Raw genomic sequence first — 56,025 nt, forward strand, 5'->3', positions numbered from 1 at the left:
CTCGATGCCGCCGTCAACCGCGGTCCGGCGGAAATGCGGACGGTGTCGCCCAGATCGGCGAAGGCATCCGCCGCGACATCGGCGACGACCCCGTGATGGCTGCGGATACCCTGACGTATCTCGGCGCGAAGACGCATCCAGTCCGTGGGGTAGACCTCGGCGAAACCGCCGACTTCGCCGCCGAACTTGGGACGGTCTAGTCCGTCAAGATCGCTCGAGTCGTCCTCGTCACGCTCGAAAATCAACTTGCCGACGGCGCCAGCGCGGAAATGTCCCTGGTCGAGCAGGGCGTAGGACATGTTGTCGTTGCGCGACGAAAAGCGCACGGCGCTGCCAGCCTTGCCGAGCGAAACGAGCGGCGCCGCCTGAAGCATGCGCTTCGAAGAGCCTTCATACTCCGGACCGAGAAAACCAGTGGCGCCTATCTTCAGATACCAGTCTCCAGACCATGGGTACCGGCCTTCTTCGGCAGCAACGGCTCCAGCTGCAAGAAGAAAAGCCTGAGACGCAAGAAAAACAACATGAATGCGCATCTATACTCCGAAGAATAGTCCGTCAGTGGAGGAAACCTGGTACGTGACTTAAGCACGTATAAGGAGTGACTTCCTAAGTCATACAACGCATTCTTATCTTCGACAAGTCCCTTAGATTTCCGTTAACCTGATCTTTTCAGCTTACGCACTCACACAGAACTGCGGCTATCTCGCAAATTGGACTAAGGTCATTTGAGGATCATCTTGAGTTTATGAATGCTGCTGTGAGCTGGATAATGGCGTTGTAGCTCTGGTGGGTTTTGTCGGCTGCAATCTCTCCTCATCTCTGTGCTTGTCACATAGAACAAGCCGCGGCGGGTATTCCGAATCTCAACAGGACTTAGAGCAATCCCAGAAAGTGCCGACGCCGTTCAGGTCCGCTGGTCACGCAGATAGACGCTCGGCGGCGCACCCAGCATGCGGCGGAACATGGTCGTGAAAGCCGCGACGTTCTCATAGCCGGCGTCGAGCGCCACCGTGGTGATCGGTTCGCCGTCCGCGATGCGCGGCAGCGAGGCGAAAATGCAGGCATGCTGTCGCCACGTGACGAAGCTCACGCCCGTCTCCTGCCGGAAGAGCCGCGTGAAGGAACGCCGGCTGATGCCCATGCGGGCCGCCCATGCGTCGATATTCGCCGATGCCGACGGCGCCTCCAGAAACTGCCGGCAGAGGGCTGCGAGCTTGCGGTCGCGCGGGAAAGGCAGACCTAAAGGCCGCTGGTTGAGCCGCGGTATTTCCGTGAGCAGCAATTCCATCATCAGGCTTTCGCGCCGTTCGGACGATGCTTCGTTCCCGGCGCCGACAAGTTCGTCGATGAGGCTGCCGACGAGCGCGCTCATCTCCAGGACGAGAGGCCGGCGCGCCTCGCTTGCCTCCGGCGAGATGTAAATGGAATGCATACGCACATCGCTGACCATCTCGGCCGAATGCTCGATACCCGCGGGGATCAGCAGGGCATGTCCCGGAGGAATCATCCAGCGCCCCCCCGACGTATAGACGAGCACCACCCCCGAACGCGCCCACCAGAGTTGAGTCCGGCTGTGGCTGTGGGAGGGCACGGTGAGCCCGCAGGCGTAATCCCTCCCGATCGCGAGAACGGGCGCGTTCGCCTTCTCGATCCATTCCAGGCTTCTGAAATGGTCCGCGTCCGGCAACTTTGGCAGGTGATGTCGGTCCGATTTCGCCATATGGCCCACTCACGAAAGAACTCGACCAAATCACAAAAGCAGGCCAGCGACAAGCCGTCTAGAGATGGCCGAAAAGGCTCCCTTGGCGAGCCGCCTCCTAAGGAAACATTCCATGGCAACGGTCACGTCGGCGGGCAGCATCAGCCCGGAAAAGACAGCATTCTCGGTCATCCTGGCGGTCAGCTTCTGTCATATGCTGAACGACATCATGCAATCGCTGCTGACGGCGCTCTATCCTTTGCTCAAGGAAAATTACGCGCTCGATTTCGTCCAGATCGGCCTTCTGACGTTTACATTTCAGGTGACGGCGTCGATGCTGCAGCCGGCCATCGGCATCGTGACGGATCGTTGGGCGCTCCCCTATTCGCTGCCGTTCGCCATGCTCTCGACCTGCATGGGCCTCCTGCTTCTCGCCAATGCCGACCACTTCTGGATGCTTCTCCTGGCAGCGAGCCTGATCGGCATCGGGTCGGCGATCTTCCATCCCGAATCCTCCCGCGTGGCCCGGCTTGCTTCGGGCGGCCGCCACGGCCTGGCACAGTCGCTGTTCCAGGTCGGCGGCAATGCCGGAAGCGCGCTTGGCCCGCTGCTGGCCGCATTCATCGTGCTCCCTTTCGGCCAGGGTAGCCTCGGTTGGTTCTCCATCGTCGCCATCACCGGGTTCTTCGTGCTTTCCTGGGTGAGCATGTGGTACGTGCGCCACCGCCGCGCGACCATGAGCCGTCCCGTCCCCAGCCGCGCGCTGCCGTTGCCGAAGACGCGGGTCCTGTGGACGATCGCGATCCTCGTCTTGCTGACGGCTACGAAGAACGTCTATCTCACCAGCATCTCGAGCTATTTCACCTTCTTCGTCATCGAAAGGTTCGACACCAGCGTACAGCAGGCGCAGCTGATGCTGTTCCTCTTCCTCGGTTCGGCGGCCGCAGGAACCTTCCTCGGCGGCCCGATCGGCGACCGGTACGGCGCCCGCTTCGTCATCTGGTTCTCGATCCTCGGCGTCGTCCCGTTCACCCTTCTTCTGCCCTATGCGAACCTGTTCTGGACGGGCGTGCTGAGCGTCATCATCGGCCTCATCTTTTCGTCCGCTTTCTCGGCAATCGTCGTCTTCGCGCAGGAACTCGTTCCGGGCCGGGTGGGGCTGATCGCCGGCGTCTTCTTCGGTTTCGCCTTCGGCGCCGGCGGCATGGGCGCCGCGGTCCTCGGCATCTTCGCCGACCGGCAGGGCATCGAGTTCGTCTATAAGATCTGCTCCTATCTGCCGCTCCTCGGGCTGCTCACCGTATTTCTGCCGAAGCTGCCCGCGCGATAAACAGGCGTGCGGGCGCCTCGCGCCCGCACGATCTTTGCTCCAGCCGTAAGCATTCCTCAATCATTGCCGGATAGCGTCCGGCGATGGGGGTGTGCAGGGGCAGAGAATGAAGGCACGCGGGGTTATTTCCGTCTTTCTGGCGACACTGCTTTGCGCTTCCGCGAGCCGCGCCGAAACGCTCAACCTGCTTATCTGGGAAGACTATATCGACGAGGGTCTCATCGACCGCTGGACCGAGAAGACGGGCGTTTCCATCCGCCAGATCAATTTCGACAGCGACGATGCCCGCGACGAGATTCTTGCCGATCCGGGCCGTAACATCGATCTTGTCATCGTCGATGAGAACGGCGCGACGCTTTTCGGACGGAAGGGCATCATCGAGCCGCTCTCCGAGACCAATCTGCCCGCGCTCGAGGACTATGCGCCGGAATGGCGCAAATCCTGCGCCGGTTACGGCCTTCCCTACTTCTGGGGCACGGTCGGCATCCTCTATCGCTCCGATATGGTCACGCCGCCACCGACGTCCTGGCGGGACATGATGCGTCCTGCGCCGGCGCTGCGCAAACACATCGCAATGTTCGCCGACCACAGCGAGATTTTCGTGCCTCCGCTGATGCTGCTCGGCGCCTCCGTCAATGCCGACGACACGCCGACGCTGAAGGCCGCATTCGCGCTCCTGAAGACGCAGGCCCCATTCGTGCTGACCTACGACTACGTCGTCACCTCGATCCAGGATCCGGCGTTAGCCGGAAATATATATCTGGCGCTGGGCTACAGCGGCGATCAGCATGTGCTCAACAGCAAAGCCGGCAAGGCGGGGCTATGGCGCTATTCGGTCCCGAAAGAGGGTACATTGTCGTGGCTCGACTGTTTTTCCGTCACGGCCGCATCCCCTCGCAAGCAACGGGCTCTCGAATTCCTGAACTTCATCGGGTCGCCCGAGGCCGCCGCTGCCAATGCAATCGCGCTCAACATGCCGACTGCAAGCAACGCGGCGCTCAAGCTCCTTCCGGATACCATGCGCTCCGATCCGGAGATCTACCCGCCGACCGAAATCATGGCGAAGAACCAGCATCACCAGGAATTGTCCGTCCGATCTATTGAAGCGCGCCGGCGAATCATCAACACGTTGGCGAACTTCCAGTGACCCTCGGCAAGCGTGCGCTCATCCTCATCTTTCCGGTCGTGCTGGCGGGTTATCTTCTCGCAGCTCTCTCCGTTCACGTCGCGCAGAGCCGTTCCATCCGCGCACTCGAGCACGCCAAACTTTCACAACGGCTCGAGCATGCCGCCTCCGTCTTCCAGAACGAGGTTCGGCGCAGCCGCGGTGCCCTCAACGCGCTCTTGAGCGGCAACGCGCTGCGGCAATACGTGGCCGAAACCGACAAGAAATATCGCGCCAATGCGCTCGGTGTGCGGCTGCAGGAGAGCCTGACGTCGCTGTCCGACGATCCTGCGGGCTTTATCTCCCTGGCTGTTTTCAACAGCAAGCTGGAAGCGGAGTACTATTTCGAGAACAGTTGGGATCCCTTTGCGGAAATCGATCCGGCACAGCTCGATCTCGCACGCCAGTTGCTCAACGGATCGAAACTCGGCGACTGGAGCTATGTCGATTCCGCCGGCGACCGGCCGCGGGTCATCTATTCGCTGTTCGTCGATCCGGTGACCTTTGGCCGGCCGGCTCCCAGCAACAAGGCAAATGCGCTGCTGATGCAGGTTGCGGTACAGCCCGACCGCTTTCTCAGGCTGCAGGCCCCCCTGAAAAGGGAATATGGCGCCGAGATCGTGCTCCAGCCGTGGCCGCTTGCCGTGACCGACGATCTGTCGGCAAGCGTTCCTCTCGGGCCCGCCTTGCATGCGACGCTGACCGTTTCCGATGCGCATTTCGAAGCCCAGATGCTGCGTCAGAAAGTACTCCTCGCCCTGGGCGCATTGGCCATGAGCCTCTTTTCGATCTGGCTGATCATCGTGCTCATCCGCCGCTTCATCACGGGACCGATCGCAACGCTCGATACCAACGTCATGGCGGTGATGGCCGGGGCGCGCGAGGAGATCGCCGAGGTGGACGAGGCCGGCGAGATCGGCCGTCTGACGCGAAACATCCGGGAGATGCATCGACAATCCCTGCAGTCGCTCCAACTCGTGCAGCGGAGTTCCTGGACCGACACGTTGACGGGCATCAGCAACCGGGGGCGCTTCAACATGCTTGCCGCGCAGGCCGTCCAGGAGGCTGTCGCATCCGGCGAGAAATGCAGCCTGCTTTTCATCGACATAGACAATTTCAAGTTCGTCAACGACAAACATGGCCATGATGTCGGCGACGAGCTCTTGAAAACGCTGGCCACCCGGATCGCACGCGACGTCGAAGAGATCACGCGCAGACGCGGGCAGGAGCCGGCCATCCTGGCGCGGCTCTCCGGCGACGAATTCGCGGTTCTGTTGCGTTCGCAGCCCGGCGACGGCGCGGTGCAGGAGATCTGCGGCGCGATCCTCGCTCTGTTTTCAGATGGGTTCGAACTTTCCGGCAAGCGTTATCCGGTCACGGCAAGCATCGGCGTGGCGGCATGTCCTGATGATGCGAGCTCGGTCGCGGAGCTGATCTCGAATGCCGACGCCGCCATGTACCAGGCGAAGACCGCCGGCAAGAACCGGTCCGCCCGCTTCTCCCGCGCACTCAACGACAAGCGCACCCGCCAGCGGCAGATCCAGGATGAACTGCGCTCGCTCGATCCCGACGAACAGTTTCACCTGGTCTACATGCCGATCGTCGACGCCGGCGGAAAAGTCACCGGCTGTGAGGCTCTGTTGCGCTGGCACTCGCCGGTCCTGGGGCATGTGACGCCCGACGAATTCGTTCCGATAGCCGAGAGCTCCGGTCTGTTCACGAAGATCGACTGGTGGGTCATCGACAAGGCGATGTCGGATTGCCACCAACTGAAGGCGCTGTTCGGCCCCGATACGGTTCTGGCGATCAACATTTCCTCGGCCGAGCTGCACTCGAAGTCGATCAACGAGCATTTTTCGGACTGCCTCACGCGCCACGGCCTGGAGGCGCGATCGATCGACATCGAGCTCACCGAAACATTCGCCGTCCAAATCAGCGATCAATTGCGCCTGAATATGGAAGAGCTCAGGAGCAAGGGCTTCCGGCTCTCGATAGACGACTTCGGCGCCGGCTACACATCGGTTCAGCAGATCATCGATTATGCCGCCGACACCATCAAGCTCGACCGGGCGCTCGTCTCCAACCTGGCCGCTTCGCGATCGCTGGCGGTGCTCAAAGCGGTCGTCGCGCTATGCCACGCGAAGGAGATGACCGTGGTCGGCGAAGGCGTCGATACGCCGGAAAAGCTCGCCATGCTGACGGCGGCGGGCTGCGATCGCTTCCAGGGCTATCTGATCAGCAAGCCGCTCCCGCTCGCCGAGCTGGCGATCTGGGCGCTTTCCCGGGTCGCGCTCGCCGCAGACAAGCCGGCTGACGGCGACGGCTGGCCGGTGGCTGCAAGCCGGCGCTGACGTCACTTGCGAGAGAAGGACGCTGGCTGACACCAGGAAATTTGCAGCACGGGCCGCTTTTTCCTTGACCTCGTCCTGCCTGCCGTCTTAACCGCAGCGCAACAATTCCTGACGGCGAGGATGGCGATGAAGGTTCTTCTGATCGGATCGGGCGGCCGCGAACATGCGCTTGCATGGAAGATCGCGCAGTCGCCGAGGCTGACCAAGCTTTATGCCGCCCCCGGTAATCCGGGCATCGCCGAGGAGGCCGCGATCGTAGACCTCCACACGGAAAATCATGAGGACGTCGTCGATTTCTGCAGGACCCATGCGATCGACTTCGTGGTGGTCGGTCCCGAAGCGCCCCTGGTCGCCGGCCTCGGCGACGTGCTTCGCGCGGCCGATATTCCCACCTTCGGCCCTTCGGCCGCAGCGGCCCAACTCGAAGGCTCCAAGGGTTTCACCAAGGACCTCTGCGCGAGATACGGGATCCCGACCGGCGCCTATAGACGCTTTACCGATGCCGAGCCCGCCAAGGCCTATATCCGCGAAGAGGGCGCACCGATCGTCATCAAGGCCGACGGGCTTGCCGCCGGCAAGGGCGTGACGGTCGCGATGAGCCTCGACGAGGCCTTTGCCGCAGTCGACGAATGCTTCGCCGGCGCCTTCGGCGCGGCCGGCGCCGAGGTGGTCGTCGAGGCCTATCTCGACGGCGAGGAAGCGAGCTTCTTCTGCCTTTGCGACGGCAAGAGCGTACTGCCGCTCGCCTCCGCGCAGGATCATAAGCGTGTCGGCGACGGCGACACCGGGCCGAACACCGGCGGCATGGGCGCCTATTCGCCCGCGCCCGTCATGACCGCCGAGATGGTGGAACGGACGATGAAAGAGATAATCGAGCCCACCGTCCGCGGCATGGCAGAAAGCGGTTATCCCTTCACCGGCGTGTTCTTTGCAGGCCTGATGATCACGGAAAAAGGCCCGGAGCTCATCGAATACAATGTCCGCTTCGGCGATCCCGAATGCCAGGTGCTGATGATGCGGCTCGAGAGCGACCTCCTGCCGCTGCTCTACGCGGCGGCCACCGGAACGCTCGAAGGGATGAAAGCGGAGTGGCGCGACGAAGCTGCCCTGACCGTGGTGATGGCCTCGCGCGGCTACCCGGGCGCCTACGAGAAAGATACGCCGATCGCGGCCCTGCCCGACGCGTCCGCCGCGACGAAGGTATTTCATGCCGGAACCGCAATGAAGGGCGGCGGGCTGGTCGCAGCCGGCGGCCGGGTGCTGAACGTCACCGCCACGGGAAAGACCGTCGGCGAGGCGAAGGACGCAGCCTATGCGGCCGTTCGCGACGTCAGCTGGGAGAACGGCTTCTATCGCAACGACATCGGCTGGCGGGCGGTCGCGCGCGAGACTGCCTGACGGCTCCAGCGAGCGGCGCTGCAGGAAAAGCCGTATCGTTCAAATTTTATCATCTCTCCTGACCGGGCGGTAAGGGGATACCGCTATTCTCACCTCGACCAATCGAGGAGAGATCAATGCGTTCCCTGCTGATCACAGCCGCTCTCGTCTATGCCGCCGGTCCCGCGGCAGCCTCTTCGATCGACAACATCACCTCCGGCGAGGCCGTCAATTCGAGCGTCGCGACGGTTTCCTGCGAGGCTTGCCCGCCCTTGCAGCCAAAGAAGAAGCCTTCCTACGTCGTCCCGGATCTTGCGCCGGGCACGGATCGCGTGGAGCTCAAGGAAATCCATGGAGAGGTGAAGTCGGTCCGCACGGAGGCGTGGCTGGGCGGCTCGCCGGTGATTTTCGTCAACGATGCATCGGATGACGCGATCCGGGCCGCGGGAATGGAGACCAGCGAGCCGGCAGTGGCCGACATCTCGTCAAGCACCCTCCCCGCTAGTATTGCGGAAATCTCCATCGACCATACCGCAAAAACCGCCGCGGTTGCCGCGTCTATGGCCAGCGACGGTTCACGGAAAATTGATCCAGCTGCTTTCGATCTTCGCCTAGATTGACACCATATCATTAAGGTTCCCTGCCCCAGTCAGTCGACGTTCAAGGCTGATGGGCAAATTCGCTGCAATAGCGAGAGGTTGCGCCCCTGAGAGAAGCAGGGGCGTAATCTTTAGGGCGATACCCCAACTTCATTGCCAGCCCCCAACTCCATTGCCTGTATCGCCGCCGATCCTCGCGACCAGAGTCTCTATCTCACGATCGGAATAGACCTCGACGCCGTTGGCCCGCAGCAGCGCGGCCGTCACGCCCTCACCCGCAATTCGCTCGCCGCTGAACCGGCCGTCATAGATGAAGCCGGAGCCGCAGGACGGGCTGCCGTCGATCAGCAGGGCAAACCGGCAATTCGTCTCGCGTGCCAGGGCAAGCGCATTCTCCGCAGCGCGGCGAAACTCCGACGTCACATCGCCGCCCGTCTTTTCGAGGACGCGGCTCCTCCCGGCGAGCACGTCGGCGCCCGTCCTGCCGCCTTCGATCTCGGCCGGCGGACGCGGCACCGGCATGCCGGCCGACATTTCCGGACAGATGGTGACGAGCCGCCCTTCCCGCCTCCAGCGATCGACCGCCGGGTGAATGAGCGGCTTCGACGCGCCGTCGTAACGCACGGCATGTCCCATGAGGCAGGCACTGACGAGAATCCTGGCGGTCATGGGCCTTCATATCGGCCGGCCGTTAACGCGGCAACCTCTGCAGTGCAGAGCGCTCCGAGTTACCCGGATATCTTCGAGAAGTCCGCCACCTCACCCGTCGCCGAGCGGATGAGGCCCAGGAGCGCGAGGCGGTTGGCACGGATCGCCTTGTCCTCGTCATTGACGAGAACGTCATTGAAGAAATCGTCGACCGGTGCGCGCAGTTTCGAGAGCGCCTGCATGGCCGAACGGAAATCCTCTTTGACGATCGCGTCGCGCGCATCGTCCGACGCCACCTTGATCGAAGCGTGCAGCGTCCGCTCGGCATCGAGCCGGAACAGTGCTTCGTCGACGCTCTCGGCGACTTCCGTACCCTTCTTCTCTTCGGCAGCCAGGATTTGCGTCGCACGTTTCGTGCCGGTGAGCAGGTTCCTGCCCTCCTCGGCCGTGATGAAGGCGGTCAGCGCCTCGACGCGGCGGGCGATCATCAACAGGTCGTCCGCATCCGGCGCGAGCACCGCATCGATCAGATCGTATCGCGCGCCGAGATCGCGCAGGTAAACCTTCAGACGATCATGGAAGAAGGCGAGCAGATCGGCGGAGATCTCGGCTCTGATATCCGGACGCTGTGCCTTCAGCGCGGCGAGCGCCACATCGAAACAGGGCAGAAGCGGCAGCCGTGCACTTCCCTCCAGAATGAGCCGGATCACGCCGAGTGCCGCACGGCGCAGCGCATAGGGATCCTTGGAGCCGGTCGGCTTTTCATCGATCGCCCAGAAGCCGACGAGGGTATCGAGCTTGTCGGCAAGCGCCACCGTTGCCGAGACGGGATCGGTCGGCACACGGTCGGATGGTCCTTGCGGCTTGTAGTGATCCTCGATCGCATCGGCGACGGCCGCGGCTTCGCCCTGCAGCACTGCATATTTGTGGCCCATGATGCCCTGCAGTTCCGGGAATTCGCCGACTGCCTCGGTGCGCAGGTCCGCCTTGGCGAGCACGACCGCGCGATCGACGGAGGCCGCATCGGCACCGGTGAGCCTGGCGAGTGCTGCGGCGAGCGAGCGGATGCGGGCGACACGCTCGCCCTGCGTGCCGAGCTTGGCATGGAAAGTCACGTTCAGGGCGTCGAGCTTTGCCATCCGCTGGTCGAGAGGCTTTTTCAGATCGAGGCCGAACTTCTCGGCTGACGCCGTCAGCGTTTCGAGATCCGGCAGATCGCTCTGGTCGCGCTTCCAGAAATGCGCCGCGTCGGAGAGCCGCGCACGCACGACCTTGCCGTTGCCGTGGGCGATCTCCTTGCCGCCGTCCTTCGCCTCGATGTTCGAAACGAGGATGAACCGGTTGGACAGCGTTTCGGCGCCCGGCTTCCGCGTGACGAAGCATTTCTGGTTGGTCTTGATCGTCAACCGGATGATTTCGGACGGGATTTCGAGATAGCTTTCCTCGAAGCTGCCCATCAGCACCCTCGGCCATTCGACGAGACCGGCGACTTCCTCCAGGAGGCCCTCGTCCTCGACCAGCTCCAGGCCGTTGGCGAAGGCGACATTGTGGGCGTCGGCGGAGATGATCTCCTTGCGGCGCTCCGCATCGATCACGACCTTCGCCTTTTCGAGCTTCTCGGCATAGTCGGCGAAGCGGCGGACCGTGATCGCTTCCGGCGCATGGAAACGGTGGCCGTAGGTGATGTTCGAGGCGACGATGCCATCGACCTCGAAGGGGATCACCTTCGTCTCGTCGTGTTCCGCGCCGAAGGTGCAGACGATCGACTGCAGCGGCCGGACCCAGCGAAGGCTGCCCGGTTTCGCCGAAGCGGCACCGGAGCGCATGGATTTCGGCCAGGGAAAGTCGCGGATGATCGCCGGCATCACGTCGGCGATGATCTCTTCCGCCTCGCGGCCGGGTTTTACGATGTGCGCGACGTAGAAATCGCCCTTCTTCGGGTCATTATGGACATGAGCCTCGCTGAGGGAAGAGAGGCCCGCCGCGCGGAGAAAGCCTTCGATCGCCTTCTCGTTCGCGTCGATGCGCGGACCCTTGCGCTCCTCGCGCAGATCGGCGGAGCGCGCGGTCAGGCCGCGGATGTCGAGCGCCAGCCGCCTCGGCGTCCAGTATTCGCGCGCGCCTTCATAGGTGAGCCCCGCCTCAACCAGAGCGTCCGTCACGAGCTTCTTCAGATCGCCGGCCGCCTTGCGCTGCATGCGGGCGGGGATTTCTTCGGATCGCAATTCAATAAGGAGATCGGGCATGGATTCGAGACTTCGTTCTGTTCCGGAAGGTTGCGGCGGACTTAGCAAGCTCTGGCGAAAATGTCATCACGGCCGGCGAGGAAATCCGCCATCACCAGCCGCCACCGCCGCCGCCGCCCCCGCCACCGCCGGAAAATCCGCCGCCGGAAGAAAAGCCCGAGGACGAACTCTTCGGAGGCGGCGGCAAGGAAGACGTCATCGTATCCGCCATCGAACCGGCAAAACCGCCGATCGTGTCGGTGAAGGACCCGGGCCCGAAGCTGTCGCCGTGATACCAGCTCGGCTGATAGGCGGCTGCCGCCGCGCCCGCGGAGGCCGCAAGCAGCCAACGCTCGAAGGTCTCACTCCAGGGCTTCTCCACACCGAGTGCGACGGCATAGGGGAGCAGGGTCTCGAAATGCCGCGGCGACATTTCCGGCGCGCCCTGCATGTTCAGACGGTCTTTCTCGGCAAGCGTAAGATATTGCCTGAGCCCGTCGATGCCATCCATCATGCGCGTGCCGAGCGGCGTCGGCGCGCCCATGAGGTAATAGAAAAGCCCGTTGACGAGGACGATGCCCCCGATCGCGAAGAACAGCGGCAGGTCGCCCGGATCGCTGGCCGAAAAGACGAGCGCGGCGAGAATGCTCGAGAAAACGGTGAACAGCACGAAACCGACGAAGGCAAGCACGACGATCGACAGAATGCGGCGTGCGAGGCTCGAGCCACGCCGCAGCGATTTGCCGACCGAAACGGCGAAGGCGGAAATGAAGACGGCGAGGAAGACAGGGACGATGACGAAAGGAACGCTGTCCTCGCTCAAGTCGCCGAAGACGAACAGCGCCGCGAGGGTGGCGACCGAAAGCACGATGCCGCCGACCACGTATCCGGTATTGGCGCGGTAATACTTGCCGCGATGCTCGCGCTCCATCGCGCTGCGGAAGCCGGAGCCCGCCGCCTGGATCTTCTTGCCGTTCGCCCTGTCGATGGTGAGCTTGCCGCCGGCCGCATCCACCGCTTTCATCAGGGCCGCTTCGCCGGTCGGCAGCTTCTCGCCGTTCTTGCCCGTGGCGGTGATGACGACCGCGTTCTTCAGGTCCTCGAGGATGACATGCCCCTTGACCGCAAGGTTGAGCGCCGCCGCGGAAAGAGCTGTCCATCCTTCGCCGGAAAAGCCCTTGTTATCGATGTAGTTGACGAGCGCGGGCGACACGCCGTCCGGAGGGTCCCAGCGCGGGACCATGACCCCGCGGGCCGGGTCGCGGCCGACACGCACCCAGGCACGCCCGTAATAGAGCAGGACGAGGAGGAGGCCGGACCCGGCGATGACCACGGTCATGTGATCGCGCAGCCACCAGATATTTTCCTGGGAGGAGGTTGGCCGTTCGATACTGCCCTTGGGCAGTTTGATCGCGACGGTCAATCCTTCCTGCGGGCGCAGCCGGCGCGTGGTCGCGAAGAAGATTTCGTCGCCCTCCTCCACCGCGCGCGCATCCTTTTCGGTCGCGCCGTAGCCGCCGGTAAAGACGTCTAGCGCCTCCGCCTTCACGCCCTCCGGCAAGGTGACGGTGGCCGTCGCCTCCTCGATCGGGAATGCCCATTCGGTTCCGGTCACGTTCCAATAGAGCTCGTCGTGATCGTCGAAGAAGCGTATCTGCCGGCTCGTCTCGTAGGTGATCTGAAAGGTGTGTTCGCCATGCGGCAGGAGCACGTCGGCACTTCCCGTGTAGATGCGGATGCCGCCGCTGATCGATTCCGTGCGGTATTCCTCTTCGTCGCCATCCCGCTCGACGGAGAGAAGGTTGAAGTCGACCTTGCTGCGGCCATTGCGCTCATCGGCGAAGGTCAGCGGAAAATCGCGATAGATGCCGCGCCGGATGCGGTTGCCTTCGACGTTCGCCGTGATCGTCTCAGTGACCGTGAGCGTGCCGTCTTTCGCGAGCTCGATGACCGAATGGTAGGCGGAGATGAACTCTTCCGCCGCCGCGACGCGCGGCGCTGCAAGAACGAAGGTGACGAGCGCAAGCGCCGCGAAAAGCCGCCTCATCGGGATTTCCCTCTTTCAGGCCCGCCGGAGCACTTCCAGGAAAAGCATGTAACGGTTTTCCGTCCGGAAGTGCGTGGTTTCAAACCGATAGATCGTTTTATCGATTCAGTGAAACTGATCTAGAACTTGACCGATGGAACCGCACGGTCCGCCTCGTTGGTGATCTCGAAATAGCTGGCCTTGACGAAGCGGAAGGCGTTGGCGATCAGGTTCGACGGGAAGCTCTCGACCTTGACGTTGAGATCGCGCGCGGCGCCGTTGTAATAGCGCCGGGACATCTGGATCTCGCCCTCGATCGTTTCCAACGAACGCTGGAGTTCTGCGAAATTCTCGTTGGCCTTCAGGTCCGGATAGGCTTCGGCGAGCGCGAAGACGCGGCCAAGCGCCTGCGAAAGCGCGCCTTCGGCCGCGGCCCGCGCCGCGACATCGCCTTCCGGCACCGCCTGAGCCCGGTTGCGCAGCGTAACGACCTCTTCGAGCGTCGACTTCTCGTGAGCGGCGTAGCCCTTCACCGTCTCGATCAGATTCGGGATGAGATCGGCGCGGCGCTTCAACTGCACGTCGATGCCGGACCAGGCCTCCTCGGCCATCTGCCGCGCCTTGACGAGGCCGTTATAGACGAAGACGAGATAAAGAATAACGGCGACGCCAATTGCCAGCCCGATCATCAAACCCTCCTTTGGATCACGGCGATCCTACTGCATGCTTTCTTAAATTCCATTCGATTCAAGAACAAACCAACGTTCTACAGCGGCCGATCACAAGACCGCCCCTGCCCCTGCCCAGCAGGTCGTGCCGACGCCTGCAGCCTCAGGCTGTTCCACCGGTAACGGCAACGCGTCGGCGGATGCTCGATAGTCTATTCATCGAACAACCACAACGCTTAGAGCGGGATGCATTTAGGCGGAATCGGAAAGGGGATTCCTTTTTCTGCGCAAATCAGATTCACCATTCAGGCCGGTGAAGGAGGCCGGCCTTTATGGCGAGACCTTTTTCGAATGATCTTCGGGAACGCGTTGTCGATGCGGTGACGGGCGAGGGCCTATCGTGCCGGGCAGCGGCCAAGCGCTTCGGCATCGGCATCAGCACCGCGATCGATTGGGTGCGGCGGTTTCGCGAGACGGGCAGCGCCGCACCCGGCCAGATGGGTGGGCACAAGCCCCGCAAGCTTTCCGGTCCGCACCGGGCTTGGCTGCTTTGCCGCTGCCGCGAGCGCGACTTCACGCTGCACGGACTTGTCGCCGAGTTGAGCGAGCGCGGCCTGAAGGTGGATTATCGCGCCGTCTGGACCTTCGTGCACGAAGAGGGGTTGAGTTATAAAAAAAGACGCTGGTCGCCAGCGAACGGGAGCGGCCCGACGTCGCCCGCCACCGGGCACGATGGCTGAAGCACTGCCCCGGAATTGATCCCGCCCGCCTCGTTTTCATCGATGAGACCTGGACGAAGACGAACATGGCGCCGCTGCGGGGCTGGGCGCCTCGCGGCGAACGACTGGTGGGCTACGCCCCCTTCGGCCATTGGAACACCATGACCTTTGTCGCCGCACTCAGGGCCGACCGCGTCAGCGCTCCCTTTATCCTCGATGGCCCGATCAATGGCGAACGCTTCCGCATCTATGTCCAGCAAGTTCTGGTGCCGGAACTCAAAGCCGGCGACATCGTCATCCTGGACAATCTCGGCTCCCATAAGGGTCAGGAGATCCGCGCCGCCATCCGTAAGGCCGGCGCCCGCCTGTTCTTTCTGCCGAAATATTCCCCCGATCTCAATCCGATCGAAAAGCTCTTCGCCAAAATCAAGCACTGGTTGCGTGAGGCACAGGCCAGATCACGCGACGCAATCCATGACGAACTGCGCCACATTCTCCAAGCCGTCACCCCACAGGAATGCGCAGCCTACTTCAAAGAGGCGGGATATGAACGGGCTTAAATACATACCGCTCTAGTGCCCGCCATGAACACGCCCGTGAGCTTCATCAACGTGATCGCCTTTACCGCCCTTTTCGCGACCCATGCAAGCGCGGGTCCGATCGAAAGGCCGAGCGGTGTGCGCCGCGCGCTGCAAATCTATGCCGGCGAGTTGTCGAGCGTCAGAGCGCCGGCGCTGAAGTGGCGGCTCGACGGGAGCGAGCACTTCTGCTCGCAGCGATCGGATCAGCTTGCCCCGCCATGCGGCCGGAGGACCTCCGCGACCTCTTGATCAGGCCGCTTCCCTGTTCCAGTTGGCGCCACCGGCCTCCGTCAGCAGGAAGGCTTCGCCGCAGGCTTTCGCGAGCGTACGCACGCGCAGGATGTAGCTCTGGCGCTCCGTCACCGAAATCACGCCGCGGGCATCCAGAAGATTGAAGACGTGGCTCGCCTTGATGCACTGGTCATAGGCGGGGAAGACGCATTTGTGCAGGCGGTTGTTGCTGGAGTCACCAGGCGCACCGGCGGCCAGCAACGCCAGGCATTCCTTCTCCGTATCGATGAAATGCTGATGCAGCATCGCCGTATTGGCGTATTCGAAATTGTGCCGCGAATATTCCTGCTCCGCCTGCAGGAAGACATCGCCATAGCTGATCTTCTCGGCGCCCTCGCGGCCGTTGAAGTTGAGATCGTAGACATTGTCGACGCCCTGGACATACATCGCCAGGCGCTCGAGGCCGTAGGTCAGTTCGCCGGAAACCGGGGAGCATTCGATCCCGCAAACCTGCTGGAAATAGGTGAACTGCGACACTTCCATGCCATCGCACCAGCATTCCCAGCCGAGCCCCCAGGCGCCGAGCGTCGGGCTCTCCCAGTCATCCTCGACGAAACGGATGTCGTGCAGCAGCGGATCGAGGCCGATCGCCTCGAGCGAGCCGAGATAGAGCTCCTGCAGATTGGAAGGGTTGGGCTTCAAGATCACCTGGTACTGGTAATAGTGCTGCAGCCGGTTGGGATTCTCGCCGTAGCGACCGTCGGTCGGACGCCTCGACGGCTGCACATAGGCCGCGCGCCATGGCTTCGGGCCGAGCGCCCTGAGCGTCGTCGCCGGATGGAACGTGCCTGCACCGACCTCCATGTCGTAGGGCTGAAGCACGGCGCAACCCTTGTCGGCCCAATAATTGTGCAGCGTCAGGATCAGTGCCTGAAAGGAGCGCTTCGGGTTCATGTGGTCCGGGAGGGGTGCAATGGTCATGGGATCCGGGTCCGAATTCGTCAAAATTTGCGGGGACAGGTGCCATGCCGCAGGGCGAGGGTCAAGCGCCTTCACCCGCCGGTATTCAGTCAGGCAGGCTCACTCGTCGTCGCGCTTCAGGCGGTACTCGCCGGTCTCGGCGTCCTTGACGAGCGTGCCGTTTGCGCCGGTCTCGCGCTGACGGCGCAGGCGCTCACGCTGACGCGTCAGCTTCTCGGCGTCCGCGATGAACTTGCGATAGCCGATCCAGGCGATGACGGCGATAATCAGAAGCAGGATGATCTGCGGCATGGTTCCTCCTCTGCATTTCCCTCAGATGGAACGGGGGCGCGAGGGGATGCAGCAAATCGCAGTGTTAGCGCGCTCTTGCGGTACTGGCCAGATGCCGCGAGACCATTCTTCAAAAACACACGCCCGCGCAAGCAACGGGGCCGGTTCAAAGACCGAAACGCGCCCAGAGCGCCCGTTCCTCGACGGCCTCGACGAGACCTGCAGCCGCCGATGCGACGAGCGGTCCCGTGATTGCTCCGGCCACGGCTGCTCCGGGCTGACGCCGCCCGAAGAGGCTTCGCGCGGGCTGGATCAGCTCGAGCCGCGCTTTTTCTCCATAGCGCTTCTTCACTTCGCCCCTGATGTCGCCGAGAGCATCGACCAGGCCGAGTTCCTGACCCCGTTGCCCCGTCCAGAACAGCCCCGAGAAAAGGTCCGGATGGTCGGCCAGGAGCGAACCGCGTCTGCTCTTGACCATCTGGATGAAGATGTCGTGGATCTCGAGCTGCAGGCCCTTGAGAAATTCGATGTCACGCTCCTTCTCCGGCTGGAAAGGATCGAGAACCACCTTGTTTTCGCCCGCCGTGTAGACCCGTCTCTCGACGCCGATCTTCTTCAGGAGATCGGGGAAACCGAAGCCGCCCGAAACGACGCCGATCGAGCCGACGATCGAGGTCGGATCGGCGATGATCTCATCGCCGGCCAGTGCGATCATGTAACCACCGGACGCGGCCACGTCCTCGACGAAGATCAGCACACGCTTCCTCTTCTCCTGCGCGAGATCGCGGATGCGCTGATAGATAAGACGGGACTGCACCGGCGAACCGCCCGGAGAGTTGATGGAGATGGCAACGGCCGGGGCCTCTTTGACGGAGAAGGCCTTTTCGAGCAGCGGCGCAACCGTCGCAAGATTGAGAACCGGTCGGAGCGGGCTGCCGCCGGCCATGATTGCGCCATGCAGCCTGATCGCCGGAATCGTCACACCATCCCTGCGGAAGCGCTTCGGCATCAGCTTTCTGAAAAATCCGGCCATTTCAACTCCTGCCCGCTGCAATCTCTGCATATCTGCTTAAATCCTAGCCGATTTAAGAACGAAGACATGCAGCAATCCAAATTGTCGTCGTGCATGTATGCATTGGCGTCGCAAACGCAATGCCCTGCTTACGGTTAATCATCGGCGATGATAGGCCGCGCGGCCATTGTTGAGATCGTCGACCTCCGGCGAAAAGCGGTGGCCCTCCCCGTGCATCACGAGCGGCGCGCGCAGCGCCAGCCGCTTGCGGCTCTGCTTGATCGCGGAAACGAGGATGCGCACGGCATTTTCGCCCGCCCGCGGCAGGAGCGGGGTGATCTCTAAACCGCCGAAGCGGCGGCCGCAGGCCCCGATTATCCCGGCGATCGATTCCGGCCGGGCGATCAGAGAAAGCTGTCCGCCCGGCTTCATGATTGCCCCGGCCGTTTTGATCCACGCTTCGAACAGGTCGCCGCTCATGGCATGGGCTTCCGCCTTTAGCCGGTCGGGCGTCCTGCGGTCCGCGGCGTCGTTGAAGGGTGGGTTCATGATCACGTGGTCGAATGTGTCGTCCGGAAGACCCGCGGCTGCGCGCGCCTTGCCGCTCAGCGAGACATCGGCTTCGAGCACCGAGACGCGGTCGGCAAGATGGGCGTTCTCAGGCAATGCGAGGCTGCGGCGCGCAAAATCCGCCATGACCGGCGAACGCTCGACCAGCAGCACCTCGGCCTCCTCGATCCGCGACGCGACGGCCATGCCGGCCGCCCCGGCTCCGGCGCCGAGATCGGCGACGCGGCACGCGCCGCGGCAGGAAACGAGGGATGCGACCAGCATCGCATCCATTCCCGAACGGTGCCCCTGACCAAGAGGCTGGATCAGGTGGAACCTGCCGCGGTGGAAAGCATCCACCGTCTCCGGAATTCCCGTCATGCCGCTTTCCGCCTCGCGGAAGGGCCGCAGCCGATCATTGCCGCAATTCCAATTCGAGGCCCGCATCGATCAGAATGCGCCGCGCCCGATCGGCATCGTCCTCGGCGACCAGGAAGCGCCGCGGCAAGAGGCCGAGCGATCCTTCGAGTATGCTCATGTCCTGATCGGCGATGAAGCATCCGATGCCGGCGTCCTTCATCAGGCTTTCGGCAAAGGAAAGAAGGACGGCATCATTGGTGCGGATCAGTTCTTTCATCCGGCTCTATTTTCCTGTCTTAAAGCTGCGGGCGGGGCAATTCGCCTCTTGCCGCCCGAAGCCCCTCTTTCTATTGTCGAACCCGCAACGAAACAGGAGTCCGGGCGTTGGGCGTAGTGATACCGCTGGAAGACAATAAAAACAAACAGGCATCTGTGAAGCCGCTTGTCGACCTGACGCTGTCCGACATGGAGCGGGTCAACCAGCTCATTCTTTCCAAGGCGGGCTCCGACGTCCAGATGATCCCGGAAGTCGCCAACCACCTGATTTCCTCGGGCGGCAAACGGCTCCGGCCGATGCTGACGCTCGCAGCCGCTTCGATGTTCGGCTACGAGGGAGATGGTCACATCAAGCTCGCGACCAGCGTCGAGTTCATGCACACGGCGACCCTTTTGCACGACGACGTGGTCGACGAGAGCGACCTGAGGCGCGGCAAATCGACGGCGCGGACGATCTGGGGCAACCAGGCAAGCGTGCTCGTCGGCGATTTCCTGCTCGGGCAGGCTTTCCGCATGATGGTCGACGTCGGCTCGATCGATGCGCTCGACGTCCTTTCGACCGCCGCATCGGTGATCGCGGAGGGCGAGGTCCTGCAGCTTTCGGTCGCCAAGAACATGGAGACGACCGAGGACGACTATCTGCAGGTCATCCGCGCCAAGACAGCGGCCCTCTTCGCCGCCGCCTCCGAGGTCGGGCCGATCGTCGCAGGCGGAAGCAAAGCCGACCGCAACGCGCTGAAGTCCTACGGCACCAATCTCGGCCTTGCCTTCCAGCTGGTCGACGACGTTCTCGATTATGGCGGCACGTCGAGCGATCTCGGCAAGAATGTCGGAGACGATTTTCGCGAAGGCAAGATCACACTGCCGGTCATTCTCTCCTATCGCCGCGGCACGCCGCAAGACCGGGCGTTCTGGCGCGAGGCGATCGAGGGCGGCGCAAGCGATGCGGCAAATCTCGAAAAGGCGCTGGGTCTCATCCGTCGCTACGGGGGGCTTACGGATACGATCGCCCGTGCCAAGCACTACGGCACGATCGCCCGCGACGCGCTCGCGCCGCTGCCGGCTTCGCCATGGAAATCGGCGCTCGTCGAGGTGATCGATTTCTGCATCGATCGGGTAAGCTGAGCCACTTCATGTTTCCTTGCATCGCGGCCGATCCAAGGGCGGAAACATGGAGCAAATCAAAGTGCTGCCGCGAGCCCTGCGCTTCCGGCAAGACACGCGGCGCCGCAGGAGCCGCGGACGAAGACCTCCCCGGAGGATTTTCTTGCCGCGCTGCGCCAAAAAAGCCATTCTATTCTTGAAGACTTGCGCCCGATTTCCAATCGGCTCCGGGCCAACCAGCGGTGGCGCCTCGAAGCGTACCATCGGCAATGAAAGGTTTGATATGCGGCAGAATACATTCCTTCGCCTTTTCAGCGGCGTGGCAATGCTGGTTCTTGCAACGGTGAGCGGCAACCAGCAGGCCTTTGCCGAGGAGAAGGCGCCGGTCGAAGACGCCGAGCCTTTCGACATCAGGAGCGTCAACACCTTTGCCGGCGCATTCCTTGCGGCGCGCACGGCGGACGTCGATCGCGACTTTGCTGCGGCAACCGAGCTCTATCGTACCGCACTCAGGTTCGAGCCCGGCAATAACGATGTCAAGCAGCGGCTGATGATCACGCTGCTGATGAGCGGCAAGTTCGATGAAGGCGCCAAGATCGCCGAAGAGCTGAAATCGGATCCCGCCGTCGAAAGGATCACCACGGTGGTCCGCGCGATCGAAGCGATCCGCAAGCGCGAATACCGCAACGCGCAAAAGCTCTTGAACTACGATGGTCCGAACGATCTCGACCGGCTGATGAGTTCGCTGCTTTCCGCCTGGGCCAAGTTCGGCCAGGGCCGGCCGAAGGAGGCGCTGGCGCAGATCAAGAATCTGGAGGGCCCGGAATGGTTCCGGATCTTCAGGAACTATCATGCCGGGGCGATTGCGCTTGCGGCCGGAGACAAGGCGACTGCGCGCGCCCGGCTCAACGACGCCATTCTTGACCGCGAAGGCGGCGGCGCCGCGCCGGACACCTTCATGCGGGCCGTCGAGGCGCTGGCGCGGTTCGAAGCGCGCGAAGGCAACAAGCAGAAGGCGTTGGATACGATTTCCGTCGGCGAAAGCCTCGTCAACAACTACACTCCGCTCGAGGCGCTGAGGAAGAGTGTCGAGGAAGGAAAGCCGCAGGAGCAGCAGGTACGCAACGCCGTGCAGGGTGCGGCCGCCGTGCTCTTTTCGATCGGCGGCGCACTCAACCGCGAGGGCGCGGAAGACATAGTTTCGCTCTACCTTCAGACGGCGCGACGGCTCGACCCGGAAAGCGCCGATATTCTCGTGATGCTCGGCGGCATCGCCGAAAATCTGAAAAAGCCGGAAGAGGCGATCGAGCTTTACAAGAGCGTGCCGGAGAGCTCGCCGATGCGTCGCCTTTCCGAACTCCAGCTTGGCCTCAGCCTCGCCGGCATCGGCAAGGTCGACGAGGCGAAGAAGCATCTGAAAGGGCTGATCGACGTCGATCCCAAGAACATCCGCAACTATCTCGCCTATGGCAGCGTGCTTTCCGACGCCAAGAACTACAAGGAGATGGGCGAGCTTTACGACCGCGCGGTCGCCGCGATCGGCCCCGTGCCGAAGCGGAGCGACTGGACCGTCTTCTTCCAGCGCGGCATTGCCTACGAACGCCAGAAGCTCTGGGAAAAGGCCGAGCCGAACTTTCGCAAGGCGCTGGAGCTCAACCCGGATCAGCCGCAGGTTCTGAACTATCTCGGCTATTCCTGGGTCGACATGAACATCAACCTCGAGGACGGGCTTGAGATGATCCGCAAGGCGGTCGAGCTCAAGCCCGACGATGGCTACATCGTCGACTCGCTCGGCTGGGCCTATTTCCGCATGAACCGGTTCGACGAGGCTGTGACCGAGCTCGAGCGCGCTGCGGAACTGATGGCCGGCGACGCGACGATCAACGACCACCTCGGCGACGCCTACTGGCGCGTCGGCCGGAAGCTCGAAGCGGTGTTCCAGTGGAATCAGGCGCTGGAGCTGAAGCCCGAGGAAGCGGAAATTCCGAAGATCAAGGCGAAGATCGAAAACGGTCTGCCGCCGCTTAAGGAACCGGTCCCGGCGGCGGCGGATGCCAAGGAAAAGCTGCCGAAAAAGACCGGCCCGGAGACAGCGCCGGACAAGAAGTCCTGACTGCAACATGCAGGCAGGCGGCATTCCGGGCTTCGCACTGACCTTTGCGGCGCCCGCCAAGATCAATCTCGCGCTGCACGTCGTCGGGCAGCGCGCCGACGGCCACCATCTGCTGGAAAGCCTGGTGACCTTCGCCGAATGTGGCGACCGGGTCGGGCTGATCGCGGCGGACAGGGACCGTTTCACGGTGTCGGGCCGCTTCGCGACCGACCTTTCAGCCGAGGGCAATGGTGGTAATCTCGTGCTCCGCGCCCGGGACCTGCTGCGGCGCGAGCTTGCGGCGCAGGGTAGAATGGCAGGCCCGGTTCATCTGCATCTCGAGAAGAACCTGCCGATAGCATCGGGGATCGGCGGCGGCTCGGCCGATGCAGCCGCGACTCTGCGCGGGCTGCTGTCGCTCTGGGGCGCGACTGTCGAAGCGGCAAGCCTCAACAGCCTTGCGCTGCAGCTCGGCGCGGACGTCCCGATGTGTCTCGACCGGGGGCCCCTCGTCGCGAGAGGCATCGGCGAAGAGATCACGCCTCTTCCCGATCTGCCGCCCTTCGACGTCGTCCTCGTCAATCCCCTCGTCGCGGTCTCCACGCCGGTTATCTTCCGATCGCTCGTCAGGAAGACCAATCCTCCGCTGGTCTTGCCTGAAGATGCCCGCTCGACTGCCGAATGGCTGACGGCCATGGCGGCCATGCGGAACGACCTGGAGCCGCCGGCACGTGCGCACGAGCCGATGATCGAAACCGTCTCGAACGCATTGCGCGACGCAGGCGCGGCGCTCGTGCGGATGTCCGGCTCGGGTGCCACCTGCTTCGGCCTGTTCACGGGGATGAAAAGCGCCGAACGTGCCGCTGAGACCATTTCCGCCGGCCACCCGCGATGGTACGTTCAGGCGACGCGAACCGCGGGAAAATCAGGATAACGCCAGAATGCCCAGCCTCGATGAAAGACGCCCCTTCATCCCCATCGGCATCGCCGTGCTCACGGTCTCGGACACGCGCACACGCGCGGACGACAAGTCCGGCGATGTGCTCGAAGCGAGAATACGAGAGGCCGGCCACCGGCTCGAGGCGCGGACAATCGTTCCCGACGAGCGCGAGAAGATCTACGGACAGGTGAAGGCCTGGACGCTCGATGCCGCGATCGACGTCGTCATCACCACCGGGGGCACCGGATTCACGGGCCGCGACGTTACGCCGGAAGCGCTGGAGCCGCTCTTCGAGAAACGCATGGATGGCTTTTCGGAGGTGTTCCACCGGATCTCTTACGAGAAGATCGGCACGTCGACGATCCAGTCGCGGGTCACGGGCGGGGTCGCCAATGCGACGTTCATCTTCGTCCTGCCCGGATCCCCCGGTGCCTGCAAGGACGCCTGGGACGGAATCCTGAAGCAGCAACTCGATTACCGGCACATGCCGTGCAATTTCGTCGAGATCATGCCGCGGCTCGACGAGCACCTGAAGCGCGGCTGACGAGATTCGTGTTCCGTTTGGAACAGACCCGCGCCCCGAATCCCGCTAGTTTGCCTTCGTCGGCTTGGCTCGAAGCGGGCAAGGCAAGCACCGTTTAATTGCTTCGAGCGAATGCCCGGCCTCTTTCCGGGGCAATATTGGGAAAGAGAGAAGGCTACGACGTGCTGCCCGTCCGAAACGATGGGCATGCATGGCAAGACATTTTCACAGACGGATATTTTTCATAAACAAGGTCATTTGAGAGCCACTTTGGGGGTACCGCAAGGTACGCCCCATTCTTGCTTCGGAGAAGCGGCTCAGCTCGGGGCTACGGCCACCATGTCACGGCTTCTCATCGACGGAGAAAGCCCACTCGCATTTGCCGCCTCGGAGCCCCTTTTCCTCGTTTTCACTCAGACGCAGGCGCGCTGGTCGACAAGGCCCGCACTGCAACCCGCCAGGGTAGGAGGAAGTCATGGGAACGGCAGAGCACGCTTACTCGAAAACGGATCGGCCCGAGACCGAGGTTCCGCTGGGGCTGCAGGCCTTCTACGAACGTCGGCAGAAGGATGAATGGCAGGCAACGGTAACCAGGCTGGACGCATTGCGCCAGTCTTTCGCAGAGCAGCGCCGGCAGGTCTTTTCACCTGACCTGCGCGACAGGATCGCGCAGGTCGCAAGGTCGGGCCGACGTGATGATCCGCGCGGGCCCGGTCTTCGATACAGGTCGCTCGTCGAGGCCAGGAATACCGGCCTTGATCTGAACGCGCTCAAACGGCTTCATAAGCGTGCCTATGGCGAAGTCGGCGAGTTGGTGAGGGGCCACGAAGCCTTCCACCGCCACGAAACGGTGGTCGGCAGCGTCGCCGACATCTTCAAACAACCGCCGCTCGTGTATGTCGCGCCCGATCCCGACAAGGAAAAGCTGTTCCTCCCGCCCTTTGGAGGCTGCTGGGACAGACTCGAGCAGAACCAGGCAACCGGCGACGGAGCAATCGTGGAGAACAGTTCCTATTTGGACTGTGCGGGACGGATGGGATCGAGACTGATCGCCCGCAACAATAGTGCCTCCGATGCTGAAATCCTCTGCGCCTATCGGGAGAACGGCTACCTCGTGCCGTTCAAGACGCTCCGCACCGGTATACTGCAAGTCAAGGCAGACTTGTCGGCCCTCATCTGCCGCCATCACATCTCGACCTACGACGAGTTCGGGTGGTCCGACTTTCACGCCACGACGCGCGGCCGCCTAGTGCTGGCCGTGTTCTGGAACTGGGAGGATGTCGAACCGGCGAACGAGGTGAGCGACCAGTGGTTCGCCTCGGGTCTCGACTGCAGCGGCGATGGCGAGAGCTTTCCAGGTACCTCCATCCAGGCCGTTCCTGGGGAACGAAGAATCATCAACCTGTTCACCGAGATGGCCTTCCCCGCTGGCCGCAAGCTCTGGGTCTATGTCGGGGTGGCCGATCGCATCTGGACGTTCCTCAATGACGTCAGCATCGACATTTCGATCGACTCGGCCTGGCAGTTGAACTCGCTTGCAGTCCGCTCGATCTGAAAGTCATGCCACTCCGGCATCGGGCGCATCGGCCCGAAGATCGATTCCGATTTTCGGGCCGATGCGGTAGACCGTCAACTCGATAAGTTAGAGCGGGAAGCGGGCTGAAAGCCGCACACACTTTTCCTTATCCCGCTCTACGAACAGGGCGTCCGGTGCCGTTCTCCCACCGACCGGTTGTCCAATGCGACCCAGGACGGGACGAGCTCGGTCGCAAGTTTGCGGGCGGCTCGTCCGCTCGCAAGGGCGCTGAGCGGCATCTTGCCGCGGGCAGCCGCGACCGCGTCCCCCTTCGGCAGCAGAAATCCGGACTCCAGCGGCGGCGCCCTGTGCGCCAAGCGCTTGAGAAGCGGGCGCTTATGCATTCGCGAGGGAGAAAACCGCGCCGGGCTCCTGTTCAGAGAGACGTATTCGGCCAGTTCATCCACCCAGCGACCGATAGGGCGGGCACCAGGCTCCAGGAGCATCAACCACTCGCCGCGGGCGGAACGAAGGACATCGCCGAGATCCCACTCAAGGCAGAAACGGCAACCGGCAGCATCCGCGACCCTGGGGGAGCCGTCGGTCGATCCGTGGTCCAGGATTATTACATCGCTGACGAGCCCTTCCACCGCGCCGGCAACGAGCGCCGAGAGCGTCTGTGCGAGCTCCGCTTCGTTGTCCTTCGTTTCCATGATGACCGTCAGCATAGCCGTTCCTACCGCATCGCAGCGCAGATTGCTACAAGTGCAGGTCCGCACAGGGTGGCGGATGAACGCGCGCCTTCCCAGGAGATGTGCTGAATATTTGTTCTTGATTTGTTCTATTTTCTGCGCTAGGAAAATAATCAGCACCAAGCGAGCCGAGCATGGTTCCGGGGAGATTTCGATGAACGATCTGTCTCAACTCAAGCAGGGCGTCTATGCGCCCGGCAACAGCGTGGATGTGGCGGAGGCCCTCGTCGCCGGATCCGGCATCCGAATCGACGTCGATCGTCGGCGTGGCCGCGGTGCCGCCCTCAACATCTCGGGACGCTTCGAGCAGAAATCGCGCGAAGTCTTCGATGACGGGTGGCAAACGCTCGAGGAGTTGCCGCCGTTCAAGACCGAGGTCCAGATAGAAAAGCCGAAGACGGCGATCACGCGCAACGAATCTCCCGACATATCTTTCGACCGATCGATCAACCCCTATCGCGGCTGCGAGCATGGCTGCATCTACTGCTTCGCGCGGCCTACGCACGCCTATATGGGGCTCTCGGCAGGGCTTGATTTCGAAGCCAAGCTCTTCGCCAAGCCCGACGCGCCACGTCTTCTCGAGCGCGAGCTGGCGAAGCCGGACTATAAGCTTCGCCCGATCGCGATCGGCACAAATACCGATCCCTATCAGCCGATCGAAAAGGAATGGCGGATCATGCGCCAGATCCTGGAAGTGCTGAAGGAGGCCAATCATCCGGTGATGATCGTTACAAAATCGGCCATGGTGACGCGCGATATCGACCTGCTGGCGCCGATGGCGGAAAAGGGTCTTGCCCGGGTCGGCATTTCGGTGACCACGCTCGACCGGAAACTGGCGCGCAGCATGGAACCGCGGGCGTCGACGCCCACCAAGCGGCTGGAGGCGCTACGCGCAATTTCCGAGGCCGGCATTCCCGCTGGAGTACTGGTCGCGCCGATCATTCCGGCGCTGAACGATCACGAGATCGAGCGCGTGCTCGATTCGGCGAAGTCGGCGGGCGCGTCGGATGCGAGCTACGTACTCCTCCGGCTTCCGCTGGAGGTGAGCCCCCTGTTTCGTGACTGGCTTCTCAGAAACTACCCGGACCGCTACCGGCACGTCATGTCGCTCATCCGCTCCATGCGCGGCGGCAAGGATTACGATGCCGAGTTCGGTAAACGAATGAAGGGCAGCGGACCTTACGCCTGGCAGATCGGCCGTCGATTCGAGCTTGCGGCCAAGCGGCTCGGCCTCAATCTGACGCGCCGGCAATTGCGCAGCGATCTCTTCGTGCCGCCGCTAGGAATGGGCGTTCAGCTGTCGCTTCTTTAGATCGAAAGCATAAGCCGCCACTCTTTCCCGCTGTGGAACGGCTTTGAAAATTCCAGCATCCGCCCTTTGCCCCACGGGGCGGCGCTGGTTCCCCCCGGCAACCGCCGCAAACCGAGCCGGGGGCTTGAAGGGAATCGGGCGAGTATGCGAGTGTCTTTTCATGTCACGTCGCAAACAGCCCGATTCCCCTCTTTTTCCTCTTCAGGCGCCCGTTCCGGATTTCACCTTCGAGCGCGCCGCCCATCGCGACGGTTTCTGGCCGGTCGCGGGAGCCGACGAAGCTGGGCGGGGACCGCTTGCGGGCCCGGTCGTCGCCGCCGCGGTCATTCTCGATCCGGACGCCATCCCGGCGGGTCTCAACGACAGCAAGCTGCTGACCGCGGAGCAGCGCGAGGCGCTGTTCGAAGAAATTCTGGCGACATCGACGGTTTCCATCGCCTCGTCCTCGTCGGCGCGCATCGACACGACAGATATCCTGAAGGCCAGCCTCGATGCGATGCGCCGCGCCGTTCACGGCCTCGAACTGGCGGCCCGCATCGTTCTGGTTGACGGCCGCGACGTGCCGCCCGGCCTCTCCTGCCACGCAAAAGCGATCGTCAAGGGGGACAGCCGCTCCGTGTCGATCGCCGCCGCATCGATCGTCGCCAAGGTCACCCGTGACCGCATGATGGCCCGCGCCGATGCAACTTTCCCGCTCTACGGCTTTGCCCATCATGCGGGCTATGCGACCGTGAAGCATCGCACGGCGATCGAAAGCCACGGCCCCTGCTCCCTGCACCGCATGAGCTTCCGCCCGTTCCGCCAGGTTTGACGGAGGTGAAGCCCCCCCTCATCCGCCTGCCGGCACCTTCTCCCCGCAGGCGGGGCGAAGGGACTCGCGGAACGCTCTTAAGTCCCCTCTCCCCGCCTGCGATAGGGCATATACACATCTGATCCTCTCGCGGGACCATTGCCTTGGGGCGGGCGACAAACGGTTTGACCTTCGCACGCCCAAAACGATGCCACGGGCAGAACGCAGAAGTGGAAGCGAAGGCCCGCCGCAGGTATTCTCCCCCCTTGTGGGGGAGATGGCCGACAGGCCAGAGGGGGTCTGCTCTCCTGCTCGCCCCACATGACGTACGGTTGCCCGGATAACGGATCCCGCAAAGCAAAGCCCCGCCGAAGCGGGGCTTTTCAATCTCCAGGGTATTATCGGCTACGCTTAGTTCAGGCGCGCTTTGACTTCGCCAATCGCCTTCTTGAAAAGCGTCTCCTGCGCGCCTGCATCGGCCTTGCTCGCGAGCACTTTCTCGGCCGCGCTGATTGCCAGGTCCACCGCAGCTGCGCGGACGGCGTTGATCGCATCGCTTTCGGCCTGCTTGATCTTCTGTTCGGAAAGTGCCGTGCGGCGCGCGACATATTCCTCGGTCTTCTGCTTGGCTTCCGCAGTCAGCATCTCCGCCTCGCGCTGGGCCGCGGCGACGATGCTTGCGGCTTCGGCTTCGGCGTCCTTGCGCTTGCGCTGGTACTCGGCAACGAGACTCTGGGCTTCCTCGCGCAGACGCTTGGCTTCGGCCAGTTCATTGCTGATCTTGTCGGCGCGGGCGTCGAGCGCCTTGCCGACCATGCCCGGGACCTTGAGATAGGCGATGAGGACAAAGAAGAGGATGAGGCCTACGAGGGCATAGAAAGTCGCATCAAGAGCCATGGTTCTCTTTTCCTCAGTTGCCGGCCGAAGCCTTGAACGCCGCAGCGATCTCGGCCTTGGTGACGGTCCCGCCGATCAATTGTTTGACAACGGCTGTCGCCGTTTCCTCGGCGATCGCGCCGACATCGGCAAGAGCCTTCGACTTGATGTCGGCGATGCGCGCTTCTGCAGCGGCAATCTTCTTCGCAAGACCGGCTTCGACACCGTCGCGGTCGGCCTTGGCCTTCGCCTTGGCCGCTTCGCGGGCGGTGTCGGCAATCGAATGGCCCTTGGCTCTGGCGCCTGCCAACTCCTGCTCGTAAGCAGCAATGGCGGCATCGGCCTCGCCCTTCAGGCGGGATGCCTCATCGAGATCCTGGGCGATCCGGTCATGACGCGTCTCGAGAATCCCCCCGATGCGCGGAATGATGACCTTCGACATCAGGAGATAGAACAGGCCGAAGGTGATCGCGAGCCACAGAAGCTGCGAAGCGAAATGGGTCGTATCGAAGGGCGGGAACACGCCGGCGCCATGATCGGCTTCGTGGGCCACACCCGTTTCGGTGTGCACCTCACCGGCCGCAGCGGCATCGTGTGCTTCGGCGCCTTCGGTGGTGGATGACTGGGCATATGCCGCGGTCACAAACATGCTCACCTCCAGGTGCACTCAAGAATATGCGCGGCCGCGGCCTTTCGGGCCGCGGCCAAAACTTCTGCCGATATCAGACGGCGAAGAGGAGGAGGAGTGCAATGAGCAGCGAGAAGATGCCCAGAGCTTCCGTAACGGCGAAGCCGAATACGAGGCGGCCGAACTGGCCGTCAGCTGCCGACGGATTGCGCAGTGCGCCGGACAGGTAGCTGCCGAAGATGTTGCCGAGGCCGAGAGCCGTGCCGGCCATACCAAGGCATGCAAGACCTGCACCGATGTACTTTGCTGCTTCCGCTTCCATGATTGACTCCTTCGAAATGGTGTTGCGGCTTAAGATTTGTGCTTCCGGCGGCAAGCCGACCGGAAACCAGCGACTGTTTATTCCTTAGTGGCCTCCGGGGTGGACCGCATCGTTGAGGTACATGCAGGTCAGCACCGCAAAGACATAGGCCTGGAGGAAGGCGACCAGGAATTCAAGACCGGTAAGCGCGACGGTCATGATGAGCGGCAGGATCGCACCGCCGATGCCGAGCGCACCAAAGGCGCTGAGCGAGGCGACGAAGCCTGCGAAGACCTTCAGCGTGATATGGCCGGCCAGCATGTTGGCGAAGAGACGGACCGAGAGGCTGATGGGTCGGGAAAGGAACGAGATGATTTCGATCGCCACGACCAGCGGCAGGAGCGCGCCCGGCACTCCCTGCGGCACGAAAAGCTTGAGGAAGCCGAAGCCGTGCTTGTAGAAGCCGTAGAGAAGGACGGTGCCGATCACGAAGACCGCAAGCGCGAAGGTGACGATGATCTGGCTGGTGACGGTGAAGAAATAGGGGACCATGCCGAGCAGGTTCGCCGTCAGGATGAACATGAACAGCGAGAAGACCATCGGGAAGAATTTCATCCCGTGACTGCCGGCGCCTTCGCGAAGCATCGAGGCGATGAACTCGTAGGACATTTCCGAAACCGACTGCATGCGCGTCGGGATAAGCCCGCGCTGCGATGTCGTCAGATAGAGGAAGCCGGCAGCCGCACCGACGGTCGCCACCATGAACAGCGACGCATTGGTGAAGGAAAAGTCAATTCCGCCGATCTCGAGCGGGACAATCTTGTTGACCAGGAACTGGTGGGTCGGATCGTTTGACACCGCGCTTCTCTTTCGTTCTGCCCGCCCGCGAGCGGAAATACTGTTCTTCCCGGCGACACCTCAGGCGTCGCCGCCGTCCTCTTTATCCGTGCCCGACCCGCCTTTCCGCTGGTCGGTTGTCGCCACCAAACCGGCGGAACGCAGCACGTTCAAGACACCGGCACAGAAGCCGAGAAGCAGGAGGACGATCATGCCCCACGGCCCTGTACCCGCAAAGTGGTCCAAAAGATAGCCCAGAAACGCCCCGACCAGGATGCCGGCGATGAATTCGCTCGAAAGCTTCATCGCCGCCGCGTATCCCTTGCGGCTTTCATCAGCGCGCCCATCCGCCCCTTCCGAAACATCCGCCCGCTTCTTGGACTTGATGTCGTCGCCGAGGCGCTTGAGCCGCGCTTCCAGACTTTCTTCCGGCTTCTCCGTCACATGGCTCCCCTTTGCAGCCCCACGCGGTCGAACGCGATCTCGGTCATACAAACGGCCGCTGTTCAAGCCACGCTTCGGCCCCATTTGAAGTCGCGCGCAACATAGTTTTAGGCACCCGCATAGTCAAGGCATGCAGGCACCTTCTACGTGGACAATATTCTTGTTTCAATTCAGTGGTTTAGCGATAAATCCGGTAAGCTGCGACAAAGGTGCAGAGGGAATCGCCGCCGGAGCCGCGGGGTCACGCCCGCGGCTCCGGCGGCTGACAGGGGCGCGCAGGCAGCTTCGCCGTCAGCTCCAGCCGCCGCCATAGGTCCTGTAGAAGATGTGCAGGCCGATCTTGCCGACACGCTTCATCGTCTTTGCCCAGGCGGGATTCACATAGGTGGCGTGATAATGGGTCGCCGAGCCGACTTCGGGGAGCCAGATTCTGCCGGCGGTCACCGCGAGCGCGACTTCCTTGGCCGTCTTCCAGTGCGATCGCGAATAGATCAGGTCGCGGATCATGTCGCAGGCGAAGGAGAACTGGCAGCGGTTGCGCCAGGCCTTGTTCTGGTAGACGACGCCGCAGATCGTTTTCGGGTAGGTCGGGTTGCGGACGCGATTGAGAATGACCTGCGCCACCGCGGCCTGACCCTTGACGGATTCGCTGCGGGCCTCGAAATAGATCCCCTCGGCCAGACAGGTCTGCTCTTCCTTGCTGAAGACGGTTGGCGGCAGCGGCGTTGCCGCCCAGGCATGATCGTCGGGCGCGATATCCGGGATGAAGCGCCCTGCATTTTCGTCGTTCCGCAGGATCGAATCGAAGGGTGATTCACGCGCATAGTCCGGCTCGGGCCGGACATAGGCAGTCGCAAGAATGTCGGGCTTGTCGTTGGTGACGAGCTTGGCAAGCATCGGCGAGAGGCCCGGTTCGGGCTTCGGCGGCGTCTTGCGGTAGAAGGCCGTGGCGATCTCGATCTCCTTGCCTTTGATCTTCGGCTTGGCAAAGACCATCTTTTCGGGGCCGTCGAGGGCCGGGCCGATAAGCGAGCTCGTGCGCTGAAGGATGGAGCCGGCGCTGAAGTCCTTGGGCGGGGTCACCGGCGTTACCGCGACGATTCGCCCCTTCTTCAGCTTCCGCGTCACGCGATCCTCGTCCGGCGTCCCCTGGTGCTTCGATTCGGCGGTCAGCGCCACGCGGCCGCCATCTGGCAGGGTCATGCCGGCGCCGCCATCGAGCGCACCGGTGGTGATCGGGTCCGTGAAGACCATCTCGACTTCGTGGAGGGAGCCGGCCGGCGACGGAGTGAGATAGGTGCGCCACCGCTCGCCGCCGCGGTTGATGCCGGACAGAAACGTCGCGATGTCCGAATAGGCGACCGCCGAGGGAAAGCCGAGGAAGACGGCAAGGCCTAGGATCGCCGGACCGCGCCAGGCCGAGAACGAAAACCGAAACTTGTCACGCAACTTCCAACTCTTACGCACCGGTCGGCTCCAGAAACTCTTTCTCAGGCACGCGTTCTCGCAAGCCGGCAATAGGCCAGCGGCAAGATTCCATGCAGGACGCTAAGGTTGGTCGGCCGGCTCGCCGGGACCGTTTCTCTTGAGCCTTGAAAATGCGGCATTAACCTTGATGTTTGGTTAATGCGGACGCGCCGAGACCGGCAATTCGCCTGGCATTGCCAAAGCACTTCCAGGAAAAGTGTGTAGCGGTTTTCCGTGCGGAAGTGCGCAGTTTGAGGGACAGCGTCTTCGGATCAGATGATCACATGAGAGCCGAGTTCGACCACCCGGTTCGTCGGCAGGCGGAAATAGTCGGAGGGATCGATCGCAGCATTGGCGAGTGCGATGAACAGGCGGTCCTGCCAATGCGGCATGCCGGACTGGGCGTCGGGCACGAGTTTGCGCCGGCCGAGATAGAATGAGGTCGACATGATGTCGAACTTCAGGCCCGACTTCCTGAAGAGGCCCAGCGCCTGAGAGACATTCTGCGTCTCCATGAAGCCGAACTTCATTTCCAGCAGAGTGAAACGCTCCGACAACCGCCGCACGCTGACCCGCTCTTCCTTCGGCACCTTCGGCGTGTTTGCCGTCCGGATCGTCAGGATGAAGTTCTGCTGATGCAGAACGTGGTTGTGTTTGATGTTGTGCAGCAGGGCGGCAGGAGTCGATTCCGGATCGCTGGTCAGGAATATCGCCGTGCCGGTCACCGACACCGGCGCGTGCTCGCTCTGGCGCTCGACCGATTTGATGAAGCTTGCCAGCGGAATGTCGATATGGCGGGTCTTGGCGTGCAGGATTGCTGTGCCGCGCTTCCAGGTCCACATGATGACGATGAAGGTCGCCGCGATCAGGATCGGCACGTAGCCGCCATCGTGGATCTTCAGCATGTTGGCGCCCAGGAAGACGAATTCCAGCACGAACAGCGGCAGCAGCGCACCGGCCGCCCACCAGGTCGGCCAATTCCACCGCATACGCAGGAATTCGAAGGAAAGCACCGTGGTGACCACCATCGCACCGGTGACGGAAATGCCGTAGGCGGTCGCGAGCGCCTCCGAGGAGCCGAAGAGGAAGACGAGCGCCATGACGCCGAACATCAAAAGCGTGTTGACGTTCGGCAGGTAAATCTGGCCCGTATGGGTTTCGGACGTATGGAAAATCGCCATGCGCGGCAGGAAGCCAAGGTGAATGGCCTGGCGCGTCAGCGAAAACGCGCCGGTTATGACCGCCTGACTGGCGATGATGGTGGCTGCGGTCGCAAGAATGACGGCAGGCAGCAGCGCCCATTTCGGAAACATCAGGAAGAAGGGATCGGACATCGCCTCCGGGTTCTTCAGCACGAAGGCGCCCTGCCCCAGATAGTTCAGCGTGAGCGCCGGGAAGACGACGGTGAACCAGGCCCATTGGATCGGCCGCCGGCCGAAATGGCCGAGATCGGCGTAAAGCGCCTCGGCACCCGTGACCGTCAGGAAGACGGCGCCGAGTACGACGATGCCGACATAGCCTTCGTTGAACAGAAAGCTGGCGGCATAATACGGGTTGAAGGCTCTGAAAATCGACAGATCGTCGGCAATATGAACGAAGCCGATCGTGCCCATGACGACGAACCAGATGAGCGTAATCGGCCCGAAGAAGTTGGAAACCGCCGCGGTACCCTTCGACTGGACGGTGAAGAGGAGCAGGAGGATCACGACGGCGATCGGAACGACGTAGTCCGAAAGGGCCGGGGTAACCAACTTCAAACCCTCGACGGCCGAGAGCACCGACAGTGCCGGTGTGATCATCGCGTCGCCGATGAAGAGCGCGGCGCCGGCGATCCCCATGAAGAACAGGATCGCCGTGTGACCATTGGCGGTCTTCATGAGCAGTGCCAGCAGGGAGAGCGTGCCGCCCTCGCCCTGATTGTCCGCCCGCAGCAGGAATAGCACGTATTTTATCGTGACGATGATCGTCAGCGCCCAGATCATCAGCGAGATCAAACCGATGATCTCGACGTCCGTCACGCCGTCGTGCGAGACGGGGCGCAAGGCTTCGCGGAAGGCATAGAGCGGGCTGGTGCCGATATCCCCATACACGACGCCGACGGAGCCGAGCGCCAGAACCAGCAGGCGGCGGGCATTTTCCACGCCAGGTGTAGCGGGAGCAGACAATTGAGACATGTTGCCCAACAGGCCCTTAGAGCCAGCCTTTCCAGCGGAAGAAGAAAAAGGGGATCACGGCCGAAAGCACCATGGCTGCAAGCGCCCACGGATAGCCGAACTGCCATTCAAGCTCAGGCATGATGCGAAAGTTCATGCCGTAGACGGAAGCGACCAGGGTCGGCGGCAACAGAACGACCGAAGCGATCGAGAAGATCTTGATGATGGCATTCTGCTCGACATTGATGAGGCCGAGCGAGGCATCGAGCAGGAAGGTGATATTTCCCGAGATGAAAGCCGTATGTTCCGAAAGCGACTGGATGTCCCGCGATACCGTACGGCAAAGTTCACGGGTTTCCTTGTCCGCCTGCACGTCGGGAACCGTGTAGACGAAGGTCAGCAGCCTCGAGAGCGAAGCGAGGCTGTCGCGCGTTTTCGCAACAAGCCGGTGATGGCCCGCGACGTCGCGCAGGCGTGCTTCGAGAAAGTGCGGTGGCCGGTGCCGCCGGCCGGACGTCTTGTCGCCGAAGACCTGGAGCGCCAGATCGTCGATCCTGTCGACAGCCTGCTCGAGAATTTCCGCCGTCCTGTCCACAATCGTCTCGAGCAGCCGCGTCAGAATCACTGCGCCGTTGCGGCAGCCGCCGGGAATGCGATGCATACCCGCCTTGAACAGGCCGAAGGCCCTCGGCTCGGCGTAGCGGACGGTGACGAGACACTTGCCCGCCAGAATGAAGCCGACATCGGTCAGCCCCGGCATTTCCGTGTCGCTTCGATAGACGAGCGAGGCGGTCATGAAGACGGCACCGTCGTCGGTATAAAGCCTGCTGGAAGGTTCGATGTCCCTCAGATCGTCCCGCGTCGGAATGGGAATTCCGAGCAGACCCTCGATCATCAGGTCTTCCGCCTTGGTCGGCTCGACAAGGTCTATCCAGACGAGATCGGGACGCAGGGCCGACGGCGGCTCGGCCGTGGAGAGAGCGACCGTTTCACCGTTGACACAATAGCCTGTGATCATGTGGCCGCCTTTTTCATGCAGCCGACGACGATGAACCGTGATGATTTCGTAGGATCAGCCGCCACACGATTTTCCACGATGCAGATTCATCCGATGAAGGCTTTCAGCCGTTCGACGCCGCTTGACGGCAGACGGGTGACCAAAGTCTCCGGCGATGGCAGTGGCTAGCTTTGCCTTGCCTATGCGAGCCAAGGGATATGACGCAACCCCGGCGCAAAATCAATGGCCTTCGGGGATCCGGCGCTTCCCTGTCGGATGTCTCAGTCGCGCCGCGCAGGTGACTGCGCCAAAGCGCTATTCGAAGACGATGCTCGGCATCGCACGGCTTTTGTCCTGCCGGGCAGCGGTGACCTCTCCCCAGACCCGCGCCGCGATGTCGCGATAGACGCGCGCGACCTCGCCATCGGGTTCGGACGCGACGAGAGGGGTTCCCGCGTCGGAGGTCTCGCGGATACCCATGGTCAGGGGCACCTCGCCGAGGAACGGTACGCCGATGCGCTCGGCTTCCTTGCGCGCGCCGCCATGACCGAAGATGTCGTAGCGCCTGCCCGTATCGGGCGCCACGAAATAACTCATGTTTTCGACGATCCCGAGCACCGGAACCTCGACCTTGCGGAACATGGCGAGACCCTTGCGGGCATCGACGAGCGCGAGGTCCTGTGGCGTCGACACGATGACGGCGCCTGCGAGCGGCACCTGCTGTGCCATCGTCAGCTGTGCGTCACCGGTACCCGGCGGCATGTCCACCACGAGGACGTCGAGCTCGCCCCAGGCCACCTCGCGCAACATCTGCAGGAGCGCCGACTGGATCATCGGGCCGCGCCAGATCATCGCGACCTCCTCATCCACCAGGAAGCCCATCGACATGACTTTCAGGCCGTAGTTTTCCATCGGACGGATAAGCCGCCCCTCGATCTGTTGCGGACGGCCGGAGATCTTCAAAAGCCGCGGCATCGAAGGGCCGTAGATATCGGCATCGAGGAGCCCGACCTTAAGCCCGTTTGCCTGAAGCGCCAGCGCCAGATTGACGGAGGTGGTCGACTTGCCGACGCCGCCTTTACCGGAGGCGACGGCGATAATGGCGCCGACGCCGGGGATGCCCGCCTTTGGTGCTCCACCGCCGCCCGCTCGCTGCGCCGGCGCATGGCCCGTCGGGGCCGGCCGCGGCCGCTCCACCGGGGCCTTCTGGGGAGCGGCCTTGCGGTCGGCAGTCAATGCCACCATGGCGGCGTTCACGCCGGGAATCTCGCGCACGACCCGTTCGGCGGCCGCCCGCATCGGCTCGAGCTCCTTCGCCCGGTCCGCCGGCACGGTGATCGAGAAGTAGGCCTTGCCGTCGGAAATGAACACATCGGATACGAGTCCGAGATCGACGATGTTTCCTTCCATGTCCGGCCCGCGGACGGTCCGCAGCTTCTCTAGAACCATTTCCCGGGTGACGTCCGGCATGTCGGCCTCTTGCTCTTTCGTTGGCGCGCAACGTTTTGACTGCTGCAATCGCTGGCCCAAATCGCACCCGATCTAGGGCGTTATGTATTAGATAGTCGAGCCGGGGCGCTTCGCCAATGCGACAGGTGGGAAAATGAGGGCCGCCAACCGATCTCCGTGTCCGTACATCCGGGATCACAGGCGATCGGCGGCGGCCCTTGTCGCGACCTTCTTGGGCGCTGTCTTATTGTGGTCCCCTCTGGACACGGAACTGAATATGCACAATGCGTGCCAGTTGGAACCTTCCGGAAAAAACCAGATTTTCCAAGGAGTTGCCCTTCGACTGCGGAGGATGCGCAAGAGACTGCGCTGCTCAATTCCTGAGCATGCGCGCTATTTGGGCACAATATGCTCGCAATAGGTTAGAGCGGATGCGGGCGGAAAACCGCACGCACTTTTCCTCAGATGAATATCAACAGGTCTTAGCTGATATAGCCCTTTTTCATCGCCTTCACGACCGCCTGTGTGCGGTTCACCGCGTCGAGCTTCTTGGTGACATGGTTGAGGTAATGATTGACCGTGTGCTCCGACAGGCCGAGGATACCGGCGATTTCCGAGCTGGTCTTGCCGGCGGCCGTCCAGCTCAGACACTGGATTTCCCGTTCGGAAAGAACCGTGTTGGTGTTCTTCCAGACCGAGCCGATCTCGGCGAGCCGGTTATAGACGTGGATCGCGATCATCTGCAGTTCCATCGCCGCCGTCATCGGCAATTCCGCTTCCGGGCCCATGAGGATGACCGCGCCGCGGCCACCTTCGGCATCGTGGACCGGGAAGTAATTGGCTTGGAATATGCCGTTCTCGCGCAACATGGCGATGTAATCCGCGGCAGAGTCGGGCTTGCCTCCCTCCCTCTCCCAGTCTTCAAGCATGACCTGAAACGGGGTCGTCGTCTCTCTCAACCGGCGCACCCCGGTGCTGAAACGCAGCATCGAAAGGCTGTCATATTTGTTGAGGAGCTCGGCCGGCATATTCGAGATGACCGTGGTCGCGGAGAGCCGCTCTACCTCGACTGCAGGGATCGAACAGATGAGAAAAGTCTTGAAGCCGAAAATCTGCGTGATCCGCCGCATGTAGCGGATGATGTCGAACTGGGTCTCGAGCCTTGCTATCTCAGACGCGAAATCGCCGCCCCGGGGCAGATCGATATCAGTCGTCCCCATCGTGATCATCTCTTGCATTAGCGCGGTTCCATCGCATTCATCGACTATCAAATAGCCCGAGCGGCCGCGCAATGCCAACAGGTGATTGACGATCATCACTTCTGATGCGCAAAACCCTGTGCATTTCGCCCGTGTCGATGAAAGCCGACCCCGCCCTCAACCGACGGCCGTGTTCGGGTTCGGTGCCTCCATTTCCCGTGCTTGTCACGAGATGAGGGAGAAAAGAGCTCTAGGTCCGGCCGGCGTCGATCAATTGATCAACCCTGCACGTATCGCCTTGGCGACGGTTTGGACGCGATTGACCGAATCCAGCTTGCGCGTCGCACGGTTGAGATAGTGGTTCACCGTATATTCCGACAGTGCCATGATGCGGGCCATCTCCACCGTCGTCTTGCCAGCCGCGGCCCAGCGCAAACACTCGATCTCGCGCCGGGAAAGGCTGCCCGGGCCGCGTCGGTCGCGCGTTCTGACTTCGCTCAGCCGGCTGTATAGAAGGCCGGCCCAGAGGTTCAGAGCCTGCATCTCGTCGTCGGATACGGCAGACCTGTCACCGCCGAAGGCGATGGCGGCGCGGTGACCCGCGGCATCATGGACCGGCAGATACACCCCGCGCGGCATGTTCGCCTGTTCGAAGACGCATATGGCAGCTTCGCCCTTGCCGTCCACCCGCCCGCGCGCCAGCAGATGAGCATCATAGGTGAAGGGAATGGTGCTGCGCCGCAGCCGCTGGATCACCGGACTGCCGTCGATCAGGCGTGCACTGTCGTAGCGCCTGAGGAAATCCATCGGCCAGGTCGTCATGAGCGCCTGCGCAGTGAGGCTGTGGGACCCCGACTCGGGAATGGCGAGGACCATGAAGCCGCGAAAACCGAAACCTTCCGACACTCGGCCGAGCGCGCGCCGGACATCATCCTCGCTGTCGATCGCCCCGCTGATTGCGTGACCGTCAGGGAGGACCAATGAGGATATATCCACGCTGAAATCGATCATCTTCCGCCCGCCTCTCACATCCGCGCTCCAGCTGGAGCATGACGCTCGCGCTGTCATACCCACGCCATGGCTTCCACCAGAATCCCGCCCGATGCAACCAGCCGTGGCAGCAGACCGGCATTGAAGCTACTTATCTTGAGCCTTTTCGTCCAGTCGAAACTTCTAATTTACCGTAAAGCGGTCCCGTTGCACGTTTCCGTGGAAAACATGCTGTAATCCTTAAACCGTTACTGCGACCTTTGCGCGTCCGACAGAACACGCGGCGCCGCAGCCCCCGTTTCCCGCCCGGGGCCAAGCCGGATCCGGACCTCTTCCTCGATCTCTGCCGCCACCTTGCGCACGTCCTGCGCCCAGGCGGTCAGTTGCTTGAAGCTGACCCGATAGGAGGGGCCGGTGACCGAGATCCCCCCGACCAGGTCGTGTTCCGGAACGCTGATCGGGGCGGCCACGCAGCAGATCTCCGCCTCGTGCTCCTCCCGGTCGAACGCATGGCCGTCGTGCCGGATTTCCTCTATCTCGGCAAGGAGCGATTCTATCGAACGATGCGTTTGCGCCGTGAACGGATGAAACTCCATTCCTGTCGAAATCCGCTGCAATTCGCCTCCAGGAAGAACCGAGAGAGCCGCCTTGCCGATACCCGTGCAATAGGCCGGCGACGCCTTGCCTATCTGCGAGCTCATACGCACGGTCTGCCGGCTTTCCACCTTGTCGACGTAGATGATTTCGGCCTCCCGCAGCAGGCCGAGATGCACCGTCTCGCCCGTCAATTGGTGCAGGTGCAGGAGATAGGGGGCTGCGATCTCGCGAAACCGGTTCCCCGACCAGGAGCGATAAGCGAATTTCAACAGGCGAAGCCCGGGCTCGTAGGACAAGTCCCGGCGCTGCACCAGCAAGCCCTCTTCGACGAGATGGCCCAGCAGCCGGTGCAGGGTTCCGCGGGGCTGACGGACGGTCTGCAATATGTCCGTGAAGCGCTGAGGGCGGTCGGCCATGGCTACCGCCTCCAGCACGGCCATTGCCTTGCCAAGCGTGCCGGTGCCGGCGGGGTCCCCTTCCATGTCGTCTTCTTTCTTCTGCTTCATTCTCATCGCTTTCCGCTGCGCTATCTTGACAGGGTAAAAGCATTGGCGCGATAATTCCATATAATAAAACACAGTTCCGGATACTGGAACAATCAATCCCGCAGCCGCGGTATCGGGGAGAAGCCATGACTTTGCCGAGCAGCCAGTTTCCCGACCTGCGCGATCGCGGAGTTCTGGTCACCGGCGGCGGCTCCGGCATAGGGGCCGCACTGGTGGAGGCGTTCGCCCGCCAGGGCGCCCGCGTCGCCTTCGTGGACATCGCAGCGGAATCGAGCCTGGCGCTCTGCGAGAAGGTCGCGGCGCAGACCGGACAGGCGCCGCATTTCATCCAAGCAGACCTTCGCAATGTCGAGGCCGTGCGGGCCGCAGCCGATGAGGCGGTGGCCAAACTCGGCTCCGTCCGTGTCCTCGTCAACAACGCCGCGCGCGACGACCGGCAAGCGCTCGAAGCGGTGACTGAGGAGAGCTGGGACGAAAGTCTTTCCGTCAACCTCAGACATCTCTTTTTCATGTGCCAGGCGGTCGCGCCCCACATGCAGCGGCAAGGCGGCGGATCGATCGTCAATTTCTCCTCGATCGCCTTCCTGCTCAATATGCCGGAGATCCCCGCCTACTCGACCGCCAAAGCCGGGATCATCGGCCTCACCAAATCGCTCGCCGGCAAGCTCGGACCGGACAATATCCGCGTCAACGCGATCCTGCCCGGCATGATCGTTACGGAGCGGCAGCGGCGCTTGTGGCTCACGGAAGAATCGATCGCACGGATGCAGGAAAGGCAGTGCCTCAAGCGCATGCTCGTCGCCGACGATCTCGTCGGGCCCTGCCTCTTTCTGGCGTCGGACAGTTCGGCGGCGATGACCGCACAGGCCATGATCATCGATGGAGGCGTGTTTTGACGACGGCAGGCTATTATGCCGCAGTGGATTGGGGGACATCGAGCTTCCGCCTGTGGATCATCGGAGAGGACGGTGCGGTGCTGGCCGAACGCCGCAGCGCCGAGGGCATGACGACGGCCGCAAAGACCGGTTTTCACACGATTCTTGACGGCCATCTCGCCGCGGTCTCCGCGCCTGCGCATCTGCCGATCATCATCTGCGGCATGGCAGGCGCCCGACAGGGCTGGAAGGAGGCCGGGTATATCGAAACGCCGGCAGCACTCGCCGAGATTGCCGGCCGTGCCACAGCCATTCCCGATCTCGACCGCGACATCCGCATCCTCCCGGGCCTTGCCCAGCGCGACCGACGGCATCCGGACGTCATGCGCGGCGAGGAAACGCAGCTGCTCGGCGCTGCCGCGCATCTCGGCGCCGGCAGCCATCTCGTCTGCATGCCCGGCACGCACAGCAAATGGGTTCGTCTTGCCGACGACAGGGTCGAGGGCTTCTCCACCTTCATGACCGGCGAGCTCTTCGACACCATCGCGCGCCACACCATCCTCAGCCATGCGGTGGCAGAAGCGGATACCTTCGCGGCCGGGAGTGCAGCCTTTACGGATGCTGTAAGCCGCACGAGGGAGAACCCGGCGCTCGCAACCAATCTGCTTTTCTCCGTTCGTGCCGGGCAGCTTCTGCACGGCACCGCCGCCGCCGACGCGAGAGCGCAATTGTCCGGGACCCTGATCGGCCTGGAGATCGCCGGAGCGCTCGCAGGGTCGGGCTCGGTGGACGGCGTATGTCTCGTCGGCTCCGGTGGACTCGGCACGCTTTATCGTACTGCCCTCGAAAGCCAGGGCCTCAACGTCCGGGCGGTCGACGCCGACGAGGCGGTGCGGGCCGGTCTTTCCGCTGCCGCCCGTGCGATTTGGCCTTTGTGATAGAAAGAAAGAACATGGACAGAATCCCCCTGCCGCCGATGGAACGCCCGCTGATCGCGATCCTGCGCGGTCTAAAGCCGGAGGAGGCGGAAGGCGTCGTCGGCGCCCTTATCGAAACAGGCTTCACGGCGATCGAGATCCCGCTGAATTCGCCCGACCCGTTTCGCTCCATCGAGACGGCCGTCAAGATGGCTCCGGCCGGGTGCCTTATCGGCGCCGGTACGGTGCTGACGACGGCCCAGGTGGAACGCCTCGCCGATGTCGGCGGGCGGCTGATGGTGAGCCCCAATGTCGAGCCGGCAGTCATCCGACTTGCCGCGACGAAAGGCATGGTCACGATGCCCGGCGTTTTCACGCCGACGGAGGCATTGGCGGCTGCCGCCGCCGGAGCCAGCGGCCTCAAGTTCTTTCCGGCAAGCGTGCTCGGCCCCTCCGGCATCACGGCGATCCGCGCGGTGCTGCCGGGCGATCTCGAGATCGCGGCGGTCGGCGGCGTGTCGGAGGTCAATTTCGCCGACTATGCAGCGATCGGGATCCGCAGCTTCGGGCTGGGTTCGAGCCTTTACAAGCCCGGAATGAGCGCCGGCGATGTGCGACAGCGGGCCATTGCGACGCTCGCAGCCTATGATGCCGTCTATGGAGGCCAGCAGTGACCGATCTCGTTCCCTTTTCCGGCCGCACCCTTTCGGAAGCCGCGTCCGAACTCGGCGAAGGCCCTACCTTCGACCCCGGCACAGGAACGGCCTGGTGGTTCAATATAACGGGCCGCGAGCTGCATGAGCTGCATCTCGAAAGCGGACGGAAGGCGATCCATCCCCTGCCCTTCCTCGGCAGCGTGCTTGCGGTGATCGATCCCTTGCGGCAGTTGATCGCCTCGGATCAGGGCCTTTTCGTGCGCGACACCGAGAGCTCGAAGCTCGGCCACTTCGCCACGCTTGAAGAAAAGCCGGGCAACCGCTCCAACGACGGACGCATCCATCCCTGCGGCGCGCTCTGGATCGGCACTATGGGGCGCAGCGCCGAGAAGCATGCGGGTGCGATCTACCACGTTGCCGGCAGCCGCGTCACGAAGCTCTATAGCAACATCACCATTCCCAATGCGATCTGCTTTTCTCCGGATGGGGCCACCGCCTATTTCACCGACACCGACGTCAACCAGCTGATGCGCGTCGACATAGATCCGGCGACGGCGCTCCCGACCGGCGATCCGGTGCTGCTTTCGGACGAAAGCACGAGCCCGGGCGGCGTCGACGGCGCCGTCTGCGATGCCGATGGGCTGATCTGGAACGCCCGCTGGGGCGCAAGCGCCGTGGAGGTCTATAAACCCGACGGCCAGAAGGTCGCCCGCTACGCCGTGCCGGCGACGCAGCCGAGCTGCCCGGCTTTCGTCGGCGCCAAGGCCGAACGGCTTCTGGTGACCTCTGCCTGGCAAGGCATGGACGACGCCGCACGGGCAGCCGACCCGCATGCCGGGAAAACCTTCGAGCTCGGGATCGAGGTCAAAGGGCGCTTCGAGCCGGCATTCCGACTTTAAATCCCGCCGACCAACAAAGACTGGCGTCGCGCCGGCGAAAAATCATACAATTGCTCCATTGCGCTGAATCGCGGTGGAAGGAGTGCTCGGATGAGCGACAAGAAAAAAGAACTGAGAAGCCGTCACTGGTACGGCGGCACGCACAAGGATGGCTTCATTCATCGGTCCTGGATGAAGAATCAGGGGTTTCCCGACCATGTTTTCGACGGCCGGCCGATCATCGGCATATGCAACACCTGGTCGGAGCTCACGCCCTGCAACAGCCATCTGCGTATCCTCGCCGAAGGGGTGAAGCGCGGCGTCTGGGAAGCGGGGGGCTTTCCGGTCGAATTTCCGGTGTCGTCGCTCGGGGAGACGCAGATGCGTCCGACCGCCATGCTCTTCCGCAACCTGCTCGCAATGGATGTCGAAGAGGCTATCCGCGCCTACGGCATCGACGGCGTCGTGCTGCTCGGCGGCTGCGACAAGACGACCCCCGGCCAGCTGATGGGGGCGGCCTCGGTCGACCTCCCGACGATCGTCGTTTCCTCCGGTCCCATGCTGAACGGCAAGTGGAAGGGCAAGGATATCGGTTCGGGCACGGATGTCTGGAAGTTTTCCGAAGCGGTACGCGCCGGCGAAATGAGCCTGCAGGAATTCATGGCCGCCGAAAGCGGCATGTCGCGCTCGCCCGGCGTCTGCATGACCATGGGCACGGCGACGACGATGGCGTCGATCGTGGAAGCCATGGGCCTGTCGCTGCCGACGAACGCCGCCCTGCCCGCGGTCGACGCCCGCCGCATGGCGCTCTCTCACATGACCGGCAAGCGCATCGTCGAGATGGTGCATGAGGACCTCAGGCTGTCGAAAATCCTGACAAAGGAGAACTTCGAGAACGGCATCATCGCCAATGCCGCCGTCGGCGGATCGACCAATGCCGTGGTCCACATGCTGGCGATCGCCGGACGCGCGGGTATCGACCTCTGTCTCGAGGATTTCGATCGGGTAGGCGGTCAGGTGCCCTGCATCGTCAACTGCATGCCGTCGGGCAAGTATCTCATCGAGGATCTCGCCTATGCGGGCGGCCTGCCGGCCGTGATGAACCGTATCCAGCACCTGCTTCATCCCGACGCACCGACGGTTTTCGGCGTTCCGATCAGCAAATATTGGGAGGCCGCGGAGGTCTATAACGACGACGTCATCCGCCCGCTCGACAACCCGTTGCGTGCGGCGGCGGGCATTCGCGTGCTGAAGGGTAATCTTGCGCCCAACGGTGCGGTGATCAAGCCGTCTGCAGCAAGCGAACACCTGCTCGCCCACGAGGGACCGGCCTATGTCTTCGACACGATCGAAGACCTCAGGGCCAAGATCGACGATCCCGACCTGCCGGTCACCGAAGACACGATCCTCGTGCTCAAGGGTTGCGGACCGAAGGGCTATCCCGGCATGGCAGAGGTCGGCAACATGCCGATTCCACGCAGGCTCGTCGAAAAGGGCGTGCGCGACATGGTGCGCATCTCCGATGCGCGCATGTCCGGCACCGCCTTCGGCACCGTCGTTCTCCATGTGAGCCCCGAAGCCAATGCCGGCGGGCCCCTGGCGATCGTCAGGACCGGCGACCGGATCCGCCTCGACGCCCTGAAAGGCGAGCTGAACCTTCTCGTCAGCGAGGAAGAACTGGCGGCCCGCATGGCGGCCTGGCAGCCGCCCGAACAGAAATGGCATCGCGGCTATTACAAACTCTATCACGACACGGTGCTGCAGGCCGACAAGGGCGCGGACCTCGATTTCCTCGTCGGCAAGAGCGGCAGCGAGGTTCTCCGCGAAAGCCACTAGATCACGATGATCTTAGGTCGGTTCGTTCTGAGATCATGAAAGGCGATCGACCCGAAGACAACTCTTATGCGATGTTCCTGCGCCGCATGTTCACCCGAACCTGCGGCGCAGCTGTTTTTGGGCGGCAAGCATGAAAGCCTTGCGCCAGCCGACTTTGGGCGTTCATTTTTTCCGGAACAGTTTGCGTTGCCGGGCGTTGCTTGAGTGTCATCGGCGCAGCATCCCTGGCCCAACTTGAGGCTGCGCCTGATCACGGTGATTTCGCCGTGATCGATACCAAAGAGCCAGAGCGGGATGCGGGCGGAAACCCGCACAAGACTTTCGTCCCGTCCTGGTCGACAACGTCAACGAAAGGCAGTCTGACATGAAAGAGAGACTTATATCTTCCGTTGCCGCTGGCGCGCTTCTCGTGGGCGTTGCCGTTGCCCCGATGAGCTTCGCACAGCAAACCACGACGCCGCCGGCTACGGCACCTGAAACCCAGACCATGGAACCGGCTCCGGCTCCGGCCCCGGCTACACCGCCGGCCGCCGACGAGCAGGCGCAGACCCCGGATACGGCAGACAAGACGACCGATATGGCGGCTGGTGACGCCACCTACCTGACCGAGCAGGCGGAGAATCAAGTTTCCGCCAACACCTATATCGGCCAGTCCGTCTACAATGCCAGCGATGAAAGCATCGGCGAGATCAACGACCTGATCATCGAGAAGGAAGGCGGTATCGCTGCAGCTGTCGTCGGAGTTGGCGGCTTCCTCGGTATCGGGGAAAAGAACGTCGCAGTTCCGTTCGACAAGATCGCAGTCGCCGACCAGCCCGACTCGGATGACATCAAGCTGACGACCACCGAAACGGCCGACTCTCTGAAGGCCGCACCGGAGTTCAAGACGAAATCGCAGCTGATGGCCGAGCGTAACGCCGACCAGCCGGTCGATACGTCGACGACTTCCGCAACGGGTACAACCCCGGCACCGGCGCCTGCGGAACCTGCCCCTCAGCAGTAAGCCGTAGGCTCTAAAATGAACGACTGGAGCGGCGCCCATGGCGCCGCTTTCCGTCGTTAGGTGGCGACGCGGCGGGAGTGCTCTAATACCAGGCGTCGGCCATGCCGTTTTTGCGTGTTGCGACATAGTCGTTCAGCGCTTCGTCGATTGCCGCATCCAAGGGCGGCGCCTCGTATTCGGCGAGAGCCTTTTTCCAGCTCCTGTTCGCGCGCAGCGCCATGTCGGTTTCGCCCTGTTCCACCCATTTCTCGAATGGTTCGTTGTCGGAAAGGGCGCTGTCCCAGAAGGCGGTCTGATAATTGCGCATCGTGTGGCCGCAGCCAAGGAAGTGGCTGCCCGGACCAACCTCCAGGAAGGCGTCCATGGCCAGCGTATTGTCATCGACAACGACGCCGGCAAGGTAGGAATGCAGTGCCCCGCAGAAATCCATGTCCATCATGAATTTCTCGTAGGACATCGCCAGCAGCCCGTCGGCAAAGCCTGCCGAATGCAGGACGAAATTGGCGCCGCAATGGACCGCTGAAAGCATCGACATGACGCCTTCCTGCATCGCCTGAGCATCCGGCCGCTTTGAGTTGGAGAAGTTTCCGGCGCAGCGCAACGGCAGGCCGAGCCGGCGCGCGAGCTGGCCGATGACCATGCTGCCGATTGCCGGCTCCGGCGTGCCGAAGGTCGGCGAGCCCGAGCGGAGCGACATCGACGACAGAAAGTTGCCGAAGATGACCGGCGCGCCCTTGCGTTCGAGCTGCGTCAGTGCACAGCCGGCAAGCGTTTCGGCATAGGATTGCGCGATCGCCCCGGCATTGGTGACCGGCCCCATCGCGCCGCCGAGAATGAACGGCACGATCACCGCGGCCTGGTTGGCGCGGGCATAGGCCCGCAGCGACTTCGTCATCGTGCCGTCCCAGACGAGCGGCGAGTTGACGTTGACATTGCCGAGAATGACACAGTTCCCGTCGACGAAATCGGCGCCGAAAAGAATGCGGGCCATTTCGATCGAATCCTCGGCACGTCCCTCCGAGGTAATCGACCCCATGAAGGCGCGATCGGAGTATTTTATGTGGCTGTAGACCATGTCGAGATGGCGTTTGTTCACCGGCACGTCGCACGGTTCGCAGATGGTGCCGCCGGAGTGGTGCAGCCAGGGGCTCGACTGGGCGAGCTTCACCAGATTGCGGAAGTCCTCGATGGTGCCGTAGCGCCTGCCCTTGTCCAGATCCATGACGAAGGGAGAACCGTATGCCGGAGAGAAAACCACGTTTCGGCCGCCGATCTCGACGCTGCGGGCCGGGTTGCGGGCGTGCTGCGTGAATTGCGCCGGCGCCGAGCGGACGATCTCTTTCAGCATGCCCGGCTCGAAGCTGACGCGAAGGCCTTCGATTTTTGCCCCGGCGCGCCGCCAGTGGTCGAGCGCCACCGGATCGTCGCGAAACTCGATGCCGACTTCGGCGAGAATGCGGTCGGCCACCCGCTCGATCCGCTCCAGGTTCTCCTCGCCGAGGATGTCATAGGTCGGTATATTGCGGACGATGTAGGGGACGCCGAGATTCTTGCTGCCCTCGCGCCGCTGCGGTCGCCCGCTCCGGGTCCGTTTCGGCGCCTCGCCGGTTGCTTCCGCCATTTCCATGATCAATCTCCCATCATTTGCAATGATGGTATTGACGAGAGAGGCTGTTGTAACGCAGGAAAAATTCGACGCTTGATATAAGTGGTACTTATGGAAAACCTGCGCCGTCTCCTCCCGTCGGCCGCAAGCCTCATCGTCTTTGAGGCGGCCGGCCGGCATCAGAACTTCACACGCGCTGCCAGTGAGCTCGGAATGACTCAGGCGGCGGTGTCCTACGCCATTCGAGGACTCGAGAACCAGCTGGGCGTGCCGCTGTTCCACCGGGTGCACCGGGCGGTCCAACTGACGGAAGCCGGCGAGAAGTTTCACGCGGATGTCTCGGTCGGCCTCGCGCGGATCCAGAAGTCGGCCGAAGACATCCGCGCCAAGGGGCGCGAGACCAACGTGACGCTGGCGGCCTCGACGGCCTTCGCCTCCATGTGGATGCTGCCGCGGCTCGCCCGCCTGCGCGAAGACCTGCCGGAGATCGACCTTCGTATCCAGACCAGCGTGCGCGACCTCGATCTGGATGATGAGCCGATCCCGCTCGGAATCCGCGGCGGGGACCCGAGCCATTGGCCGCGCTACCATGCGGCGGTGCTGGCCGATGAAGTCATCCAGGCCGTGGCGACGCCGGCCTATATCGAGACGCATGGGCTGCCGGCAACGCCCGCGGACCTCATCAGGCACAATCTCATCCACCTCGAAGAACCGGTAAGGCGGGCCTGCGACTGGACCGAATGGTTCGCGAGCGCGGGCCTTGCCTACCCGACCCAAGGCAAGCGCCTCGCGATCAACGATTACGTGCTCGTGATCCAGGCCGTTCTGGCGGGAGAGGGCATCGCGCTCGGCTGGGAGCATCTGACCGCCCGACAGGTGCGCTCCGGCGCGCTGGTGCCGGTCGGCGGGCATGTGCTGCGGACGGGCCAAGCCTTCTACGTCGTCTGGCCGCGGTCACGCGAACTCAACAGTCAGGCGCGGCGCATTCGCGACTGGCTTTTGGAGGAGGGCCTGCGCGACCGTCCGGGGACCGACACCGCGAGCGGGCATGAGGCGCTTCAGCGCACCGCCGTATCCCGATAATGCTCCGAAAGGTAACGCAGGGTCGCATCGGCATCGGCGGGCTTGCCGTAGAAATAGCCCTGTCCCAGGCCGCAGCCGAGCGCTTTGAGCTTCAGCGCCTCGGATGAATGCTCGATGCCTTCGGCGACCACGGCGAGTTCCAGTCCCTCGCACATCGAAACGATCGCCTTGACGATATGTTCTGAAGTCCGGTCGGTGGAAATCCCCGAAACGAAGGTCCGGTCTATCTTCACCTTGTCGAGGGAAAAATCCCTGAGCCGCCCGAGGCTCGACTGACCCGTTCCGAAATCGTCCAGCGACACGCGCACGCCGGCCGCTCTCAATTCGGTGACGATCCTCTGGGCGGTGCCGGCGTCGGCCATCGCAGCGGTCTCGGTGATCTCGAGTTCGAGGCGCCGGGGGTCGAGGCCCACCTGAGCTATGATTGCCAGAAGCCGAGCGCTCGTCGCCGGATCCATCAGCTGGACCGAGGACAGGTTGAAGGACAGGAAGAGGTCCTCCGGCCAGGACAGGGCAGCCCGCGCCGCCTTGCGCAGAAGCATCTCGGAAAGCGCGTCGATGAAGCCGCGCTCTTCCGCGAAAGGCACGAACACCGCTGGCGAGACATAGCCGAGGTCGGCGTCGCACCAGCGTGCCAGCGCCTCGAAGCCCACCGGACGGTCGCTGCGCAGATCGACGATCGGTTGAAAGTGGACATCGATCCCACCGGCGATGATCGCGTTGCGCAGTGCCTGCTCAAGCTGCGTCGCGTGCTTCATCTCCTGTGCGATCTCTTGCGAATAGACGGTGATCTGTCCGCGGCCGCGCCGTTTCGAGCGGTAGAGCGCGGTATCGGCGCTCTTCAACAGGTCGTCGAACGTGTCTCCGGCAAAGGGATAGACAGCAAAGCCGAACGAGGCCGACAGCCGAACGTTCCGGTCGCCGAGCGCGAAGGGCGAGGAGAGCACTTCCTTGAGCATCTGGCCGCGCTTCTCCGCACTCCTTCGTTCAAAGACCAGCGGCAGGACGATGGCGAATTCGTCATCCGCGGTACGCGTCACCGTCGCGCCCTCGGGAACGCAGGCCTTCAGCCGGTGTGCCACCTGACGCAGGATCTGGTCGCCGGCCTCAGGGCCGAAGAGGTCGTTGATCGGCTTGAATCCATCCAGGTTTGCAAGGCCGATGGTAAAGGGTGCGGGATCGCTTGCCCGTTCGGCCGCGAGGGTGCAAACGGTTTCCTTGAGGTGGCGTGCATTGCCGAGTTCGGTCAATGGATCGACGAACGGGGCGCCATGCGTACTGTCGCGCTTCGGCCGATCGATACCGAGTTCCTGCAATGTCATTGCGATCCGCTCCGACCGGAACCCGAAACGCGCGTTTCACCCGCCGGCAGGTATTTCCGCAGCAGCATCTCGATCATATCCGGGCTGACCGGCTTCATGATGTGGTCGTCCATTCCCGATGTCCTGCAGCGCTCGAGGTCGATATCGAGCGCCTGGGCGGTCACGGCCACGATCGGCGTGCGACGGCCCGCGCGCTTTTCGGCCTGTCGAATGGCAATAGCGGCTTCAAAGCCGTTCATCACCGGCATGGCGACGTCCATCAGGACCAGGGCGGGCTGGAGTTCGTGCCAGAGGTCCACCGCTTCTCTTCCATCCGCGGCGATCCGGTGGGAGATCCCGAGCCCCTCCAGAATCTGCGCGAAGACGAACTGGTTGACCTGGTTGTCCTCCGCGACGAGGACTTCCACCGCCGGCGCATTCGTCGCGGACACCTGATCGCGGTCGAGCGCAATCCCCCATTCGGACTGCAGCAACGGAGAACGCGCGCCGCGGGCACAGACGCCGAAGATCTCCGCAAGCAGGATCGTCGCATCCGTATCGCTCGATACCTCGACCCATGTGCAGGCGCGCCAGGAGGCGAGGACGCCATGCTTCTCCGGAAAAGCGGCGTCGAGCAGAAGAAGGTCGATCTCCAATCCGCGGGCCTCGGCGGCCAGCGCGAAGGCGTCGAGCTCCTCGCCATTGCGGACCGCACAGGCGTCGAGCCCGGAGCCGCGCAGCCGCGCCACGAATCGCTCTTCCATTTCCCGGTCGGCGGTCGCCAGAAGCACGCGCAACCCGCGTGCCGGCAGCATGCCGATCTTCGATCCGGCACTGGCGAGTTGCTGCATGTCGAGCGACCGGAAGGGATCGTAGAAATTCTGCGCGGGCGTGAAGATGCTGTAGTCGCGGATCTGCAGGCCGGTGTCGCCGCCCTTTTCCGAGCCGCCATACCAGACGGCGATATCGGTGACGTCGTTCATGCAGGTGACGACGAAATGGCGGTCGGGCAGGCCGACACGATATTTGCGCGTCACGACCCAAAGGTCGCTGCCGTCGGCGCGAACGATATGCTCCGCCTCCGAATACGGCGTGCCTGTCTCCAGGACGTGGCGATCCGACCGTTCGAAGTGCTCCGCAAGCTCCGTTTCTACGAGATCCGAGGCGGAACGTCCGAGCATGGCGTCCGGCGCGAGATCGTGGATGGCGCTGAAGGCCTTGTTTACGGCGATGTAGTGGAGGTTACGGTCCTTGACGCAGATGGGATTGGGTTGAGCGTTGAGGATCTCTTCCGTCAGGGCGATCCGCTGGAGATCGGTCCGGGCCTGCTCGTCGCGCTTCTTCTGTTCGGAGACATCGCTGACGGCGAGAAGGCCGATACCGCTCGACAGCCGCCGCTGACGCAGAGAGAGCCAGCGCGTCCGGCCGGCCCGTTCGACATTTTCGTAGCGCTCCCGCCAGTGAAGCGCCATCTGCTCGGCGATCCAGTCTTCGCGGTTCGGCCTGTGCCGGCTGGACTCCGGCAAGGTTCCGGGGCGCACGCCGGTATCGTAGACCGCCCCCAAAAAATCGCGCAGCCGCGTCCCGGGAACCAGCATGCCGGCGGGCACGGGGAAAAATTGCAGTATCGAGGTGCTCGCGAAGGTGATGGTGTCGTCCCGGCCGAAAACGAGCAAGGCGGCGCCAAGCGTTTCGCCGCTTGCCTCCAGAATGATCCTGCTGATGTCTGCGCCGCCCGACGCCACATCATTCATCGCGCTGCCCTCGTTCCCGCTACAGCGCCAGCCGTCCTCGGACGCATAACGGGTGCTGTAGCACTCTGACTGCTGAACGGCCTTCCCGGCCCGGTTACGGTCCGGCGAACCGATCAGCAGCGGTTTCATTTCGGGACATGCTGGCCGCCTTTGGGGCATCCTTGAAGGGATGCGGGCGGCGTCCAGCAACGCCGCGGTGCTCCAGAGGCAAAAACCCGACGATCATTCAGGTTGCTGTGGAAAATTGCAGCAGAACGTTAAAGCCCGATTAAGTCGCAATCCTGCTTTTTGCAGGTACCGGCCGACAGCTATGGAGAAGTGTGAGCGCGGGGCTTTCCCTCCCTCTCCGAATCCTGGAAAATAGGACATGGCCATCAAGCAACTTTCCGAAACGCTCATCAACCAGATCGCCGCCGGCGAAGTCATCGAACGACCGGCGAGCGCCGCGAAGGAATTGATCGAGAACGCGCTCGATGCGGGCGCGACCAGGATCGAGATCGCGACCGCCGGTGGCGGCAAGACGCTCCTCAGGGTCACCGACAACGGCATCGGCATGTCGCCGGCCGATCTCGAACTGGCGATCCGCCGACATTGCACCTCCAAGCTCAATGACAGCCTCGCCGACATCCGGACGCTCGGCTTCCGCGGCGAAGCCCTGCCTTCGATCGGATCGGTGGCGCGCCTGTCGATCACCACGAGGACGGCGGAGGCCCGGGAAGGCGCGGCGATCACGGTCACCGGCGGCAGGAGCGAACCCGCACGCCCGTCGGCCGCTATCGTAGGCACCGTGGTCGAGGTGCGCGACCTCTTCTTCGCGACCCCGGCGCGGCTGAAATTCATGAAGTCGGAAAAGGCCGAGGCGGCTGCGATCTCTGAAGTCGTCCGGCGTATGGCGATCGCCTTTCCGAGAGTGCGTTTCGTGCTTTCCGGCTCCGATCGCACGACGCTCGAATTCCCCGCAACAGGCGACGACCGGCTGGCACGGATGGCGCAAGTGCTCGGCCGCGACTTCCGCGACAATGCCATCGAGATCGACGCCGAGCGCGAGGGTGCACGGCTGACGGGCTTTGCCGGTGTCCCGACCTTCAACCGCGGCAATTCGCTTCAGCAATATGCCTTCGTCAACGGCCGCCCGGTCCAGGACAAGCTGATCATGTCCGCTCTCCGCGCCGCCTATGCCGAGACCATCCCGCAGGGGCGCTACCCGATCGCGGTTCTGTCGATCACGCTCGATCCGGCTCTAGTTGACGTCAACGTCCATCCGGCAAAATCGGACGTGCGCTTCCGCGATCCCGGACTGATCCGCGGCTTGATCATCGGCGCCATCCGCGAGGCGTTGACGCGTGAGGGAGACCGGGCGGCGACGACCGGGGCGCATGGATTGATGCGCGCCTTCCGCCCCGAGTTCCACCGGGCAGGCCAGCAAAGGCCGCAGGAACCCTGGAGTGCAGCCGCCTCGCCCCATCGGCCGCTGCGCTTCGAAGAGGCCGCGCGCGGTTTTGCAGAAGCACCACAGGCGGCCTTCTCTGATTTCGCCCAGCCGTCTGCGCGCAGCGCTGCCGCCGCCGTCGAGGCGACGCGGGCGACCGATGGACAGGCGGCCTCCTTCCCGCTTGGCGCCGCCCGCGCCCAGCTTCACGAAAACTATATCGTCGCCCAGACCGACGACGGCCTCGTCATCGTCGACCAGCACGCCGCCCATGAGCGGCTCGTCTTCGAGACGATGCGAACGGCGCTCCACGCCCGCCCGGTGCCCGCGCAGGCGCTGCTCATTCCGGAGATCGTCGGCCTGCCGGAAGACGATTGCGACCGGCTGATGGCGCATGCCGAGGAGTTCACGCGGCTCGGGCTGGCCATCGAGCGCTTCGGCCCGGCGGCGGTCGCCGTCCGCGAAACGCCGGCAATGCTCGGCGAGATGGACGCCGCCGGACTGGTGCGGCAGCTTGCCGACGAGCTTGCGGAATGGGACACGGCCAGTGGACTTGCAGGGCGGCTCGAATATCTGGCCGCCACCATGGCCTGCCACGGCTCCGTGCGCTCCGGCCGCCGCCTGCGCACCGAGGAGATGAACGCCCTGCTTCGCCAGATGGAGGCGACGCCCGGCTCCGGGCAATGCAATCACGGCCGGCCGACCTATATCGAACTCAAGCTCGCCGACATCGAGCGGCTTTTCGGCCGGAGTTGAGAACCTGCCGGAACCATATTCCGAAACCGCTGGTTTTTTGCAGAGCGCCACGATAGATCAGGACGTTCACGAGAAGACGAGGCCCGTTCAGGCATGATGAACCGTTTTGAAGGAAGCTCCTCCCGGGAGGCGAAGATCCGCTATCTCGACGGAGACTTCCAAGTCGTACTTGCCGGCTCGCACGTGATCTGTGCCGTTACGGGCAAGCCCGTCCCGGTCGATGAACTGCGTTACTGGAGTGTCGCCCGCCAGGAAGCTTACGTCGATGCTGCCGCCTCGCTCGAGGCTGACCGACGCGCCGGCGTTTTGCCGGGTCAGCAGCCATAGAGCACTTCACTCTTCTGTCAGCCCCTCGCCCGCTTGCCGTAATGAACACCGGAAGCTTCATCCCCGTCGGCGACCATATCTGCAACTTTGCCTTCCCAGCACGATGCCCTCCGTAACCAGCATTAGCCCGCCTTACGCTCGCGCAATCGGCGGGCACGGGCGGAGGCAAGTGCCGCGTCGATGATCTTTCCCGGCGCTGCCGGATCGTCGAAGCGCACTTCGATCTCGATCACGCGGCTCTTTGCCGCCAGTTCCCCTGCCCGCCCGTGGCCGGGCTCCAGACGGACCATGTCCTTGGCCGTGGTCACCAGCGTGTAGCCCCGGCTTGCGGCGCGGTCGATTAGGTCGGCAATCTCGTCCTCGGAGAAATGATGGTGATCCGGGAAGCTCCGGGTCTCTTCGATGACCGCGCCGGTCTCGCGAACGGTCTTGAAGAACTTCTCCGGATCGGCAATTCCGGCCCAGGCAAGGACCTTGACGCCGTCGAGCGACCCTGCATCCGTGCGCACCGTTTCGGCCACATAGACGGGCTTGCCGGCCCGAGCCGCCCGGCGGACGAGAGGATCGGCGGCGGAACCGTGGCCGAGTTTCAGCAGAGCGTTGGCATGGCGCAGCTGATTGCCGATCGGCGCCCGAACGGGGCCGGAAGGCACGAGATGGCCGTTGCCGATACCGCGGCCGGAATCGACCACGAGAAGGGCGAAATCGAAGACGAGCCGGGCACTCTGGAATCCGTCATCCATGATGATGATGTCAGCGCCTTCCGCGGCAAGCTTGCGTGCGCCATCCACTCTGCGGCGGCAGATCACGGTCAGCGCCTCGCGGGCAAGCAGCAGCGGCTCGTCGCCGACATCGCGCGCGCGATGGTGCTCGGGGTCGACCACGGTCGTGACGTCCAGCGACCCGCCATAACCGCGGCTCAGGAAAGCGGGCTTCAGGCCGCGTGCCCTGGCGGCCCGCGCAATCGCGATCGCCGTCGGCGTCTTTCCGGCTCCGCCGACGGTGAAGTTGCCGATGCAGATCAGCGGTACGGCGGAGGTCGCCCGCCGCGCCCGGTCCATGCG

At 63.0% G+C, this 56,025-nt stretch carries 52 protein-coding genes (2 of these 52 cut by a window edge); 23 read left to right on the forward strand and 29 right to left on the reverse strand.

Annotation, left to right across the window (positions count from 1 at the left end):
• Nucleotides 1-533 carry the 5' portion of a MipA/OmpV family protein gene (locus JOH52_RS01630; protein WP_010968872.1) on the reverse strand. Its footprint begins 274 nt before the window's first position, so 533 of the gene's 807 nt are visible here — the first part of the coding sequence; it begins with the start codon at nucleotides 531-533; its stop codon lies off the left edge, out of view.
• A 371-nt stretch (nucleotides 534-904) separates the two neighbouring features.
• A complete protein-coding gene (locus tag JOH52_RS01635; RefSeq protein ID WP_003533310.1) occupies nucleotides 905-1,720 on the reverse strand; it encodes an AraC family transcriptional regulator in 816 nt (271 codons plus the stop codon).
• A 112-nt stretch (nucleotides 1,721-1,832) separates the two neighbouring features.
• Here JOH52_RS01635 and JOH52_RS01640 point away from each other — a divergent pair, with 112 nt between their 5' ends.
• From JOH52_RS01640 to JOH52_RS01660, 5 genes are all read left to right on the forward strand, one after another.
• Entirely contained in the window at nucleotides 1,833-3,029 is a 1,197-nt protein-coding gene (locus tag JOH52_RS01640) for an MFS transporter (RefSeq protein ID WP_003533308.1), read from the forward strand.
• 106 nt (nucleotides 3,030-3,135) lie between these two features.
• Complete coding sequence (locus tag JOH52_RS01645) at nucleotides 3,136-4,176, forward strand: polyamine ABC transporter substrate-binding protein (protein ID WP_010968871.1); 1,041 nt, start codon at nucleotides 3,136-3,138, stop codon at nucleotides 4,174-4,176.
• Complete coding sequence (locus JOH52_RS01650) at nucleotides 4,173-6,545, forward strand: putative bifunctional diguanylate cyclase/phosphodiesterase (RefSeq protein WP_010968870.1); 2,373 nt, start codon at nucleotides 4,173-4,175, stop codon at nucleotides 6,543-6,545. Before JOH52_RS01645 ends, JOH52_RS01650 begins: the two co-directional genes overlap by 4 nt.
• Before the next feature lie 126 nt (nucleotides 6,546-6,671).
• Entirely contained in the window at nucleotides 6,672-7,943 is a 1,272-nt protein-coding gene (gene purD / locus JOH52_RS01655) for a phosphoribosylamine--glycine ligase (RefSeq protein WP_010968869.1), read from the forward strand.
• Nucleotides 7,944-8,059: 116 nt separating this feature from the next.
• Nucleotides 8,060-8,542: a plant virulence effector HPE1-like domain-containing protein gene (locus JOH52_RS01660; protein ID WP_013844097.1), complete on the forward strand. Its 483-nt coding sequence runs from the start codon at nucleotides 8,060-8,062 to the stop codon at nucleotides 8,540-8,542.
• A 129-nt stretch (nucleotides 8,543-8,671) separates the two neighbouring features.
• Here the strand turns inward: JOH52_RS01660 and JOH52_RS01665 are convergent, their stop codons facing one another.
• The 4 genes from JOH52_RS01665 to JOH52_RS01680 form a co-directional block, all read right to left on the reverse strand.
• Complete coding sequence (locus JOH52_RS01665; protein WP_010968867.1) at nucleotides 8,672-9,190, reverse strand: 2-thiouracil desulfurase family protein; 519 nt, start codon at nucleotides 9,188-9,190, stop codon at nucleotides 8,672-8,674.
• Nucleotides 9,191-9,249: 59 nt separating this feature from the next.
• Nucleotides 9,250-11,415: a glycine--tRNA ligase subunit beta gene (gene glyS, locus JOH52_RS01670; protein ID WP_010968866.1), complete on the reverse strand. Its 2,166-nt coding sequence runs from the start codon at nucleotides 11,413-11,415 to the stop codon at nucleotides 9,250-9,252.
• Between the two features lie 91 nt (nucleotides 11,416-11,506).
• Nucleotides 11,507-13,441 (reverse strand): DUF2207 domain-containing protein, encoded by a 1,935-nt coding sequence (locus JOH52_RS01675; protein WP_010968865.1) that lies wholly within the window; start codon nucleotides 13,439-13,441, stop codon nucleotides 11,507-11,509.
• A 119-nt stretch (nucleotides 13,442-13,560) separates the two neighbouring features.
• A complete protein-coding gene (locus tag JOH52_RS01680; RefSeq protein ID WP_010968864.1) occupies nucleotides 13,561-14,109 on the reverse strand; it encodes a LemA family protein in 549 nt (182 codons plus the stop codon).
• A gap of 311 nt (nucleotides 14,110-14,420) precedes the next feature.
• On the opposite strand from JOH52_RS01680, the gene JOH52_RS01685 reads away from it, so the two are divergent.
• A protein-coding gene (locus JOH52_RS01685; protein ID WP_011970797.1) for an IS630-like element ISRm2011-2 family transposase occupies nucleotides 14,421-15,367 on the forward strand; the annotation gives its coding sequence in 2 pieces (ribosomal slippage) (nucleotides 14,421-14,760 and nucleotides 14,760-15,367; 948 coding nt in all).
• A 24-nt stretch (nucleotides 15,368-15,391) separates the two neighbouring features.
• Nucleotides 15,392-15,637, forward strand: a complete 246-nt coding sequence (locus JOH52_RS01690) for a hypothetical protein (RefSeq protein WP_010968863.1) — start codon at nucleotides 15,392-15,394, stop codon at nucleotides 15,635-15,637.
• On the opposite strand, the gene JOH52_RS01695 is transcribed toward JOH52_RS01690, so the two are convergent.
• From JOH52_RS01695 to JOH52_RS01715, 5 genes are all read right to left on the reverse strand, one after another.
• Nucleotides 15,638-16,600: a glycine--tRNA ligase subunit alpha gene (locus JOH52_RS01695; RefSeq protein ID WP_014529086.1), complete on the reverse strand. Its 963-nt coding sequence runs from the start codon at nucleotides 16,598-16,600 to the stop codon at nucleotides 15,638-15,640.
• A 99-nt stretch (nucleotides 16,601-16,699) separates the two neighbouring features.
• Entirely contained in the window at nucleotides 16,700-16,891 is a 192-nt protein-coding gene (locus tag JOH52_RS01700; RefSeq protein ID WP_003533286.1) for a hypothetical protein, read from the reverse strand.
• Nucleotides 16,892-17,036: 145 nt separating this feature from the next.
• Nucleotides 17,037-17,903: a S49 family peptidase gene (locus tag JOH52_RS01705; protein WP_003533284.1), complete on the reverse strand. Its 867-nt coding sequence runs from the start codon at nucleotides 17,901-17,903 to the stop codon at nucleotides 17,037-17,039.
• A 138-nt stretch (nucleotides 17,904-18,041) separates the two neighbouring features.
• A complete protein-coding gene (locus tag JOH52_RS01710) occupies nucleotides 18,042-18,812 on the reverse strand; it encodes a tRNA1(Val) (adenine(37)-N6)-methyltransferase (protein ID WP_013844094.1) in 771 nt (256 codons plus the stop codon).
• Nucleotides 18,813-18,846: 34 nt separating this feature from the next.
• A complete protein-coding gene (locus JOH52_RS01715) occupies nucleotides 18,847-19,068 on the reverse strand; it encodes a putative signal transducing protein (protein WP_003533280.1) in 222 nt (73 codons plus the stop codon).
• Between the two features lie 107 nt (nucleotides 19,069-19,175).
• On the opposite strand from JOH52_RS01715, the gene JOH52_RS01720 reads away from it, so the two are divergent.
• From JOH52_RS01720 to JOH52_RS01740, 5 genes are all read left to right on the forward strand, one after another.
• Nucleotides 19,176-20,192 (forward strand): polyprenyl synthetase family protein, encoded by a 1,017-nt coding sequence (locus JOH52_RS01720; RefSeq protein ID WP_010968861.1) that lies wholly within the window; start codon nucleotides 19,176-19,178, stop codon nucleotides 20,190-20,192.
• Nucleotides 20,193-20,454: 262 nt separating this feature from the next.
• The gene (locus JOH52_RS01725; protein WP_010968860.1) at nucleotides 20,455-22,284 is read left to right on the forward strand and encodes a tetratricopeptide repeat protein; all 1,830 of its coding nucleotides are present in this window, start codon (nucleotides 20,455-20,457) and stop codon (nucleotides 22,282-22,284) included.
• Between the two features lie 7 nt (nucleotides 22,285-22,291).
• Nucleotides 22,292-23,197, forward strand: coding sequence for a 4-(cytidine 5'-diphospho)-2-C-methyl-D-erythritol kinase (locus JOH52_RS01730; protein ID WP_010968859.1), 906 nt, complete (start codon nucleotides 22,292-22,294; stop codon nucleotides 23,195-23,197).
• Between the two features lie 7 nt (nucleotides 23,198-23,204).
• Nucleotides 23,205-23,747, forward strand: a complete 543-nt coding sequence (moaB, locus tag JOH52_RS01735) for a molybdenum cofactor biosynthesis protein B (protein WP_014529083.1) — start codon at nucleotides 23,205-23,207, stop codon at nucleotides 23,745-23,747.
• 454 nt (nucleotides 23,748-24,201) lie between these two features.
• A complete protein-coding gene (locus tag JOH52_RS01740) occupies nucleotides 24,202-25,281 on the forward strand; it encodes a hypothetical protein (protein WP_010968857.1) in 1,080 nt (359 codons plus the stop codon).
• A gap of 137 nt (nucleotides 25,282-25,418) precedes the next feature.
• On the opposite strand, the gene JOH52_RS01745 is transcribed toward JOH52_RS01740, so the two are convergent.
• Nucleotides 25,419-25,970, reverse strand: coding sequence for a glycosyltransferase family protein (locus tag JOH52_RS01745; protein ID WP_014529082.1), 552 nt, complete (start codon nucleotides 25,968-25,970; stop codon nucleotides 25,419-25,421).
• Nucleotides 25,971-26,148: 178 nt separating this feature from the next.
• On the opposite strand from JOH52_RS01745, the gene JOH52_RS01750 reads away from it, so the two are divergent.
• Complete coding sequence (locus tag JOH52_RS01750; protein WP_013844093.1) at nucleotides 26,149-27,306, forward strand: PA0069 family radical SAM protein; 1,158 nt, start codon at nucleotides 26,149-26,151, stop codon at nucleotides 27,304-27,306.
• A gap of 160 nt (nucleotides 27,307-27,466) precedes the next feature.
• Nucleotides 27,467-28,117 carry a ribonuclease HII gene (locus JOH52_RS01755; RefSeq protein WP_003533269.1) on the forward strand — a complete coding sequence of 217 codons (651 nt, stop codon included), beginning with the start codon at nucleotides 27,467-27,469 and terminating at the stop codon, nucleotides 28,115-28,117.
• A gap of 390 nt (nucleotides 28,118-28,507) precedes the next feature.
• Here JOH52_RS01755 and JOH52_RS01760 read toward each other — a convergent pair whose 3' ends face one another.
• The 12 genes from JOH52_RS01760 to JOH52_RS01815 all read right to left on the reverse strand — a co-directional run bounded on the left by JOH52_RS01760 (nucleotide 28,508) and on the right by JOH52_RS01815 (nucleotide 40,546).
• A complete protein-coding gene (locus tag JOH52_RS01760; protein WP_003533637.1) occupies nucleotides 28,508-28,993 on the reverse strand; it encodes a F0F1 ATP synthase subunit B in 486 nt (161 codons plus the stop codon).
• A 13-nt stretch (nucleotides 28,994-29,006) separates the two neighbouring features.
• Nucleotides 29,007-29,621, reverse strand: a complete 615-nt coding sequence (locus JOH52_RS01765; RefSeq protein WP_010968855.1) for a F0F1 ATP synthase subunit B — start codon at nucleotides 29,619-29,621, stop codon at nucleotides 29,007-29,009.
• Between the two features lie 73 nt (nucleotides 29,622-29,694).
• Nucleotides 29,695-29,922 (reverse strand): F0F1 ATP synthase subunit C, encoded by a 228-nt coding sequence (locus JOH52_RS01770; protein ID WP_003533642.1) that lies wholly within the window; start codon nucleotides 29,920-29,922, stop codon nucleotides 29,695-29,697.
• Nucleotides 29,923-30,006: 84 nt separating this feature from the next.
• Nucleotides 30,007-30,759 (reverse strand): F0F1 ATP synthase subunit A, encoded by a 753-nt coding sequence (locus JOH52_RS01775; protein ID WP_003533645.1) that lies wholly within the window; start codon nucleotides 30,757-30,759, stop codon nucleotides 30,007-30,009.
• 60 nt (nucleotides 30,760-30,819) lie between these two features.
• A complete protein-coding gene (locus tag JOH52_RS01780) occupies nucleotides 30,820-31,182 on the reverse strand; it encodes an AtpZ/AtpI family protein (protein WP_003533647.1) in 363 nt (120 codons plus the stop codon).
• 291 nt (nucleotides 31,183-31,473) lie between these two features.
• Nucleotides 31,474-32,631, reverse strand: a complete 1,158-nt coding sequence (locus JOH52_RS01785; protein WP_010968853.1) for a cell wall hydrolase — start codon at nucleotides 32,629-32,631, stop codon at nucleotides 31,474-31,476.
• 290 nt (nucleotides 32,632-32,921) lie between these two features.
• On the reverse strand, nucleotides 32,922-34,823 hold the full coding sequence (locus tag JOH52_RS01790; protein WP_013844091.1) for a potassium transporter Kup: 1,902 nt from the start codon (nucleotides 34,821-34,823) through the stop codon (nucleotides 32,922-32,924).
• 16 nt (nucleotides 34,824-34,839) lie between these two features.
• On the reverse strand, nucleotides 34,840-35,820 hold the full coding sequence (locus tag JOH52_RS01795; RefSeq protein ID WP_003533653.1) for a magnesium transporter CorA family protein: 981 nt from the start codon (nucleotides 35,818-35,820) through the stop codon (nucleotides 34,840-34,842).
• A 294-nt stretch (nucleotides 35,821-36,114) separates the two neighbouring features.
• On the reverse strand, nucleotides 36,115-37,269 hold the full coding sequence (locus JOH52_RS01800; RefSeq protein WP_003533658.1) for an Mrp/NBP35 family ATP-binding protein: 1,155 nt from the start codon (nucleotides 37,267-37,269) through the stop codon (nucleotides 36,115-36,117).
• A 461-nt stretch (nucleotides 37,270-37,730) separates the two neighbouring features.
• Nucleotides 37,731-38,564 carry a LuxR family transcriptional regulator NurR gene (gene nurR, locus JOH52_RS01805; protein ID WP_003533659.1) on the reverse strand — a complete coding sequence of 278 codons (834 nt, stop codon included), beginning with the start codon at nucleotides 38,562-38,564 and terminating at the stop codon, nucleotides 37,731-37,733.
• A 153-nt stretch (nucleotides 38,565-38,717) separates the two neighbouring features.
• Entirely contained in the window at nucleotides 38,718-39,458 is a 741-nt protein-coding gene (locus JOH52_RS01810) for a helix-turn-helix transcriptional regulator (protein WP_003533660.1), read from the reverse strand.
• Between the two features lie 227 nt (nucleotides 39,459-39,685).
• A complete protein-coding gene (locus tag JOH52_RS01815; RefSeq protein WP_013844089.1) occupies nucleotides 39,686-40,546 on the reverse strand; it encodes an IclR family transcriptional regulator in 861 nt (286 codons plus the stop codon).
• Nucleotides 40,547-40,665: 119 nt separating this feature from the next.
• Here JOH52_RS01815 and JOH52_RS01820 point away from each other — a divergent pair, with 119 nt between their 5' ends.
• The 5 genes from JOH52_RS01820 (at nucleotide 40,666) to JOH52_RS01840 (ending at nucleotide 45,702) form a co-directional block, all read left to right on the forward strand.
• Nucleotides 40,666-41,436 carry an SDR family NAD(P)-dependent oxidoreductase gene (locus tag JOH52_RS01820; RefSeq protein ID WP_010968851.1) on the forward strand — a complete coding sequence of 257 codons (771 nt, stop codon included), beginning with the start codon at nucleotides 40,666-40,668 and terminating at the stop codon, nucleotides 41,434-41,436.
• Nucleotides 41,433-42,353 carry a 2-dehydro-3-deoxygalactonokinase gene (locus tag JOH52_RS01825; protein WP_014529077.1) on the forward strand — a complete coding sequence of 307 codons (921 nt, stop codon included), beginning with the start codon at nucleotides 41,433-41,435 and terminating at the stop codon, nucleotides 42,351-42,353. Before JOH52_RS01820 ends, JOH52_RS01825 begins: the two co-directional genes overlap by 4 nt.
• Before the next feature lie 14 nt (nucleotides 42,354-42,367).
• Nucleotides 42,368-43,006, forward strand: a complete 639-nt coding sequence (locus tag JOH52_RS01830; RefSeq protein ID WP_010968849.1) for a 2-dehydro-3-deoxy-6-phosphogalactonate aldolase — start codon at nucleotides 42,368-42,370, stop codon at nucleotides 43,004-43,006.
• Nucleotides 43,003-43,887 carry an SMP-30/gluconolactonase/LRE family protein gene (locus JOH52_RS01835; protein ID WP_010968848.1) on the forward strand — a complete coding sequence of 295 codons (885 nt, stop codon included), beginning with the start codon at nucleotides 43,003-43,005 and terminating at the stop codon, nucleotides 43,885-43,887. Before JOH52_RS01830 ends, JOH52_RS01835 begins: the two co-directional genes overlap by 4 nt.
• A gap of 90 nt (nucleotides 43,888-43,977) precedes the next feature.
• Nucleotides 43,978-45,702, forward strand: coding sequence for an IlvD/Edd family dehydratase (locus JOH52_RS01840; RefSeq protein ID WP_010968847.1), 1,725 nt, complete (start codon nucleotides 43,978-43,980; stop codon nucleotides 45,700-45,702).
• Nucleotides 45,703-45,766: 64 nt separating this feature from the next.
• On the opposite strand, the gene JOH52_RS01845 is transcribed toward JOH52_RS01840, so the two are convergent.
• Nucleotides 45,767-45,913: a hypothetical protein gene (locus JOH52_RS01845; protein ID WP_170323376.1), complete on the reverse strand. Its 147-nt coding sequence runs from the start codon at nucleotides 45,911-45,913 to the stop codon at nucleotides 45,767-45,769.
• Nucleotides 45,914-46,066: 153 nt separating this feature from the next.
• Here JOH52_RS01845 and JOH52_RS01850 point away from each other — a divergent pair, with 153 nt between their 5' ends.
• On the forward strand, nucleotides 46,067-46,705 hold the full coding sequence (locus JOH52_RS01850) for a PRC-barrel domain-containing protein (protein WP_010968846.1): 639 nt from the start codon (nucleotides 46,067-46,069) through the stop codon (nucleotides 46,703-46,705).
• A gap of 82 nt (nucleotides 46,706-46,787) precedes the next feature.
• On the opposite strand, the gene JOH52_RS01855 is transcribed toward JOH52_RS01850, so the two are convergent.
• On the reverse strand, nucleotides 46,788-48,332 hold the full coding sequence (locus JOH52_RS01855) for a trimethylamine methyltransferase family protein (RefSeq protein WP_010968845.1): 1,545 nt from the start codon (nucleotides 48,330-48,332) through the stop codon (nucleotides 46,788-46,790).
• 90 nt (nucleotides 48,333-48,422) lie between these two features.
• Here JOH52_RS01855 and JOH52_RS01860 point away from each other — a divergent pair, with 90 nt between their 5' ends.
• Complete coding sequence (locus tag JOH52_RS01860; RefSeq protein WP_013844087.1) at nucleotides 48,423-49,394, forward strand: LysR substrate-binding domain-containing protein; 972 nt, start codon at nucleotides 48,423-48,425, stop codon at nucleotides 49,392-49,394.
• On the opposite strand, the gene JOH52_RS01865 is transcribed toward JOH52_RS01860, so the two are convergent.
• Both JOH52_RS01865 and JOH52_RS01870 read right to left on the reverse strand, forming a co-directional pair.
• Nucleotides 49,370-50,716 carry a putative bifunctional diguanylate cyclase/phosphodiesterase gene (locus JOH52_RS01865; RefSeq protein WP_010968843.1) on the reverse strand — a complete coding sequence of 449 codons (1,347 nt, stop codon included), beginning with the start codon at nucleotides 50,714-50,716 and terminating at the stop codon, nucleotides 49,370-49,372. The two genes, JOH52_RS01860 and JOH52_RS01865, sit on opposite strands and share 25 nt — an antisense overlap.
• Nucleotides 50,713-52,578 (reverse strand): response regulator, encoded by a 1,866-nt coding sequence (locus JOH52_RS01870; RefSeq protein WP_013844086.1) that lies wholly within the window; start codon nucleotides 52,576-52,578, stop codon nucleotides 50,713-50,715. The genes JOH52_RS01865 and JOH52_RS01870 overlap by 4 nt, the downstream gene beginning before the upstream one ends.
• A 238-nt stretch (nucleotides 52,579-52,816) precedes the next feature.
• Here JOH52_RS01870 and mutL point away from each other — a divergent pair, with 238 nt between their 5' ends.
• Nucleotides 52,817-54,634: a DNA mismatch repair endonuclease MutL gene (gene mutL, locus JOH52_RS01875; protein ID WP_010968841.1), complete on the forward strand. Its 1,818-nt coding sequence runs from the start codon at nucleotides 52,817-52,819 to the stop codon at nucleotides 54,632-54,634.
• A gap of 93 nt (nucleotides 54,635-54,727) precedes the next feature.
• On the forward strand, nucleotides 54,728-54,961 hold the full coding sequence (locus JOH52_RS01880; RefSeq protein WP_010968840.1) for a DUF2093 domain-containing protein: 234 nt from the start codon (nucleotides 54,728-54,730) through the stop codon (nucleotides 54,959-54,961).
• A 122-nt stretch (nucleotides 54,962-55,083) separates the two neighbouring features.
• On the opposite strand, the gene lpxK is transcribed toward JOH52_RS01880, so the two are convergent.
• Nucleotides 55,084-56,025, reverse strand: the 3' portion of a protein-coding gene (gene lpxK / locus JOH52_RS01885) for a tetraacyldisaccharide 4'-kinase (RefSeq protein WP_010968838.1). The gene runs 99 nt beyond the window's last position; only the last 942 of its 1,041 coding nucleotides appear in the window; its start codon lies beyond the right edge, outside the window — the gene reads right to left on this strand; its stop codon occupies nucleotides 55,084-55,086.

This window comes from Sinorhizobium meliloti (assembly GCF_017876815.1).
GTDB lineage: Bacteria > Pseudomonadota > Alphaproteobacteria > Rhizobiales > Rhizobiaceae > Sinorhizobium > Sinorhizobium meliloti.

What these genes read in the sequence shown, in the direction of transcription:
- glyS (WP_010968866.1), bottom strand. Translation starts at nt 11,415, where the DNA reads ATGCCCGATCTCCTTATTGAATTGCGATCCGAAGAAATCCCCGCCCGC.
- nurR (WP_003533659.1), bottom strand. Translation starts at nt 38,564, where the DNA reads ATGATCGTCAATCACCTGTTGGCATTGCGCGGCCGCTCGGGCTATTTG.
- JOH52_RS01820 (WP_010968851.1), top strand. Translation starts at nt 40,666, where the DNA reads ATGACTTTGCCGAGCAGCCAGTTTCCCGACCTGCGCGATCGCGGAGTT.
- JOH52_RS01840 (WP_010968847.1), top strand. Translation starts at nt 43,978, where the DNA reads ATGAGCGACAAGAAAAAAGAACTGAGAAGCCGTCACTGGTACGGCGGC.
- JOH52_RS01870 (WP_013844086.1), bottom strand. Translation starts at nt 52,578, where the DNA reads ATGAAACCGCTGCTGATCGGTTCGCCGGACCGTAACCGGGCCGGGAAG.
- JOH52_RS01690 (WP_010968863.1), top strand. Translation starts at nt 15,392, where the DNA reads ATGAACACGCCCGTGAGCTTCATCAACGTGATCGCCTTTACCGCCCTT.
- JOH52_RS01740 (WP_010968857.1), top strand. Translation starts at nt 24,202, where the DNA reads ATGGGAACGGCAGAGCACGCTTACTCGAAAACGGATCGGCCCGAGACC.
- JOH52_RS01710 (WP_013844094.1), bottom strand. Translation starts at nt 18,812, where the DNA reads ATGACGGGAATTCCGGAGACGGTGGATGCTTTCCACCGCGGCAGGTTC.
- JOH52_RS01810 (WP_003533660.1), bottom strand. Translation starts at nt 39,458, where the DNA reads ATGATCGATTTCAGCGTGGATATATCCTCATTGGTCCTCCCTGACGGT.
- JOH52_RS01860 (WP_013844087.1), top strand. Translation starts at nt 48,423, where the DNA reads ATGGAAAACCTGCGCCGTCTCCTCCCGTCGGCCGCAAGCCTCATCGTC.
- JOH52_RS01800 (WP_003533658.1), bottom strand. Translation starts at nt 37,269, where the DNA reads ATGCCGGACGTCACCCGGGAAATGGTTCTAGAGAAGCTGCGGACCGTC.
- JOH52_RS01855 (WP_010968845.1), bottom strand. Translation starts at nt 48,332, where the DNA reads ATGGAAATGGCGGAAGCAACCGGCGAGGCGCCGAAACGGACCCGGAGC.
- JOH52_RS01695 (WP_014529086.1), bottom strand. Translation starts at nt 16,600, where the DNA reads ATGACCATTGCACCCCTCCCGGACCACATGAACCCGAAGCGCTCCTTT.
- purD (WP_010968869.1), top strand. Translation starts at nt 6,672, where the DNA reads ATGAAGGTTCTTCTGATCGGATCGGGCGGCCGCGAACATGCGCTTGCA.
- JOH52_RS01745 (WP_014529082.1), bottom strand. Translation starts at nt 25,970, where the DNA reads ATGCTGACGGTCATCATGGAAACGAAGGACAACGAAGCGGAGCTCGCA.
- JOH52_RS01770 (WP_003533642.1), bottom strand. Translation starts at nt 29,922, where the DNA reads ATGGAAGCGGAAGCAGCAAAGTACATCGGTGCAGGTCTTGCATGCCTT.
- JOH52_RS01790 (WP_013844091.1), bottom strand. Translation starts at nt 34,823, where the DNA reads ATGTCTCAATTGTCTGCTCCCGCTACACCTGGCGTGGAAAATGCCCGC.
- JOH52_RS01880 (WP_010968840.1), top strand. Translation starts at nt 54,728, where the DNA reads ATGATGAACCGTTTTGAAGGAAGCTCCTCCCGGGAGGCGAAGATCCGC.
- JOH52_RS01665 (WP_010968867.1), bottom strand. Translation starts at nt 9,190, where the DNA reads ATGACCGCCAGGATTCTCGTCAGTGCCTGCCTCATGGGACATGCCGTG.
- JOH52_RS01660 (WP_013844097.1), top strand. Translation starts at nt 8,060, where the DNA reads ATGCGTTCCCTGCTGATCACAGCCGCTCTCGTCTATGCCGCCGGTCCC.
- JOH52_RS01845 (WP_170323376.1), bottom strand. Translation starts at nt 45,913, where the DNA reads ATGACACTCAAGCAACGCCCGGCAACGCAAACTGTTCCGGAAAAAATG.
- moaB (WP_014529083.1), top strand. Translation starts at nt 23,205, where the DNA reads ATGCCCAGCCTCGATGAAAGACGCCCCTTCATCCCCATCGGCATCGCC.
- JOH52_RS01865 (WP_010968843.1), bottom strand. Translation starts at nt 50,716, where the DNA reads ATGACATTGCAGGAACTCGGTATCGATCGGCCGAAGCGCGACAGTACG.
- JOH52_RS01705 (WP_003533284.1), bottom strand. Translation starts at nt 17,903, where the DNA reads ATGGCCGGATTTTTCAGAAAGCTGATGCCGAAGCGCTTCCGCAGGGAT.
- JOH52_RS01715 (WP_003533280.1), bottom strand. Translation starts at nt 19,068, where the DNA reads ATGAAAGAACTGATCCGCACCAATGATGCCGTCCTTCTTTCCTTTGCC.
- JOH52_RS01795 (WP_003533653.1), bottom strand. Translation starts at nt 35,820, where the DNA reads ATGATCACAGGCTATTGTGTCAACGGTGAAACGGTCGCTCTCTCCACG.
- JOH52_RS01755 (WP_003533269.1), top strand. Translation starts at nt 27,467, where the DNA reads ATGTCACGTCGCAAACAGCCCGATTCCCCTCTTTTTCCTCTTCAGGCG.
- JOH52_RS01635 (WP_003533310.1), bottom strand. Translation starts at nt 1,720, where the DNA reads ATGGCGAAATCGGACCGACATCACCTGCCAAAGTTGCCGGACGCGGAC.
- JOH52_RS01760 (WP_003533637.1), bottom strand. Translation starts at nt 28,993, where the DNA reads ATGGCTCTTGATGCGACTTTCTATGCCCTCGTAGGCCTCATCCTCTTC.
- JOH52_RS01750 (WP_013844093.1), top strand. Translation starts at nt 26,149, where the DNA reads ATGAACGATCTGTCTCAACTCAAGCAGGGCGTCTATGCGCCCGGCAAC.
- JOH52_RS01725 (WP_010968860.1), top strand. Translation starts at nt 20,455, where the DNA reads ATGCGGCAGAATACATTCCTTCGCCTTTTCAGCGGCGTGGCAATGCTG.
- JOH52_RS01640 (WP_003533308.1), top strand. Translation starts at nt 1,833, where the DNA reads ATGGCAACGGTCACGTCGGCGGGCAGCATCAGCCCGGAAAAGACAGCA.
- JOH52_RS01815 (WP_013844089.1), bottom strand. Translation starts at nt 40,546, where the DNA reads ATGAGAATGAAGCAGAAGAAAGAAGACGACATGGAAGGGGACCCCGCC.
- JOH52_RS01680 (WP_010968864.1), bottom strand. Translation starts at nt 14,109, where the DNA reads ATGATCGGGCTGGCAATTGGCGTCGCCGTTATTCTTTATCTCGTCTTC.
- JOH52_RS01645 (WP_010968871.1), top strand. Translation starts at nt 3,136, where the DNA reads ATGAAGGCACGCGGGGTTATTTCCGTCTTTCTGGCGACACTGCTTTGC.
- JOH52_RS01700 (WP_003533286.1), bottom strand. Translation starts at nt 16,891, where the DNA reads ATGCCGCAGATCATCCTGCTTCTGATTATCGCCGTCATCGCCTGGATC.
- mutL (WP_010968841.1), top strand. Translation starts at nt 52,817, where the DNA reads ATGGCCATCAAGCAACTTTCCGAAACGCTCATCAACCAGATCGCCGCC.
- JOH52_RS01675 (WP_010968865.1), bottom strand. Translation starts at nt 13,441, where the DNA reads ATGAGGCGGCTTTTCGCGGCGCTTGCGCTCGTCACCTTCGTTCTTGCA.
- JOH52_RS01830 (WP_010968849.1), top strand. Translation starts at nt 42,368, where the DNA reads ATGGACAGAATCCCCCTGCCGCCGATGGAACGCCCGCTGATCGCGATC.
- JOH52_RS01850 (WP_010968846.1), top strand. Translation starts at nt 46,067, where the DNA reads ATGAAAGAGAGACTTATATCTTCCGTTGCCGCTGGCGCGCTTCTCGTG.
- JOH52_RS01765 (WP_010968855.1), bottom strand. Translation starts at nt 29,621, where the DNA reads ATGTTTGTGACCGCGGCATATGCCCAGTCATCCACCACCGAAGGCGCC.
- JOH52_RS01730 (WP_010968859.1), top strand. Translation starts at nt 22,292, where the DNA reads ATGCAGGCAGGCGGCATTCCGGGCTTCGCACTGACCTTTGCGGCGCCC.